We start from the raw sequence: 44,376 nt of genomic DNA on the forward strand, positions 1-44,376 counted from the left end.
GTGCAGCAATGTATGTAGCCGAGCCGTGCTAACAGACCGAGGGCTTGACCTCACAACATAATTCGTAGTTCGTAATTCGTAATTCGTAATTACGGCTTGCTAGTTATGAAAACATTTGGTTTGGCGTTACTGTGCAGTCTTCAGGGTTACTGTTAAATTCGTCATTTCTAATTCTTTAATTACGAATTACGAATTACGAATTGGTAATTACAAATTTTCCTGGTGTCTATTGCGCGGTGGAACCACACTGAACCCTTCCCGAACTCAGAGGTGAAACGCTGCTGCGGCAACGATAGTTTAGGGGTTGCCCTACGCAAAAATAGCTCGATGCCAGGAACCATAATTTAACAAAAACCCGCAAGCTCAGATCTGAGCTTGCGGGTTTTTTGTTTAGATAAGCAATCTTCAAGTTTGGACTTGCCAGTATTTATCCCATATAGGTTTTATCATGTTCGGGTGATTACTTGTAATAAAATCTATCAATGCAGGTTAGGTTGGAACTTGCTTAAGAGTAAGAGTACGGCAGTGAAACCCAATATCAACAAGGATAAAATTTTGGGTTTCGTTCCTCAACCCAACCTACTACGCACAACGACATTAGACTCCTACTATAGATAATGAAGCGATCGCGTCACACTTAAAGGCTTTATTAACTCCAGCAATTTTTGCTCAACAAAAATATTATAATTTGAACATATTTGGATAGCTGATGGCTCCCCATTAGAAGCTTTATTTCGGGCCTTGGTATTGTTTTCAAAAATCAAATCTATTAATAAAAAAATGCCCCTTAAAATCGTTCAGAACTTTGATGGCAGTTTTACTCTTGAAGCACAAGCTCAAGAAACTCTATTCAATTTATTGACAAGCGTTGCTTTCTTAAACCAAATTTGCCAACAGTTGGGGTGTAAGCAACTTAAATTTACAGAATTACTCTTCCAGCCAGTTCCTTACAGCTTAACTACCACTAAAGGAATGCCAGCAGAATTTGAAAAATATCATGAATCTGATGAGTATATCATCGTCAATGTACCACCCAATTTCATGTTCAGTGCCAAGATTTTTAAACCCAGCCGCCTTTGTGCAATTTACCAAAAGTTGAGTAATTAATAATTTTAAAGATAATTTTTTCCTAATTGGCAATTTTCAATTCTGAAGGCAAATAATAAGTTTGATATTTGATATATGGCTTCTGAAACAAATCTTTCTTCTTTGGCAACTTTAGAATACATTCCCTACATTGACGATCGCGGCCAATTACCCGAACAATTTCAGGGTAAAATTGGGGTATATGCTATCTTTGACCAAAAAAAAGTGCTGCAATTTGTAGGATATTCCCGTGATGTTTTTCTTAGCCTCAAGCAGCATTTAGTCCGTCAGCCACAGCAATGTTATTGGGTTAAAGTTCAAACTATTGAACGTCCTAGTCGCGCAATTTTAGAAAATACTGAAAATGCTTGGATTGCTGAAAATGGCAGTGTGCCTTGGGGTAATGGGGATCAAAAGGAAAAATGGACTCATCCTATTGATGTCAAAGTTGCAATGACAGCTGAAGAACAGGCAAAATATGAAGATCCAGCTAATGATGAATTAGCACAAATAAAAGTTCTTAAAAATGTGGCACGCAGAATAGAAGCAGAAATTTCAACGCAATTGTTAGAAGTGCGCGGTTTGCAAATGCAAATTCGCTTCAATCCTAAATTGAAAGAAGAAGGTTTACTAGATTTGAAATGAAGGTAGTTTTGGGGAAAACTATCTTATGAATATCGCTTGTAATCTCCCATGACAATACAGCTGTTGAACGATCGCTATCAAGTTATCCGCACACTGGGTGCTGGTGGGTTTGGTGAAACCTATCTAGCTGAAGACACCTATATGCCTTCAAAGCGCCATTGTGTGGTTAAACAGTTAAGACCGATTCACAACAATCCCCAAATTTACCAGTTAGTACAAGAGAGGTTTCAACGCGAAGCAGCTATTTTAGAAGAACTCGGTGGCACAAATGACCAAATTCCGGCATTATATGCCTACTTCTCTTCTGGTGGACAATTTTACTTAGTTCAAGAATGGGTTGAAGGCGATACCTTAACTGCAAAAGTTCAGAAGCAGGGGCTATTTAGTGAAGGCGCTGTCCAGGAATTGTTTATGAATTTATTACCTGTCCTGGATTACGTTCACTCTAAGTATATCGTTCACCGCGATATTAAACCGGATAACATTATTGTGCGTCATCGGGATGGTAAACCAGTGCTGATTGATTTTGGTGCTGTGCGGGAGTCAATGGGAACAGTGGTGAATTCTCAAGGAAATCCTACCAGTTCGATTGTGATTGGTACACCTGGCTATATGCCCAGCGAACAAGCAGCAGGTAGACCAGTTTTTTCTAGTGATTTATACAGTTTAGGAATGACGGTAATTTATTTGCTGACTGGTAAACAGGCACAACAACTAGAAACGGATTCCCAGACGGGTGAAATTGTCTGGCGACAGTATGCTAGTCATATTAGCCCAATTATGGCAGGAGTGGTCGATACAGCGATCGCTTATCATCCACGCGATCGCTATCCCACAGCTAGAGCAATGCTGGATTCTTTGCAGAGCATAGCAAATCCAATTCCACCGACGCAACCCCTGTTAACTCAACCAACTGTAGTCTCTGCACCGCCACCTCAGACAGCACCTGTCAAACCACAGCCTAGCCCTCAAAGTAGTCATAGTCAGAATAATATTCTCATAGGCAGTTTGATTGCAGGTGGGTTAATTGGTGCATCTGTGATTATTAGTCAAGTGTTATCCAAATCTTCTCAACATACAGCAGACAAAACGGTATTACCTTCAGAAACACCGTCAAATATTACAAGTCCAGTGATAGAAACTCCCACATTCACACCAACGACCCCATCTGTTCCAACTCAATCATCTTCCTCAACTACATCAATACCACCTGTTGATAGCACGACTCTCAACAATTATTTCTGGCTTTCTCAAAGACTTGTAACTGATGCAGATTTGGATGGTAAAAGCGGTTTTGAACTCGATATTATGCGAAATTCGATTTTTGCCAGTCATGGTCGCCGTTTTGAGAATATTGAATTGCAAAATTACTTTAATAACCAACTTTGGTATCGTCCTATATATTCACCAAAGACATTTCCAGTTAAATTGCTGACAAAATTAGAGCAACAGAATGTAGAATATATCAACAAATATCAGGTTAATACCGGGTTAAGATATTTTAAATAATTAAGTTTTTCATCATCAGGGAGTGAGGACTGAGGAGAATAGCCAATACTTTTCTACAAAGGCTGTGCTAACGGCTAAATCTCACTGTGAGTAGTTGGACAAAGTGGATTATAAAAACTTGAGAATTGTTCAGTACAAGAGTGTGCATGCTTGTATAATATCTTATATTAATTTTCGCTTATCAATCAATTTATCATTACTTATTAGATAATATTTAGGTTAGCTGGTGTAGCATATCAGACAAAATGAAGGATATTCAATAGCCTAAAATCGAAAGATATTAGGGGCTAATCCTACCGAAATGTATGTGGGGTCAGAACCAAACTGTGTTTGTGTGCCATAAACTACATCTTTAGATACTAGTCAGTTTCCGAACCAGGCATTTATATTTAATATATAAAATTGCTATTTTTCAGATTAGAAATCCATAAGTTAAAGAAATGCCATTTTTATATTTTCTTTGTTATTTTGTATTTAACGGGACAGTTCTTCATGATTTGGTGGGCTTAAATAACAATTAGTTAAACCATTTCTCTTCCCAAAGATGCATGTAAATTGTTTGCATTATGCTTACTTTGCTTTTTAATCTACAAGCAAAGTGCAAATTGACTAAACATATTACATGACAAGATTTTCAATCGGCAAATAGTTCATATTCACGACGGTTAACCTTGCCTAAAACTATGCTTAAAACACAGAATCAACGTATTTTTCTGCCTGCTTTCATTAAACCTTTAGAAGAAAAAAATCAAACAGCTAGTAAAAAGCAATTTGCTCAACCAAAATTAGATTTACTGCAACCATTACGTCAATGGCTCGACAAAATTGAGATTCAGAATCGGAAATTAGCTAAATTTATTGCTAAATTAATTCCCGCCCAGTGTCCATTTGAGCGTGATGTCATGCTTTTTGGTCGCAAAATAGGACACATTCCGCCAATGTGTAAACTGAATCCGCTTTATAACGAACTTGTCTACTTGCGTTTTCGCGCTTTGTGTTATTTAGTAGATCAGTGTGGAGAAGATATTCAATCTTACTGCTGAATATAACGAGAAATAACTAATATGGAAATTAAAATTGAGCAGCAACTTAAGACTTGAATATCTCAATGGATGAGGTGTATTTAAATGGGAAATTTTGAAAAAGGAAGTCTCCAAATTTCCTTGGAATTATGATTATCAAGAAACTTGCTATTTTTTGGAAGGTGACGTACTTGTTACTCCTGATGGCAGAAAACCAGTGCAAATGGGTAAAGGCGATTTAGTAATTTTTCCCGCTGGTATGTCCTGTACATGGGAAATTACAAGTAACGTAAAAAAGCATTATTACTTCGAGTAGTAAAAAATCAAAATTGAGCGATTTTTTTTCTTGATTATCCAGAAAAGCAAGATTTCATAAATCAATTTTGATTTCTATTATGGAAGCTTACCGACGAGTATTGTAGGATAAAATGGCAGAATCGGCAAATTGTTTATATCTATCTCTGTCAAAACTCGTTGCGACTCCATTACCTAAAAAATATTCGTAGAAATAGATCGTCTAATTCTCGCCAAATTTGGCAGTAAACAAAGATCCCCGACTTCGCAAAAGTTGTTGGGGATTTTGTGCGATCGCCAGCAGAGAAAATCCAGAGAGTTCATAATCGTATTAGTGGGAGTTTAGCAGCAAAATGTTTGATCCCACCGCAATTTTATTGAGGAAAATCATTAACAATGTTACTGCATTTAAGTACTTGGCAAGAAGTCGAAGCTTATTTACAGCAGTCAAAGGGGATTATTTTCCCTATTGGTTCTACAGAACAACACGGGCCAACAGGGTTAATTGGTACTGATGCTATTTGTGCAGAAGCGATTGCAGTTGGTGTGGGTGATGCAACCCAAGCGATCGTGGGGCCTACAATCAATGTGGGGATGGCACTACACCATACTGCCTTTCCTGGCTCAATCAGTCTGCGTCCCAGCACTTTAATTCAAGTAGTGCGAGATTATGTAACTTGTTTAGCCAAAGCTGGTTTTAGCAAGTTCTACTTTATTAACGGACACGGTGGGAACATTGCTACCCTGAAAGCGGCTTTTTCAGAAACTTACGCTCATTTAGAAGATTTGCAGATTGCCAATGCTCAACAGGTGCAATGTCAAGTGGCAAACTGGTTTATGTGCGGTTCTGTATATAAGCTAGCTAAAGAATTATATGGGGATCGAGAAGGTTCTCATGCAACGCCAAGCGAAGTAGCCCTCACCCAGTATGTTTATCCAGAAGCGATTAAGCAAGCACCCCTTTCACCAGAAGTAGCAAGCGGACATCGAATTTATAGCGCTACTGACTTTCGAGTGCGTTATCCAGATGGACGTATGGGATCAAATCCGGCTTTAGCAACGCCAGAACATGGTAAGCAATTTTATGATTTGGCAGTTAAAGAACTTAGCAATGGATATTTGGAATTTGTGAACGCAGAATAAAACTCATGAAAAGACATTGTAGAGATGCGAGTAAAATCGTGTCTCTGCATCAAATATCTTGAGAATGATTATTAGACAAGTCACCAGCTTCGCCACTACTATAAGCGTGAGGTTCTCCTTCTGCGAAGATTTCGACAATTTCTCCATTGAGTAGTTCAACTTTGCGATCGCTCAAAATGCCACCGTCAATCATGCGGTGATATTCGTCAATCGTCCACTTAGCAACTATCACACTCATGACGATTGATTCCTCCCAATAATTCTTAATATTTTTCCATTTTAAAGGTACTTCAGGTGTAATTCAGAATAAGTCGATTGATTGAAGATAAAGATATGCCAGACAGCATGTGATAATACTGCACAGGCTGAGATAACAGCTTGGTAACTATAAAATAGTCGAGTATGCAATTATGTTAAGAGAAATTTCGTTAGTGTTGGCGCAGTCCGCCGTAGGCATCGCTACTTTTGTTATTCCCTTGACTAGCTACACCCATAGTCAAGTAACTGCTACCACCACTAATTATCAAATTTCTCAGAATCCTAACAATCAATCAACAGGAATAACTATTGAACGTCTAGGAATAGGTGGCGTAAAACTTTCTATGTCCGAAGCACAAGTCAGAAAAATTTTAGGTAAACCTGTAAAAGTAGAAAATGGCTTTCTAGCTGCTATTGGTAAAGTTCGTACTCTGAAATATGCAGGCATCACAGTTGATTTAGATGAAGGTGCTAAACCAGGTAATTTTACCGTTTATCAAATCAAAGCAAATCGTTCTAAATATTCCACCATAGATGGAGTAAAAGTAGGTGACAAACAATCAAAAGTGATTAGAACCTATGGAAAAACTGAAATTTCCCAAGATGGTAAAGTTACTAATTTAAATTATATAGTTGAAAAACCCAGCCCTGGAGGTTTAAATTTTACTGTTGAAAAAGGCAAAATAACAGAAATTTTCTGTTTTTACGTGATGAATTAAGCAATTTTTACAAGAGAAAAGCAATGCAATGTAAACCTCCTCACTTTATCTGGAGACATCCCACAATTCAGTTCAGGGCAAACCTCTTCAACCCAACCTATCCTATCACTTATTCCTCATAGCGAAGTGTTAAGTAGCCTCTGTTGAGAAAATAAAAACCTCTGCTGCTTGAGTCGGCCAAACAAATAGGTTTTGCTTGGCAATATCCAGGTCAATAGCAATACCTATAAAACGCGATCGCTCAAAATGCCAGCGCCAATCATCCGCTGATATTCGTCAATTGTCCACTTAGCAACTATCACAGTCATAACGATTGATTCCTCCCAACAATTCTTTATATTCTCCGATTTTAAATACACTTCAGGTCTGATTCAGAATCAGTTGATTGGTAGAACTTATATCAAAATATAAGAACTTTTTAGACCAGCAGCATTATGCTGAGAAGTTTGATTCTCGATCGAACCTTCACTCTAGCGTGTTGGAGGAATTTCTCTATTATCTGTTTAAAAATTTAGTCAGAGACTTTGGAGAAAATGCTCTCATCGGCAAATCACATACGTTCAAAGATATTTTTTTTGTGCCGCCAAAATACTCTGAGATGCTTAAGCGACCGTATGCACGTATTGAAAAGAAAGATCATGACGTGATGATCTCACTTTTTCGCGTTGCTCCCGTATTCCTGCTGCCTCCTGCCCTCTGCCTTCTGCCTTTCTTGCTAAAACTACGGTATTTAATTATTTGCCTAGCTCAACTTTTATCGAACGTTGCGAACGTAGCGACCAAGGTCTGAGCCTTCTCAACCCTTATCAAGATTACCTCCTCAGTCGCTGGAATAGCGGTAACTACAACTTCACTCCCCTATTGAATGAGGTCGAGGAAATGCAAAGTATATTAGTTGCTAGCTTAAACAAACTCAAAGCTTGAATTTATTACTTCTACCCTTCCGACTTCTGCCTTCTGCCCTCTGCCTTCTGCCTTACCCCAACCTAGATCACCAAAAGTTGCCAAGAACCAATAGAGAACTTGGGGATTTTCGGTGACGTATTTGGCGAGGATGGCACTTTTGCCGCTACTGGGTGCGCCAATGATGGTAAAGTAACCGCGATCGTGAGACTAAATAAAATTATATATTGCGGTAAAGACGAAAGCACGACCAACAAAGTTTTGACTTTTTTTGAGAATGACTTGTTGAAATTCTGTTGGGTAAGAGGGGGAATTGATTGGTGTTGGCGGTCGAGGTGAAGTGTTCATACTTTTTAAACATTCTCCAACCGCAAAAAATGCACGGCAAAACCCCACCTATCCCAATTTTTCAATATGAGTTTTTTTGCCTTCTGAATTAAATTTTAGTTTTTTTAATAAAAATCAATATAGGAAGCAAACAGTTAACTTTTTTGTACCTTAAAGTCTTTAATTTTGAATTTTGAATTGTTAACTGGCATCTAAATCTATAACATTAATTAGAACATTCTCGACTCAATAGTAACTGCCCATTATTCAGCCGATATAGACCAGTCGGTTCGATAATCGGATCGCCTTTTTTCCAGGGACGGGATGTAGTTTCTACACCTCTGACCTCTCCAGTTGTGTAGGTAGAAACCGAAACACCAGGACGATTAGGACTCAAAGCACCAGACCCTGTAATAGTAAAAGAGTTTTCTTGTCGCTTGGTGCCGCGTGAAATGCAACTATTGGCGATGAGTGCATTGGTATCAATGACTGGGGGTAATTCGGTGAAGCTATTTTTGATAGAACTAGTATCAGGTGCGTTAATGTTGATTACACCTGCAACACCTTGTTCAGAACTTGCAGTAATATCACTTTTCTCGGTTGGCTTTGGACGTGCTTCGATACCGAAGATACCTTGCAATTTAATTTCGACGTTTCCACCAGTTCCTGTGAAAGCATTGGCTATGATGTCGGTGTCTTCTTTAGGGATAGCGACAATAAATCTTGAATTGATATTGATGTTACCACTATTGCCACCGGATTGCGCTGTACCTGCGGTGGTCGAAATTCCGCCACCGCGACGCAATAGTAAAAGCTTATTGACCCTGTTGTAATTTTAATGTCACCTGCTTTACCTTCACCACTCAGCAAAGAACTAAATAAACCGCTATTGAAATCAACAATTTCGCCACCACTCAAAGTTACACCCTTTGAGACACCATCAATTATGACGGTATCACGAGCATTAATGATGATATTTCCACCATTACCTTTTCCTTCGAGAAAGGGAGAAAATATACTTCCACCATTTGTTAAAGATAACGCTCCTGTTTCAATTTGAATATTTCCGGCATTACCATTGTATGCTGTTGTATAAAGACCACTAGGTAAACCTTTACCGCCAATTCCATCAAAATTAATAGTATTGCCAACATTAAGAAAGATATTACCTCCACTTCCTTCTCCGTCGTTGTCAGCATTTAGTTGCCCACCATCTTTTAGTAGTAAATTACTTGCAGTGATGCGAATATCACCAGCTTTACCTATCGCGTTAGTAACACCATAAGTTGATACTTCACTGTTCGATTGTACTATGCCTCCACTCGATTGTACTATGCCTCCAAAACCTGAAAAAGTCACATTATCACGGGCATTAATAGTGATATTTCCGGCATTTCCGACTCCAGCAGTAAAGCTAGATATAGTACCACCATTAGTAACCAAAAGCGATCCAGTTGTAACTTGAATGTTTCCTCCGTCACCTACCCCCTGATTGCCGACACCACTGATACTAAAACTATTAGTATCAAAGGTTATGTTATCAAAAGCATTAATGCTGATATTCCCAGCGTTTCCTTTCCCATTGGTACTGCTACTAATAAATGCTCCATTGATAGCTTTTAGTGTACCTGTTGTGATTTGAATATTGCCTGCGTTACCTTCAGCAGTCTGTTGCACATTATTACTAATCCGGCTAAAAAGATCGCTGTTATTACCATCTAAGGAAATATAATTACGAGCATTGATGATGATATTTCCAGAATTACCTTTTCCTCTAGTGCTACCTTGAATTTCCGAACCATCATTTATTTCCAAGGAATTAGTATTAATAGTAACGTTCCCGCCATTACCAATTGCACCCTTATCTACGTCGGAATAAATTCCATTACTTTCCCCTGGTCTTGAGTTACGAAAACTGATATTACCTTGGATCTTAATATTTACATTACCTGCATTTCCTCGTCCTCCTGGTTGCGGATCATCATTACCTTCAACCCTCGATTGAATCTCCGAGCTATCTGTCAAAGAAAGCGAACCCGCAGTAATGTTAATTTCACCACCATTACCCACACCCCCAGTTCCAATGCCGCTTAATATAAAGCCCCTCGTAAGTTCAACCGCATCTGATGTTTGAATCGATATATTACCAGCATTACCCTGTCCTAAAATAAAAGTACCAAGGGAAGCTTCGTTACTTAGTGTGAAAGAGCTAGATTTGATGTTGATATTACCAGCATTACCTATTGCTTCTGTAGATACAGTGCTAACAATTCCACTATTTAAATTATCTTTTTGACTTGTAATAGTAACAGCACCTTGAGCATTGATATTTATATTTCCTGCATTGCCTTGTCCCAAAATGCCAGCATCGATCAGTCCACTGCTTAACGTCAATATTCCAGTCACAATATTGATATCGCCAGCATTACCAAATGCTCTTTCTTGCACTAGATTACGAATGAAGCTTTTATCTGTTAACGTTGTCTCTGCGGTGGCATTAATAGTAATATCTCCACTTTTACTATTTAGAGTACCTAAACCTGTATCTATTCCCGCTCTTAATTTACTTTCCCCAGCTAAATTTACATTTCGAGCTTGAATTTTGATATTCCCGCCATTGTCACCGCGAACATTAACTTCTGCGCCATTACTCAGCGAAACATCAGCGCGTTCCACATTCTCAGGGATAACTAAACCCAGATTATCACCCGCAATATTTAATCCTACATTTCCTGGTGCAGCCAAACCTGCTAACTCAATATTCCCCCCATAAGCGCGAATATTCCCACCATCAAGATTGATATTTCCACCAGCAAGCAGCAAACTTTTACCATCAGCAACTCGCAAACCCGTAACATCTTCACCAATGAGATTAGTACCTGCGGGTGCTTGGGATTGATTAATAATTCCCCCACTTACTTGAATTTGATTAAACAGCAATACCGAAGGATTAATAGTCAACAATGGCGTTGCTTGGGGATTTGTCGCACTAAAAACCCCTTGATTACCAAACTGCACACCATTTGCAGTTGTCCCCACAAATGAACCCTGCACATCTAAACTGGCATTTTTCCCAAACACAATCCCATTAGGATTTATCAAAAATAAATTTGGACTAGAATTACCGGATGTTCCCAGTTTTCCCAAAATTTCTGAAGGGTTCTTACCTGTCACTCGTGCCAGAATATTTTGAATATCTGCGCTAGGAGTGACAAAATAAGCCCCACGTCCCTCACTGATATTAAATTCTCCAAAGCTGTGAAAAAGATTGATTTGGCGAATTGCACCACCTGTAATTGCTTCAATCGGTTGTCCTTGATAGTTGCCAATAACTTGAGAGGACTCAGCCCCAAGCGTGTTATCAGGTACAATATTACTTTGCTGTGCCTGGGTTTCGCTAGTGAAAATACTGAAACTCAAGCAGCCCAGCAACCCTGCCAATCCAAACTGCAAACACTTGTTTAATCCGTAGTTGCTCGTCATTGGGTGCTATTCATATAGATTATTTGAGTATCTAATAAAACAACACCTTTGGACGATAGACAAGCGAATGTTCGTTAATTATGCAGTTTTTTGCAATGGTGCGATCGCATTTCTGCATTCTCCAGGTATGAAAGCTGCACGCAAATAAGCAGAAAAGTTGGATGTGTAGCATGAGTATGTCGGATATTGTGTAACTCATCGGCAACAGTAAAACTACTGACCGCGTACCAATAAGGCGATGGAAGATTTATCCGAATACCTTTGCCTTAAATGAATAGGTGTAACACCTAGTAAAGCACGGCGGAAATAAACTGGCAAAAGCTTTTTTAATCTCTTTATTTCTAAAAAAATTGAGTACCTTTAAAAACATTCCCCTTATAAACACAGAGAGAAACAAAATTTTGCAAAATACTCCAATATGTGATACAGAGTTGCTTATACTGCGATCGCTAATCTAGATTAACCCACTAGCGATCGCCACTTTTTTCTCCGTCACTCTCAATATACAAGTAGTTCTTGTCAACATTGCAATATTTCTCACCAACATTGCAATATTCCTCACCAACATTGCAATATTTCTCATCAACATTGCAATATTCCTCACCAACATTGCAATATTCCTTATCAATGCTGGAACATTTCTCATCAACATTAGAATATTTCTGTATAACCTATTTCCCAGCCGGACATATTTGCTGCACTCTTTGGGGAAGTTGCCGACACACTTGCTGAAATCCTTGAGGATTAATTTGCCACAACCAATAAGGGAATTCCAAGAAATAAATTATCCAATATTGTGGAGTGGGCATCCTGCCCGCCCAGTCCATAGGGCGGGCGAGACGCCCACCCCACAAGAAAAGTTGTATATTTTTTTATTTGTCAGTCCCTAAACGAAGTTATCTAAGTTGATTCCGGTTATGACGTTGATAAAGAAAGCGCTTTCAGTTTAGCTGATGATTTAAGTTCGTGTTGCAATCATACGGCGTAATTTTGTATTTCTTATTCCCAGCGATCGCTTTATCTGTTAAATGCGTAGTTTTATACTCAAACTGGGTATTACAAATAAATACTTTAGATGAAAAAGGTTTTCAAGATGATTTTAAGCTTTAAAAATACCAGTGCTGTGTGTGCCGTATTTTTATTAGTCAGTGTCAGCAGTTTTCACAATTCAGCTATAGCCAATATAAACAATCACTCCCAAATAATAGCACAGCAGAGTAAAACTCAGCCAAACCCAGTTTTTAAATCTATTTTGCCTAAATTAAAGCAAAAAACTCAAATTCGGATTCTTTTACCGAAGTTTATTCCTGAGTCGGATGGCGAAAATCCAATTTACGCAACTATAGAAGCTGCTACGCAAAAAAAGTATGATATTTTACTGGGTTATAGTCCAGACTGTAATGGTGCTTCTGCCTGTCGTTTAGGCGTTGTTTCTGCTGAAGCCGTAACCCGCAAAACACCCAGCCTGACTGGGAAACGTGTATCCTTAGCTAAGGGAATTACTGGCTATTTTGTAGATTTTACTTGTGGTGCTGGTTGCTCAGATGCTACCTTGACTTGGAGACAACAGGGTGTGCAATATGTTTTTGGATTGAAAGCAGGCGATCGCACTTCTTTAGTAAAAATGGCTAATTCTGCGATTAATCCCTAGCTAGCGTCATTTGATTGTACTTCCCAACGAAACAGCCGCGGCAATTGAGATACATCTATAGCGTAGTTAACAATCCACATCACCAATTCAAAAATCAATACATATCGTACCCACTGCAACTCGCTTGTAGAATCCAAAAGTGTCAAACCCTCATACAACTGCCAGAAGCGGTAAGGCAGATATATATAAGGAACCATCACCCAGACAACATTTTGCAACTGCCTGAGTGTCACTCTTTCTGAAATGATTTGCAACCCTAAAACGATAAAATACCAAGCAAGCACAGTTAACACCGTGCGATCGCCCCACCATACACCCCACAATAACATGACCACTAAGGGCGGCACTATTGCTAGCAGTTGCACCGAGCCAAACCAGATTTTATACCAACCGGGAAATGGTAAAGGTAGAGTATAAGGCTTTGCGTTTTTCCACCCCCAGTTCACAACTACAATAAAAAGTGTGGCAATAAGGAAAAAGAGGAGATTTTCTAGGAACAGATACAGGTTGATGTTTAAGGAAGTCATGAGGGTATTATCAAACTCTGATGTTTATGTGTCAAGTCGCTTTGCTCCAATTCGTAATTCGTAATTGTTACCCCATCCATGAATGGAGAGGCTTGAAAAAGGAATAAACTTTTTCTTTTTCATAATTAAAATTAGGAGCTTGTACCCTCAATCTCATTAATTAATAATTAATTCCTCATTCATAAATTTTTAACTACGAATTATGAATTATGAATTACGAATTATTCGGTCATTATATCTACACAAAATACCAAAGATATTTCAACTTTTGTTTGCTCTATTTTCTTGCACCAAATGAATAATCGATGGTACTAAAGAAATAACTATAATTAATCCAATAATCGGTAACAAATACTTATCTACCTGTTCTGGTGGCAGAGATTTTCCTAAGAAAAACCCTAATAGGGTAATGCCAAATGTCCAAAGAAAACCACCAATTAAGTTGTAAGACATAAATGTGCGATAATGCATTGCACCAATTCCAGCCACGATGGGCGCGAAAGTGCGTACAATGGGTAAAAAGCGTGCCAAAACAATCGTTTTTTTACCGTGCTGGTGATAAAAGTTCTGAGTTTTCACAAGATGTTTTTTATGAAACAGCCATGAATCTTCCTTATTAAATAATCTTCTGCCAAATTTATGCCCAGTCACATAGCCAACATTGTCACCTAAGACTGCACAAATAAAAGCACCAATTATCAGAACCCAAATGTTCAATAAATTCTGAGACGCGACAAATCCAGCAGTGAACAATAAGCTATCCCCAGGCAGAAAAAAACCAATTAACAAGCCAGATTCAGCAAAGACAATCGCCCAGACCCCAAAGTAGCCAAGTGATTTAATCAGTTGTGGTAAATCCAAATGCATAGAATTTTTACTTTTATTTCAATAGATCCACAACATCTTAACGTTCAGCAATTTTATTGAATAAAAAGTAATATTAAATTTATGTAAATTTATTATGTCATCTGAAGAAATGTGATGACAGATGACAGGTTTTGAGTTATTGGTGCAAGAAACAAAGACATTTGAAAGTATAGCAAAAGCCTTAGTCATTAGGACATCAACAGATGATAAAACTTAGATACAAAAAGACTTTTCACCCAGTCCCCATTATCCCTTATCCCCTTCAGGGGCCCCACCATCCTCAGTCCCCAGTCCCCAGTCCCTTACTATACTAAGAATATTTTGGGGTACTGCGATGCCTACGGCGAGCTTTGCTAACGCAGCAGAGTTGGAATATCGTGTTAACTTTTTTATAGCTACCCTTAGAGATATGAAAAGTCAGCAATTTCCTCCTGGAAGCTTTGGTATACCTGTATTAGGTGAAACACCCTCCTTTATTTTCGACCGCGATTTCGCTAAAAAGCGCTATCGCCAGTATGGGCCCATCTTCAAAACTCATCTTCTTGGCAGACCGACTGTAGTGATGGTCGGGCCGGAAGCATTAGAGTTGGTTTTGTCAAGCCAAATGGAGAATTTTTCTTGGCGCGAGGGATGGCCTGATAATTTCAAGACATTACTGGGTGAATCACTTTTTCTGCAAGATGGAGAAGAACACCGCAGAAACCGTCGCTTGATGATGCCAGCATTGCATGGCCCAGCATTGGCGAATTATGTCTCCACAATGGAAGATATTACACGTAGTTATCTGCAAAAGTGGGAGAAGCAGCAGGAATTTACTTGGTTCCAAGAATTTAAACAGCTGACGTTTGATATTGCCAGTCAATTGTTGTTGGGTACGCGTCCTGGCCCTGAATGTGTGCGTTTTAGCAAATTGTTTGCAGCCATGACAAATGGACTGTTTGCGATTAATCCGTTGCCCTTGCCATTTACAACATTTGGTAAAGCTATAGCTGCTCGCAATCAGATTTTAGAGCATCTAACTGAAGTTGTTAGAGAACGTCAGCAAAATCCGACAAAAGATGCTCTGAGTTTATTAGTGCAAGCCCAAGATGAAGAAGGGAACCGGATGAGTGAAAAAGAACTCATTGCCCAGGCGTTACTATTACTATTTGCTGGACATGAAACCACTACTTCGATGCTGACTTGGTTGTGTGTAGAGTTAGCCCGTCATCCAGAAGTACTCGAAAAAGCAAGAGTTGAACAATTGCAACTTGCAAGTAAAGGTAATTTAGATTTAGAACAATTAGGGAAAATGCCCTATTTAGAACAGGTTTTGTGGGAAGTTGAAAGATTGCATCAACCTGTCGGAGGCGGGTTTCGTGGTGTGATTAAAGACTTTGAGTTTAAAGGTTATCACGTTCCTGCTGGTTGGCAGTTATACTATTCAATTGGAGTTACTCACCGAATTGAAGAAATTTATTCTGAACCAGACCGATTTGAGCCAGACCGTTTCAGTCCCCAGCGCCAAGAAAACAAAAAGTATCCTTTTAGTTTAGTTGGTTTTGGCGGTGGGCCGCGCATCTGTATTGGCCTAGCCTTTGCCAAAATGGAAATGAAGATTGTTGCTGCTCATCTTCTACGCAATTATCATTGGGAGATATTACCCAATCAAAGTTTAGAGGAAGTTGTAGTTCCCACTAATCGCCCGAAAGATGGATTGCGGGTTAGATTTCAACCTCGGTAAAATGTTTTATGACATCCCAAATAAACATACATTTGCCTAACGGAGTTTTACAACGCTTGCAAAGTGTGAAAGATTTTGTGGGCGGGGGCGTTAACTCTCTAAGTAACTCAGCGCAACAAGCTGGTGAGTCTTTGAAGACAACAGCCACTACTACAACTGATAGAGCAATTGATACAGTCACAACAAGTTTAGAGCAAACTTGGCAAACTGCTGATAAATTTAAGAGTACAACATCGGGCGCAGTTAAAGATGCGATCGCATCTTCTGTAAGTGATTGGTTGACACAACACCCGATATTTTTTCGGTTAGTTCAAATACTAGGTTGGGGAGCTAATCACCCAATTATTAGTGTAGTAATTTTGCTGTTTGCACTTGCTCTACTTTGGAGCATCATCAGAGCAATTGTCCGCTTAATTGAGACAGCTAGTTGGTCAATACTCCAAGTTCCGTTAAAATTGCTTCAGGCTTTGATTAAAGTTAGTTTTTTATCCTTAACTAAAGTTGGAAGTTTTGCCGTTCAAAGAATCACAAGTACCAAAACAACTGATAATCCGCCTTTACTACCTGAAAGTTTTCAACCAAATAAACAACAACGATTAGCAGAAATTTCTAGTCGTTTGGAAGCAATTCAAAAGGAACAACATCAGCTTTTACAAGAAGCGGCAGACTTGATTGCTGCCGACACAATTGATATAGAAGTATCAAAAATTAAACAGCTAAAAAGCGCTGAATCACATCTTGGCTGAGTTCGGTGGTGGAACCGGAGGCGACAATACCACCTTTTTGCATAGCGTAATAGTAATCCGCCTGACGGACAAAGTGTAAATGTTGCTCTACTAATAACACCGAAATACCTGTGGTTTCGACGATACGACGGACTGCGGCTTCAATTTCTAGGATGATGGAGGGTTGAATACCTTCGGTGGGTTCATCTAAAACAAGTAATTGAGGTTCTCCCATTAAAGCACGTGCGATCGCTAATTGTTGCTGCTGTCCTCCGCTTAAATCACCACCCATCCGCGAAAGCATGGTTTTTAACACCGGAAATAAACTAAAAACTTCCTCTGGAATTTCCGCTTTTTTGACTGGTTTGCGTCTAGCTTCCAACCCTAGCAGTAGATTTTCTTTAACTGTCAACCGAGGGATAATCTCTCGTCCTTGGGGGACATAACCAATTCCCAACTTTGCCCTTTGGTCTGGAGATTTGGAGTTGATTAATTCTTCAGCTAAATTAATAGTACCGCTGCGGGGTTTGAGTAAACCCATGATAGTTTTGAGTAAGGTAGTTTTTCCCACACCATTGCGTCCAATTAGGCAAACCATTTGCCCAGATGGTACGCTCAAATCTACGTTGCGGAGAATATGGCTTTCGCCGTAATAAACGTTAAGGTTAGAAATTTTGAGCATATAAAGAACTTTTAACTGTTTAGTTTTGATATCAAGTCTCTAATTGGCGATTCCTCTGTTAATAAATATCTGGTTAACTCCTTATGATAGCTGATTGCAAATGCAATTAATGATATTTTAGATGATGCTTTAGCTCATCGAAAGAGTTCAAACTACGCCAAAATCTAAATAAACGCGATCGCATCTTACTAACATCTTACCGACAATGCAGATTACTCAAAGTCTCCATACAGCGATTCTTGTGACTGACTTAGAACGCTCTGAACATTTTTATGGCAAAGTATTGGGATTATCCAAAATAGATCGTTCTCTAAACTACCCTGGTGCATGGTATCAAGTCGGTGACTATCAAATTCACCTGATAGTTTCAACCACTGTCCCCACGGAAAACCCAAACCAAAAATGGGGACGTAATCCCCACGTCGCCTTCACTGTAACTGACTTAAACGCCGCCAAACAGGAATTCCTCAATCATAATTATCCCATTCAAGCTAGCGCTTCCGGTCGCGCTGCCCTGTTCACTCAAGACCCGGATGGGAATATTATCGAGTTGATTCAGCAGTGAGAGGGAGCAGGGGAGCAGGGGGAGAATAACTCCTAACTCAGCACTCATTACTCATTACTCAACACTGTTTTGCCCAATCCCCAATGCCCAATACCCAATCCCCAGTCCCCAATCCCTCTTCTATTCTGGTAATTTATATTGCCCAACAATACGCTTGGCAAATTCTGGAACGTGCGCTTCTAATTTCTCTGGATGATTGCGCTTTACATACAAATAATTCCGAGTAAAGTGAGAATCAATGGAAAATCGTGCGTATTCTAGACCCTTGGGGCCGATTTTTTCGATTACCACACCCATCAGTTTTGCTGCCCACATCGGCAGGGTAACGCCTTTATCGTAAGCGGGAATACTTTGTTGTACGGCTTCTTTGCGGTTGCCTTTAGACGTTACTGGTTGGGTATCTAACTGGTCTTTTACTAAATCCAGCATTTCCTTACCTGTGTCATTTCTAACTACAATCCATTGCCAGCCGAAGGGTGCGCCCATGTAGCCAACAACTAAGTCAGCTAGGGAGTTGACGTAATCAAAGCAACTCATACAGGATGGGGCAAAGACATCTTTGAGTTGGTTGGTTTTCAAGCCAAAGAAAGGCACTGTTTCTGATGAGCCATCTTCATGTTTGAAGTGAACCCGAAAGTCTTGCATAAATTCGTAATGCACAACTGTATCAGGCGATCGGCTGGTGGTTTCTAAGAATTTTTGCAGTCCGGCGCGGTTAACATTATCTACGCAGGGCGTACCCAAAACATACAGCTTTTCTAAACCAAGTTGTTTTTCTACGGCTCGTAATGCCTGAATTTGGCAACCAACACCAATTACCAACAGCCGCTTCATCCCCGATTTTTCCACCTGTTCTAATATGGAAAGGTTCGGAGAAAGTGTTGGTTTATTTACTCGTGCTGCTAGTATTTCTTCTGGAGTCCGGGCGATGACTGGCATGGGTTGAAAGCGGTCTTCTTTGGTGTTTTGCACGCAGACTACACCTTCAACTAAGCCGCGATTCAGCATTTCAATGGCAATGCTGCTAACAATACCTGTCCATTGTGCGCCTTCGATGGGCTGCTGTTTCTTGGCCGCTATCATGTCTTGATGAACGCCAAAGTAGAGTTCATCGGGGTTTTCAAGATGGCGCGATCGCGTGTGTGTTTCTTCTTCAAGTTCGCCTATTTGCTGATTAATAAAAGCGCAAGCTTCCTTGACATAGTGAATATAATATGTATCGCATAGCCCACATTCGCTACAGAGTTCCTTCGCAGGGCGGCGGCTGGTAGGTTTTAAGGCTCTGGCTTTTTTGTGAGGAGAAACTGAGGTCATATAAACTTTTTGTTTTATCCAGGAATCGCTTTTATTACAATACCTTCACTCGCTATGAACTAGACATTGTAATATTTTGAAACGCAGAGGGACGCAAAGTAAACGCAAAGTAACGCAGAGTTTTTACCTAATTTATTTTGCTACGAATTAATTAAATATTGTACTGAGGCTTTGATGAGGAACTATAGAAATACAATCGCACTCAGCGATGAGTAGAAGAAATAGAATTTGATTTTTGATACACAGATAAAAGCAGACATTCCCAAACTAGTCGCGGTTGAGCGTAAGCAAGCAAGTATTTTCGAGATTCTTCTAGCTGGTTAATGATACTAGGTTGATGCCACTGCTGCCAGTAAAATTGCTGAAGATAATCAACTAACCACAGTTGTGCTTCTGTATCTAAATCCTTATCAATTTTTTTGGCTAACTCTAAGGCGTTACGGTAAGATTTAGGCGCTTTTTTCAAGTCTCCGAGTAACTCATCAGGAATAGCTTGTAATTGCTTGTAAGATGCGATCGCACTTCCCGCACTACCAGCTGCTATGCTCAATACTGCCTGATTTTGCAAAATTTCCTGATGCCCTGTTTGTGTGAGTACAACAGCTAAAGACTGTGCATTTAAGCGATAAAAAGGAATGCGTTGACAGCGTGATACCAAAGTCGGCAACACAGATTCAAGTGTCGGTGCAATTAAAATTAATGTCGCCTGTCCCGGTTCTTCCAAGGTTTTAAGTAAAGCATTGGCTGCGGCTTCTGCCATTGTTTGCGCTTCTTCCACCACTACCACATTTCTCGGCGCTTCTAAGGGCGGACGACCTAAAAACTCGGTAATTCCCCGAATTTGCTCTAGTCGAATTACAGGTGATCCCTTAAGCTTGAGTCCTTTTTCGGCTGCTTCTGCTGCTGTTAATCGTTGTCCCTGGTATTGGTACGTTGGTTCCACCCACAATAAAGCTGGATGGTTCCCCTGACGCAAACGGTTTTGTAAAGATGCAGTAACTCCCATCCCATTAGAAAATAGCAATTCCACAAAGCATCTGGCTGCTAAACTCCTGCCTACACCATCTGGCCCCACAAATAAGTAGGCTGGAGGAACCCGGTTTTGTCTGACAGCCTGAGTGAGTAATTCTATAGCTTGCTGTTGTCCGATAACTGGTGCAAATGGATCGTTAGTCATTAATCGACGTGACAGGACAATCGATATGCCATAAAGCCAAAATACCTCAGCCTTTGGTGGCAGTTGGTTGATGAGTGCCCAAGTGCTGAGTACAATTCTTACTTTTGTACTCAGCACTGTTTGGGTAAATTAGCAATCAAACCTTAGACGTGAGAAATTTGGATATCTCCGCGTGTGCCAACACAGCACCAGGTTCGCGCTGGAGAGCGTTGTAATACTTTCTCTCAAAGGTATTACCGGTCTGTAACGGTACAATGAGTGTACGGGCATCAGCAATCAATTTTTGGAAATCGTCCAACAATATCGGTTCATCTGCTTGGAGCATTTCATCAACTTGCACAACCATCTCAGAAATGCGATGTAGCCAAGCAAATTGTTCGTGAGCGATAACTAGCTGAAGAAGTTCTGCACTTGATACTCGTCCGCTAATCTGTTCGTAGGCAATGCGTTCTGTCTCCAGCAACATCTTGTGAAGGTGGAGTAATTTGTTTCGTAAATCACGCAGATATTGATGCTGACGTATTCTTTCTGTAAGTGTGTTAGAAGTCAATGTTACTTATCCTCTCGTTACAATAGTCTTCAATGGCTTAAGTAATTTCTAAGCATTGAGAATTGGGTATTGGGATTGGGGAAGAAGTGACAGATAACAGGTGATAGGGAATAATCTGTACCCTGTAACCTTTAACCTATTCCCTTCTTCTCCCCCATGCCCTGGTGAATGGAGTTTCTTATCTATTTGGTTTCCTTGCTAAGAAGCATTATAATGAGCATATCTTTTTATAACCGTTATGTCTTATATCTGATTAATCATATATTAGCATAAAATTATAAGAAGTACATAGTGTAGAACCGAGCGAGAAAATATCAATTATGGGAAAACCATCTTCATGTCGCTAGCAAATGTAATTTTAGGTCTTCTTCAGCAGCAAGAAATGACGGGCTACGACCTCAAAACGAGCTGCTTCGATCAATGCGTTGCCCATTTATGGCCAGCAGATCAGGCACAAATTTACAGAACTCTCGATAAGCTAGTTGAGCAAGGCTGGATTACCTGTAACATTGAGATTCAACACGATCGCCCCAACCGCAAAGTCTACAGTGTGACGGAGCTAGGGAAAGCGGAATTTAGGCGATGGCTAGGGATTCATCAGCCCTTACCGACTATCAGAGAACCTTTACTCGTCCAGTTGCATTTTGCAGATCAGTTGTCGAATGAAACCATCATTGACCTACTAAAGCAACAATTAGCGGCTCGAAGCAAAAAGCTGGCTGAATGTGAAACCATCGATTTGCCATCAATCGGTGATGAATCTGCCAACCGCAACCAGGTGATGCAAAGGCTGGTGCTGGAGTTGATCATCCGAAGAGAAGAAACTTATATTGATTGGTTAAAGACAGTAATCGAAGTTGTCAGTCGCCAAGAGCCATATCCATTTACCAAGAAAGAATTCAGGAGTCAGGAGGTCACTGAGCGACTTGCCTTGAGCGAAGTCGAAAGGAGTCGAAGTGAGCCAGAATTTTCCAATTGAATTTTGAACGAAAGAGCAGATGAATCGTGGATTATTTGTAGGTTTAGTAACTTTAGATTTGATTTACCTTGCTGACTCTGCCCCTAAGAATAATCAGAAGATTGTCGCTACTGACTATACTGTAGCGGCAGGGGGGCCAGCAACAAACGCGGCTGTAACTTTCAATTATTTAGGAAATCAGGCTACTGTCTTAGGTGTAGTGGGTTCTCACCCAATGACGCAGCTGATTCGAGATGACTTGGCAAATTACAAAGTTGCGATCGCAGACCTTGAGCCTACTACTGATTTAGTACCGCCTGTATCTTCGATTATTGTCACTCAAGCTACAGGTGAACGCGCTGTGGTTTCGATCAATGCTGTCAAAACTCAAGCTAGCAGCGCCTCTATCCCGCCAGATATTTTGCAGAATGTCGATATCGTACTGATTGATGGACATCAGATGGTGGTTGGTGATTCCATAGCTCAAATGGCTAAAGCCAATAATATCCCAGTAGCGATCGATGGTGGTAGTTGGAAGCCTGGATTTGAGCAAATTCTACCGTTTGTGGATTATGCTATCTGTTCAGCTAATTTTTATCCCCCCAACTGCCAGACTGGAGAAGACGTTTTTAGCTATCTCAGTAGATTTGACATTCCTCACATCGCCATTACCCACGGGCAAGAACCAATTGAATACTTGAGTGGCACTAAAACTGGTATCGTAGATGTGCCGCAGATTCAAGCGGTTGATACGTTAGGGGCTGGAGATATTTTCCACGGTGCTTTTTGTCATTACATTTTAAGCCAAAGCTTCACTGATGCACTGGCACTGGCAGCTAATATTGCAGCTGATTCCTGTAAATTTTTTGGTACTCGGCGCTGGATGGATTTAAGATAATTCGTAATTCGTAATTCGTAATTCGTAATTTGTAATTAGTTAAACTAAGTATCGCTGTGCGCCCCTAATCACGTTATGCATATTTTTAGATAGGCCAAATTAATGAAAGATTTACAAGAAATATTAGCGATCGCTCGTGAGGTAGGTTGGGGCGCAGCAGATATACTGCGATCGTATTACCACGGCACAGCAAAACACCCTGATTTAGAAATCCAATATAAGCAGAATGAGCCTGTCACTGTTGCCGATGTAGCTGTAAGTCAATACATTTTGCAGAGGCTACAAGCAACTTTGGGTAACGAAGATTTTGCTTACATCAGCGAAGAAACTTATCAATCGTCAAGTAGTGGTAGACAGCCTTCTGCCCCTTGGGTATGGATAATTGACCCTTTGGATGGCACGCGAGATTTTATCAAAAAAACTGGCGACTATGCAGTTCACATTGCTTTAGTCAAGGAAACACGCCCAGTGTTGGCAGTGGTGGCAGTACCAGAGGCTCAAAAGTTATATTACGCTACCAAAGGCGGGGGTACATTTGTAGAAACCCGTAACGAATCTGTTCCTTTACAAGTGTCTTCAGGTAAACGAATTGAGGATTTAATCTTAGTCGTTAGTCGCTCTCACCGCAACCAACGGTTAGATCATCTGCTACAAAATTTACCCTGTCAAAATCAGAAATCTGTGGGTAGTGTAGGCTGCAAAATCGCCACTATTGTCGAGCAACAGGCAGATATCTACATTTCCCTTTCCGGCAAGTCTGCGCCCAAAGATTGGGATATCGCCGCTCCAGAATTGATTTTAACAGAAGCCGGTGGTCAGTTTACTCACTTCGATGGCACTCCGTTGGAGTATAACACTGGTGATATCAATCAATGGGGAGGTTTGCTAGCTAGTAATGGTGAATATCACGAACTACTATGTAAAAAAGCAGAAGGTATCTTAGCGCAATTTGACCATAGCTAACAGGATACTGGATGATGAATATTTTTTAATTTGCTTTAATTTGCTTTTAAAACAGTCGATCGTGGTATGATTAATCTGATTACGAATAATAATCTTTACCTGTTAGTCCACAGCTTAATTTTGAAAACACTAAATATCTGGGCGATCGCGAGTTAATTACGATTTCCGATTAAAAGTGTAACTTTATATAGTACAAGCAAAAAAAGCCAGTCTTTAGAAAGTCTGCAAACCGTCTTTAAAGGTTTGATTTGTGAATAAAATTCACTATCAGACAATATTCAAAGGCTGAATGCTGTGCTACACTCATGGACATAAAGATTATTTTCGGTTGAGTAACTCGTTTTGATTTCTAAAAACCGTCTCTCCGAATTTAACTCTCTACACTCCCTGAATTCGGAGATTTCTATGTCAATTTACGTCGGAAACCTGTCCTATCAGGTTACAGAAGATGACCTAAAGCAGGCTTTTGCAGAATACGGAACAGTAAACCGTGTTCAACTCCCCACAGATCGGGAAACAGGCCGGCCGCGTGGGTTCGCTTTTGTGGAAATGGAATCAGACACACAAGAACAAGCTGCCATTGATGCACTTGATGGCGCTGAGTGGATGGGACGTGATTTGAAAGTGAACAAAGCTAAACCTCGTGAGGAAAGAAGCAACTCCTCTCGCGGTAGCTGGGGTGGCAGTAATAATGCCCGCCGCAACAATAATCGCTACTAAGTCAATTCCTGAAAATTTCACATTTAGAGTCTCCAGCAGATAAAGCCAAAGGCTCCATTCTGCTGGAATATTTTATTTGGTATCTAGTCTTGAACTATTCATCCATATTAAGGAGGAATGAGAATGACACAAGTAGTTTTAGGAGAAAATGAAGGTATTGAATCAGCCTTGAGAAGATTTAAACGGGAAGTTTCTAAAGCAGGAATTTTCCAAGATATGAGAAAAAAGCGTCACTTTGAGACGCCGATAGAAAAAGAGAAGCGTAAAGCAATTGCTAGGCACAAACAACGTCGTCAACAACGTTCTCGCTTCAATTAAAAGTCCAAGCAAATTTGCGCTTCGATTTGACATCTAGCCAACATCTCTTCATTGTTGCCATAGCACTGGCAAGCCACAAGTAATTAGCATACATCAATCAATAAACAACACTGTTCGTAGTATCGCAGTATTGACTTTCGGCGCTACTGAATTATATGGCAACAGCCAAAATGGTTAGGACATTAACAGATGATAAAATTTAGACACAAAAAGGCTTTTCACCCAGTCCCCAGTCCCTAGTCCCCAGTCCCTTGCTATACATGTTTTCAATTGCGTGAAGTATGGGCTTACAGCTAGCTATGCGCCCCTAACTAATATCGTGTCCGGTAAAGACTTATCATTAATCCCGCAGTTCTTGCTGGGGGCTTCTTAGCTAGGGGAAAGAGGAATTTTCCCGTTTCTGCATAGATTACGGGAATTATAACTAATTAACCGGACATGATATTACTCATCTTCGCACTCACTACTTTGATCGTAAGCGATTATCCGCACATGATATAACGATTACCTAGCATTTCTCCAGGTTACGGTTATACTGCTATCATTGCTGGCTCTACTGGTCAGATCGATTTACTGAGTGTTATTTGATTCAGGGTATCTGGGTGGCAAATTAGTACTGACTAAATTGAGACATCCTTTAGCTGGAATGTTTCAAGGTATTTTATTGTTTTCTTTTTTCTTTCAGCAGTAGATATATTAATTACAACAGGCTAGGAATAATATCAAGTCCGGGTAATTCCAATTTAATAAGTAATCACGCGGGCATGATATAAGGTATGGGAACATCAGGGAGAAACCAATCCCCAATAACTAATATTTGAGGAGATTTAATGTGTCTAGTCGTAAATTATCTTTATTACTGAAAATAATAATTGTTATATTGGTTACTGGTGCTAGTAGTTTAGGTATCAGCTTGCTTTTAACCACAAGCGGATTTGAGCATTTGTTGGGAATTCTCAAGCCAAAAAGCGAGAATGCTAAAGCGAGTCATAACAAGCTGATGAGTGCAGATGCACAGAACATAAATCCAGTCACAGAGCAGATGAATGAAGTGCCAAAGGCATTTCAGGGAGCAATCGTTTATCAAGGGAAACTAAAACCGAATGAGAAAGTTATTGCCCTAACTTTTGATGATGGCCCCAGCCCCAAAAATACGGCACAGATTTTAGAAATCTTGAAGAAAAATGATATCAAAGCCACATTCTTCATGATCGGGGAAATGGTGAAATATTTTCCTCAAGTTGCCAAGCAAGTGGCTGCTGATGGTCACATAATTGGTAATCACACATGGCATCATTGGTATCGCCACATGGACTTAGCTACTGCGGCTAGTGAAATCGATCGTACAGCAGAAATCATCTACAAGACTACTGGAGAGAAAACTAATCTATTTCGTCCTCCTGGGGGTTTTCTGAATAATGGACTAGCCGAATATGCCAGAAACGAGAAATACGCTGTCATGATGTGGTCAGAACAATCGGGAGATGCTGAACGTCATTCGCCTCCAGTTACGGGGCTGGTCAAAAATGTGCTGAAATATGCAAAACCCGGTGCAATTGTCCTGCTGCACGATGGAGGCGGCAACCGTTCTAAATCTGTCAAGGCTTTACCAGAAATGATCGCAGGTTTAAAAGCCCAAGGCTATAAATTTGTGACAATTCCCCAACTACTGGAAATACAAGCCCAAGAAAAAAGTGTGGAGACAGCAGCATCACCTGTGGTAATAAATCAAGAAGATCCAAACCAACAACTTAATCATCAGTGATATCCCAATACGGTTCGGTTAAGGTTTTTTGATGAAAATTATTGCTCGTCAAAGACGCGATAAATCGCCGTCTCTACAAAGGACTGATTATTGTAGAGACGGCGATTCATTGCGTCTCTTGCCTTGAACAAACAGTATTGAGTGATATCCTGTCCAGGTAATTAGTTAGTTTATTGGCCAGCAATGCGATTGTTTCGACTAACAATGGGATTGTGTCGGCTGACAATGCTAAGACAGCAATCTAAAATCGGGTTTCATACTCAACTTGGAGTTGATTTTCATCCCCCACATCAGTTGAGCCTCGCATCAGAATTTCGTCATTGACTCGATAGAGGACATTGAAACGGAAAGATTCATCGCTAGAAAGAGCGCGTGATAAAGATGCAGAGAAATTTTTATTAATATCAAACACACCTTCCGCTGATAAATTAAGAATTGAAGCTCTTGATGTTTTTGATTCATCATTATTAATCGATGGAGTCGGAAATATCCGAAATTCACTAAAACCAACAGCCTGTCCGATCGCAGTGATAGTTCCTTGTAAACTACCTAAAATGGTAGAACTAGCGAAATTAGTCAGCCCTTGGCCTGCATCTGCTTGACCGAAAGAACCCAGAATTGAGCCACCCAGCAAAGCAACTATTTCTCCCTTACTACGGCTAGGTTCGCTCGTCAATTCTAGATTGTCACCCAATTTGCTAGCTGGCCCGTTCACCCTCGCTTGAACGGTAACGCTACGTAAAGTCCCAAAGTTGTTTACAGAAACATCGCTGACTTCAGAAGACAATGGTGATTCCAAAGTTTGAGTGTTCCTTGCTGATGCTTCCGGTACAATTGCCGTCAGTCGGACATCCAAAGTCGGGTCAAGTCCTTGACTTGGAGTAAACCGCGCAGTTTGTTCGTAGCCCCGCGCCAAGGTGAACTCAGTGGAAAATAAGCTCAGTCGTCCTCCTGTCAAACGAATGACTCCTTCAGGAAGCGGTTTGGCTAATGTACCATTAATGGTCAAGTCGCCTGTTGCGTCAAACCTCAATAGGGGCTGACTTAATGCCGCTCCTCCTGGTACAAAGCTGAGTAGGGACTGAGTTGTAACCCGAATATCTTTGCCTAAAATCAACTTTAAATCTGCAAACGTTACAGGTAAGTTGGGTGGAGTTGCGGGAAGAGTGCTTGCGTCTGTTGTCGCCACTGAGTTAGTGCTTCCATCCACTGTAACCACTGAGTTAGTGCTTCCGTCCACTGTAGCTACTGAGTTAGGGTTATTCTCTGCTGTCGGTGTGGCGTTAGGGTTAACTTGTTGTCTATCTAGATTTATGACCTTAGTGTTAGACTCTGCTGTAGCTGCTGATTTTTTAGCCGTAGTAGGCGAGTTGCCAATAATTACCTGACCATCACTCAGTTGAATCTCTCCGCCAATTACAGGTTTTAAGGCTGTGCCGCGAACCACGACATCGCCACCAACACCACCTTCATACAGTCCTGCAAGCTTAAAATTGAGTTTGTCTGCTATTGATACTGTCAGGGGATTAGCTGCGGCTTGTTGAGCATCAAAAATTGGCAAGATGCCTGATGCAGTTACTTGCCCTTGATTGTAATTACCTTGGATATTTTCAACGCTTACCGTAGTACCATTAAATAGTGCTGTTCCTGTGACATTCGTGAGAGGATCGGATAAGGCTTGAGCGCTAAAAGTTGCATTATTAAATGTGGCGTTGCCGTTGATAATTGGTTCGGTTAAAGTACCTTTAACGTTTAAATCTACTTTTCCTTGACCGTCTACCCAAGCGACTTGATTGTTGGTAAGCAGATTTAACAGTGCCAATCCTTCATTTTGCACATTGGCGTCGATGTTGATTTGATTGCTATCAGGTTGCACTTTGGCAAAAGGCAAAGGAGCAGGTACGCTACCTGTAACGGCAACTGGCTGCGTTCCGGTCACGAGTAAGGTACTATCAAAATTCAAGCGAGCGTTGTTGTAATCAAAGTTCACTTGTCCTGTTTGTACGGGTTGTTTGTTAAGGGTCGCATTCGCTAGCGCCACTTTCCCTTGAACTCTGGGGTCTTGCAAACTCCCTGCTAAAGTGGCGTCAGCATTTACATTACCAGTGATATCTACGGGGTATTTTTCGATAAAAGGTTCTAAAAGTGATAAAGGCAGACTGGCTACATTCAATTTTCCAGATACTTGCTCGGTTCCTAACTGTCCTGAAAACGCCACTAGTCCTCGATCGATCCCCACACTCAAGGGTGAAAGGGTGACGATACCATCGGCGAAAGTACCTTGAGCAACGACTGGATTGATGGAATAATTACCCCATTGCCAGTTAGCACCTTGAAAATTAAAGCCAACATTCAACCCAGATTTTAACGAGCCATTGGCTGTAATTGCTCCGCTTAAAGCACCTGTTAATTCTGCAAGGCTGGGTAAAGATGCGGTTTGTTTTTTCTCTACTTGCTGTTCTTTGGCGATCGCTGTTGTAATATTCGAGAAATATGCTAACTGTGTTTTCAAATCTGCATCCGGCAAACTGACAGGCTCAGTTTCCAGTACTTCGGCTCCTGCTAACGTCGGAGGCTGCAACCCGGTACTGAGGTCTTTAAAATCGAAGATATTAAATGCTTGTAAGAGTCTCTGGATTTTCGCTTCGGCAAAATTAGCTTGGAATTGAAATTGCGGGTCATTCCCTGCTTGCACATTACCACTGAGAGCGATGTTGCTATCGCCAATCCGCAATAGACCATTAGCCAAGCTAGCTGTACCATCAGCATAATTGATGTTGCCGCGAAATTCATCGGCTGCAACTCTGGCAACGCGAGGTGCTGCGATCGCCACATCTCCCGCAATGGCATAATTATTTAAATTAACAACTAAATTACCCGATAATTGCCCCCCCAGAGGTTTCAATTGATTGTTAGGTAAAAAGCCGCCAACCAAAGCGATGGGAAACTGTTGGGCGTTGATTATCAAGTTATCTCCCTCAGTTCTACCCGTAGTAACTGCTTCATCGCGTTTAACTAAAAATGAAGTGGGACGATAATCTGCGCCTAAGTTAAGGGCAATCCGGTCTTGTTTCCCAGCTAATCGCAGACTTCCTCCTTGTCCGCCTTGAAAATTCACGTTTCCAGTTAAAAGTCGGTCAAACGCCAAGTTACTCACATTGAAATTCCGCAGCCGGATATTCCCATTAGCTTGCGGGACATCTGGAGTTCCTGTAACTTTTCCATTAAAATCAAGTCGCCCTGCTATTGCTACGTCCCCAGGAACTTTAAAGCCAGTATTTTGTAGGTTGAAATTCTGCGCCAGTACATTTAAATCAAATCCGGCAATTTGGGGTGCGCCAGTTGGGGGAGACTGAATAGCGATCGCACCATTAGCAGTAAATCCTGCGGTACTTGCATTTTCAACGATAATCTGCTGTCCATTCCACTGAAATCTTGCAGTTAGCGGTTTCGCCAGCTGCGCTACTCCTTGGGGAAGGCTGATTTGTCCGGCGGCACGAATATCTGCAAGTTGGAAAGATTGGGTTGTGCCTGCTAACTGAATATTGCTATTCAGCCGTCCTCGCAGTTGTGGTGAGAAACGGTTGAGTTGAATTTGAGAAGTTTTGACAGATCCTTGCCAGCGTTGTTGTGCAAGTTGACCTTGAGCTGTGATTGTCCCACCGGCGACGTTCACAACCGCATCGGGAAAGACGATATTCTCTCCTTGTTTGGTAACAACAACTCGTCCGGTGGTGGGATAGGTAGCACTAGGCGCTTGCACCCGCGCGACTGTTTGCAGATTGCTCAAAGTACCGGAAATATCGGCATTTGCCGAGACATTCCCAATGGTAATGGAGGGTGAGGAATTGTAGGCTTTGGCGATCGCATCCCCTGGTATATTTTTTGCTTGCACATTCAATGCCACCCTACCTTGGGGTGCAAGCTGAACTCGTCCGCTAGCTGTGACTTGCCCTCCCACATCTGGATTTGCTTGAACGCGAGAAACGTTGACATTTAACGGTGTACCCAAAGAACCAGAAATTTTAGCGTTCGCAGATATACCACCAACATTAATCGGAGTTGAAATGCCGTAACCTTGAGCGATCGCATTTCCTGGGATACCTTGAGCTTGAATATCTACGCCTACTTCACCTTGGGGAGCCAATTGAATTTGACCATTGGCGGTGATTTGTCCCCCGGCTGGCGGCGTTATCTGAACATTGGAAACATCAAGTTTTAAAGGCTGTTTGCGAAGTGAGCCAGAAATTTGAGCTTTTGCGGAAACATTACCCACTGCGATCGGGAGAGTAACGCCATAGCTGCGTGCTAGTATATCTCCTGATATTCCATCAGCTTGAGCATTAAATATTACCCCGTCTTTGCTTCCCAAATTAGCTTGACCGCCGCCGATAATTTCACCGCCAGCTGCGGGGACTATTTTCAGATTAGAGACAGTAAGTTGAGATGCAGTTTTGGATGCATTCAAGCGAAAATCAGTGTTGATGGTATTAAATTGAATGCGGTCAACTTGAATCGGTTTGGTATTACTTACTGTACCGCTGACTACTGGTTGCTCAAGTGCGCCGCCTACCTGAATTTTTGCCTGAATTTCGCCACTAGCCGGGACTGACGAATTTACTTTCAATGTATCTAAGATATTTTTCGCAGTAACAGGTTTTATCAGAGCAGAAACATTAAAACCTGTTTGAGTATTGATTGTTCCATTAGCCTGAATGGGAATTTTGCCAAAGTTTGTACTCAGATTATCTAAAGTAACTGTCTGACCTTGAAATAGAAATTTCCCATTAAAATTAGAAACCGGCTGAGGAATATTTTGGATTTTCGCGGTGATTTGATTAGCTGTAGCTGTTCCCGTAATTGCGATGTCTGAAAGTTTGGGTGGAATCTGAACTCCTAAGTCAGCATTTAAATACCCTGCTTGCAGAGCGATGGGTAACTGAATTAATCTAGTGATATCGGATGCTTGTAAATTTTGGGCTGAAAGTTGCAGGTTAGTTTGTTGAGCTTTTACTTGGGTTTCGCCAACAATTTTAGCAGCGCCTCCCCTAGTGAATTGAGTATTGAAGTCATAACCGATCCTTTGATTTCGATCGGAAAATCGGGCAATACCACCAACTCGATCTAATATGACTGAGCCTTTGGGTTTAGTCGGTGCAGTGAATGGCATTAACTCTACATTGCCATCTTGAATTTGAAGTGACTGCAACTCAGTTTGAATAAAGCCTTGTCCCTCTCCAGCCTTAACTTGGGCTGTCACCCAACGACCATCTTTATCTTGTTGAATGTAGACATTGGGTTGAACTAAGGTGACATTTAATGCTAATTTTCGGCTAAGAAGAAGTTGCAATGGCGAGAACTGCACATCCAAAGCTTTTGCTACCACCCGATCTGCATCGGTGGGAGTGGCTGGTATCGATAGAGAGCTAAATCTCAGACTAGAAAGCGAAAAACGTTCAACGTTCCCAACTTCTACTGGACGCCCCAGTAATTGCTCAAGATTTTGCTGTACTAACGGTGCTAAATCTTTATATACATAGTTTCTAGCCCACCAAGCACCAACTATAATTCCAATTAGTAAAACCCCACCTAGAGCCAAACTGGTACGTCCTAAAAGCAGGAGCCACAGACGACGATTAGATGGTTCCTGATTGTTTTCTGAATTTGGCGATCGCGTCATGATTGTTAGTACTACCAGTAATTTTTCTGGAGTGAGGCTAGAGACAAATTAGTTAGTTGTATCAGCAAGTTACAATTTATGGTTTCACAATATCAGGACTTACGCAAGAACTTTGTGGCAAGCTGCTTGTATTTTCGAGGAGAGGCTGCGCCAATAAGACGCATTTGCGGTGCATCTATGCTATTTTATGATTTTGTGTAATTCCTGAATTTATTTCGATTAATAATTTTCACCAGACGTTAGTTTTGTTCGTTTTGAGATTTGGAAACTTTGCTGGTATTAGGAAAATTATTTAGAATCTTATGTGCATCTTCAAAATAATTGGTATAAATACTATCTTTCACGAAATCAGTAATATTTTATTAAATGACTTTATAATCGCTCCTGTATATACGACCCTGGTTATAAACTTTAACTTTCCAGAATCTAACTTAGTATAGATGACAATGATAATTTAGCCTTCCGTTATTCATGAGGCAAATGTATATACGAACACACTTACAAAATATCTATAAATAAAGCTTAGAGGATGTTTGAAAAGTGCTATGTTGTGTTATTCAAATTATTACCCCCCTTAATCCCCCCTTATAAAGCTACGGTGTATACACAAGTCCTAAAATCATTGCCTGGTAAGATACAAGCCTTGGTAGGCAAGGTTTTGAGTTAAGCGAACTGATTATCAATAGTGTCAGCTTATTGATAGAGTCCTAACGGAAAATCAAAGATTTTAAAAAAAATTTTCTGTTGTTTTTTGTTGATTTGATTGCCAACTCGACTTGTGTATACACGGTAGCTTATAAAGGGGGGAAACAAGAAAATCCGGTTCCCTCCCCTTTATAAGGGGAGGGTTAGGGTGGGGTAAAAATAATCGAGAATAACTACATAATCTTGAATAACAACACATTACTAACAAGATTCGCTACTTCTCTACAAAGTAGCGAATCTGAGCTTTTCGATTACTGTTTTGCAAACCCAATCAATCATTATCAGATGGATCGTCAATCATTTCTGGTACTAAAGCTGGGTTACTTCTACGTTCTTGTGGTGATTGCTCTCGAATAACATCATCTATTCTTGCAGGGTGTTTGATTTTGTCTAGTACCTCTGGACTTAATTCTGATGGATCGCCTTCTGGATTAGACTTTTCAGCTTGACTAGGAACTGTTTCCTTATTCATAACTATTTCCTTAAACCCTAAACTTATATGCCAAGCTTAAGTTCTTCTATGGTGGGCTACACACTATCTTGGGACTTAATTTTACATAGCAGTGGGTAAAGGCGATCGCTTAACGAAACTGAATAAAGGCGTTAGTCACCAGAAATCAGTTGGCTATTTTGAACCAAAGAGTTGATAGTGCAGCGTCTTTGGCTTTGCTCATAAATTCTGACTTCTGAATTCTTCTTCAAGAATTGGGGTTTTTGGCTAACTCAGAAAGCAATGTCAATATTTCATGACATTCTGTCCATAGGTAGCTGTAATTGTCATAATTTCATGACAATAAGATCCCAGAAGGGCTGATAAATTCGTGAAACAGTCAAAAAACCTACTTCTGACCCCTTGATCCCTAGATATGCTTAGTGGTTAATATAGACTTAACAAACAGAAATCCTCCGATCCCAAAGAAATGCTAATTTCAGCATTATGAGGAATTGAAAGGATGTTGGCTCAATTTAAAAACAGATTAAAAAACTTAAAAACTGGGCAAAACCAGGAGTCAGGAATAAGAAATTCATCTGGAATGGATGAGATTTTACATAGCATTCTTTAACCAGGGGAAATCATTTACCGCTTAAACTACTGGAGGCCAAATTAATGGCAAAAGAACGCCCGCCACTAGAGGAGATGACCTTACGCCAACTACGCAAAGTTGCTAGCGAATATAGTATCTCTCGCTATAGCCGAATGCGTAAATCACAACTGCTGACATCAATACAAGAAGTCCAGCGTAGCAAAAACTTACTCAGTCCATCTCGTTCATTGGAGGCACAAGAAACCGTGGAAGCTGCAAAGTTTGAATTAGGTCAGGAAGATCGTACTGGTGGATCTTTAGCTGATGTTGATGAAGGACTGGCAGATTTGCCTTCTGGCTATGGTGAAAGCCGGATTGTACTTTTACCGCGCGATCCTCAATGGGCTTACACTTACTGGGATGTTCCCAATGAACACAAAGAGGAACTGCGTCGGCAAGGCGGACAACAACTGGCACTACGGATTTATGATGTCACCGACATCGATATCGAATACCAAAGCCCACATAGCATTCAAGAATATCCTGCTGATGAACTAGCTAGAGAATGGTATCTACCAGTTCCAGTTAGCGATCGCGATTATACGATCGATATCGGCTATCGTGCTGCTGATGGTCGCTGGTTAGTACTAGCTCGTTCTAGTAAAGTACACATTCCTCCTGTCTATCCTTCTGACTGGATTGAGGATGTCTTCGTGACTGTAAATTTTGAAGAAGATTTACGTGGCAAAACTCAGTACGAACTAGTTCCTCCTGCCAAGAAAGTTGCAGCTACCGCCAATGGCAATGTTGTTGTAAATGGTAACGGCAACCCCATCTACGACGAAATATTTGGTTTAGCGGAATCTGCCGAAGCACAACGGGTTGCTGGTTCTATCTTCGGCTCCCAGCAAGGTGCAGCGCGTCCCGAACAAGCTATTAGCTCCTACATTTTCCCATCAGGTGTGGGTCTGTGGGCAACTCCCACCGTGTCTGGTTTAACCGCTTCCGGTGCAGGAATGTCAGGTGTTGGCTTCTCGGCTTCCGCCGTACCAGTGCGTCCGCGCCAGTTCTGGTTAATTGCCGATGCTGAGTTGATAGTCTACGGTGCAACTGAACCCGATGCTACTGTAACTATTGGTGGCCGTCCAATTAAGCTGAATCCAGATGGAACATTCCGCTTCCAGATGTCCTTCCAGGATGGTTTAATTGACTACCCAATTTTGGCTGTAGCTGCTGATGGTGAGCAAACCCGATCGATTCAGATGAAATTTAATCGTGAGACACCATCTCGGAATACCAACACCAAAGAAGAAGCTGTCTTAGAATGGTTCTCTTAAGTTTTGGTTCTGAGATTGACTCCAAACTGAAATTTTAAATTATTCCCCGCTATAGTAATTCTGTAGCGGTTTTTTTTGTATTATTATGTTTACAAACAAATTATTTTTGTTATTTATTTTGATAATCAGTGCAAGCTTATTATCAGGTTGTCAAAAGATGGAAGCGAATTTAGTTCCAAAAGCGTCTAAAACTTGCCCTGGCAAAGATGCCAAGTTCAGTATTGATTTTTTTAAAACCAATAATCAAGGTAAAAAAAATCCTAAAGGTATTAACAATGTGATTATTTTTAATCCCAAATCAGCAGAATTAGATTTCAAAGTTAATGTTGGTCTATCTCATAAACTTTACGCCAAAGATAGTAGAGGTAAACTGCGTAAAGAATATGTAGCAAAACAGTTTCGTGAACTTATCGCTGATGAAAATGCCAAGTTAAACGGACAGCTACCCATTGCTGCAATTAATGCCGACTATATAGATACTGATGATAAACCCCAAGGCTTAAATATTTCTCGTGGCGTAGAGTATTCAGGAGCATTTAAAAATAAACGTTCTTCCTTTGGCATATCAGGAGGTACACCCCAGCAGCGACAGGCTACTATTCAAGCTGGCAGAAGAACGAACGATATTCTCAATTACAATTTAGTGGGCGGTAATGGCAGATTCTATCGTCAGGGTAAATTTAAAGATATTTGTCAAGATTTGGGAGAATTTGCTTGTAAAAATGCAACTAATCGCTCTTTAGCAGCTATCACGAATCAAGGCTATGTAATCTTATTAGTTAATGACTTGAAAGCTAATTCTGAGATTGAATTATCGCAACTTAATCAAGAATTACTGCCAGATATGTTTGATAATGTCTTAGAAGCTATTGCTAGCAATAACTGTTTAGGTAAGATACAAGAAGGGATTTTATTTGATGGAGGTATGTCTCCAGGATTGTATTACAACCAGAAAACTTATGTAGAAAATCTTGGGCCGATTGGTTCAGTTTTTTTGATTTATAAAAAATAAAATAGTTATATAGCAAGGGACTGGGGACTGGGGGCTGGGGACTGGGGACTGGATGAAAAGCCTTTTTCCTCGTTCCCAGTCGGAGACTGGGAACGAGATATTGGTTATTGACCAATAGCTAATGACTAATTCACGAGTTAATGCTTATTTACGACTTTGTGATTCATCATGATTTTTACTTTTTTGATGAGAAAAACGAATTCCTACAAAGATATCGTAAATAAACTCTAAAAAGTCTTTCTTTTGTAGCAACCCCGAAGTTTGATAACAGCCTTTTTCATCTAACAAAGGCTTCATCAGATAGTATGTAGACTGATACTTGTACCAGGGAATACAAGTCCATAAATGATGAATTAAATGGTAGTTCTGACCTAAAATCAGGATGTTAAGAATTGGGCTAGGGTATACACGAGCATTTTTCCAGCGATCGCGTTCAACAAAGGGACGATGAGGCAAATAATCAAAAAATAAGCCCAGTATTAATCCCACTATACCAGAAGGTACAACCCAAAAATTGAGAACGTACATTAAAAAATGATATTGAACTGAGATATAAAAAATTGCAACAACAATTAAGCGGCTAATTAACCATTCCCATAGCTCATATTTGCGCCACAGTCGCCGTCGAAAGAAAAACACCTCATGGGACAAGAATCGAAATGCAATCATCCACAGCGGGCCACCCGTAGAAACAAAATGATCTGGGTCATTTTTGGGATGGTTAACATGAGCGTGATGCTGCAAATGTACTCGTGTAAACACTGGAAAAACGAACCCTAGCATCAGGGCGCTACCATGACCTAGTATGGCATTAATGACTCGATTGCGGTGAGCAGATTGGTGACAAGCATCATGAATTACTGTTCCAGCACAATGCAAAGCAATAGTGTTAGAAACAAAACACAGCCAGTCTGGCCATTGCCAAAGCCAGTAACCGCAATGAGATGACACCAGTACTGTCACAGATGCAAAAAACAGTAGTAATGTAGGATTGAAATCACCAGGAGGCGCTAACAATTCCTTTGGTGGAGCTTTCAGTAGTTTTTCTGCTTTTGAAGTTACTGTTATTACTTCTGGATCTACTACGTCTTTAAAGATGACTTCCAAGTTGTTGCCATTTAGCTTTTTATAGTCATCAACGGCTGGGTCGATGATGATTAGGCTTTTGTCCGGGATGTCAAAAAAATTAGGATCTAAAGAGGTCATAATTTTCCTGGTCTTGATTCGTTGATAAAATAAGTTTGAAATCCCAAACTCAGCCAGCACAGAATAGATTTCTTGCCCCGATTAAAGAGATGAAAAGATTGAAAATTTAGCCAATACTCTTCTCTATTCAAATTAGGTATGGACTGTAAGAGATAGGGAATAGTAAGAATTTTTGAATTCCTTGCTACACTACACGCATAAACAAAATATTTAATTTTTCATTTTGAGAGTTGCTCCTGTTACTCAATAATGCCAGCAACAACAGCATACATAGATTTTGGTTTGATATCGACATTTATCGATTTGCCCAGTCAATGTTTTTTGCGATGTGCTGAAATTGTGCTTTGTTATTGCTTTTGTGAAAAGCAATTTTCAACAATATAAAGAATACAGTTATTTTAACGATCGATGCAAGAGTTTTATCGGTATTTGGCGTATAATAAAAATATTTTAGACACAAAGATCATACTTCTAACAAAAATATATATTTTATTTGCTTAAATAAAAATTTCATCCCTTGCTCTGGATGATGCAATAAGTATATATACTAGCGATCGCTTATCTTCTTTCGATTTCATGCAGTTGCTGTCTTCTTCTTTTAACCAAAACTCCATCGCTGGAGTTTACTGGTAGGCAAAATAGGGAAAGCTTCGTGCAAACCATGACACTTCTTTGTGGAGCATACCACTTTCTACTCTGATTCTGAGTTCGAGACCACCAAAAAGCTCAAATTTCTATATTATTTAAGAACAAAGATTTTGCTATGCGTCAATTATTACTAGTTTTGTCCAGCATACTAACTTTCAGCAGTTTAAATCCCCTCGCCATGACAATAGCAGGCACAACGCCTGATTTATCTGAAATGCGCTTAGTTCAAAAGCTCAACTGCAATAATCCTCAAACTCAAGCAGCAATTAATGAATGTACGAAGTTGTCTTATCAGAATGCAGATAAAAAACTGAATCAGGTTTATCAACAAGTGATATCTTCATTAGAAAGGCCTAGAAAACAAAAATTGATTGCGGCACAACTAGCATGGATCAAGTTTCGAGATACCAATTGTGAGTTTGAAAGAAGCAGTTATGAGGGTGGAAGTATTGCCTCTACCATTTATTTTGGTTGTTTGGAAGATACTACAAAACTGCGTACTCAACAATTACAAGAATATTTAAAGCCCTCACCCTAAATCCCTCTCCCAAGCTTGGGAGAGGGACTTTGAAATTTGCATTTGTGTAAGAGGTTTATTGAGTCTCTGACTCAATGAATGCATTCCCAGGCAGCTGCCTGGGAATGAGGAAAATTTGATCAAGTTAGGTTTTTATTAACTATTAGTTGTCACTGGAAACTAGACTAATTATCTTTTTCTGAGATTAACGCAAACCTAAAATTTCGGAAATCGCCGCTACAATATCCAAATAAAAGTTGCCTTTCACTGCGCGAAACAATTCAAATTTAGAGTCAGGCGCACCAAAAAACGGTCTGAGAAACCATCCTAATTGCATACCAACAAAGGCGTAAAGCAATAACCAGGATCTTAAAATAGTGGTGCGGGTTTTTTTACCAACTTCATCTTGTTGAGAAAGTAATTGCATTCCTTCATACAGGAATTTAACGCCAAATATACCTGTAATACCAAAAATGAACACATTCAGCAGTTTAAAAAATTGATAAGAATCGGGTGTCGTTATAAGAAAAAATAGCGTAACGGGTGCCAAGCTAAATAAAAGTACGCTAATCACTGACACAGATGTGAGTAATACAACGAAATGCTGTAAAATACTGCTCCGAGAACCAAACAAAACATTAAAAAAGAACAAAGTTGGGAAACAAATAATCAGTGTGATTAAATAGAATACCGGAAGCTTAATAGCACCCGATAATGCCTGTCCCCAACTGTGGGATGCACCGATAATTGCTCCATAAAGGGCAAAAAATATAGAACTAGTTACGAACAGAGAACTGATTTTATTTTGTAATCTGATTCCCTGACGAATTTCTTCTAAGAATGACTGGCGATCGCGCAGTAAATTAACTAAAACTCCAAATTGTTGAATTCCGCGATTTTGCTTTTTCAGCATATTTTTTTATTTTGTATATTTTGGGGAATTGCTAACGATTAATTAACGGAATCCAAAGAGATAGCTAAGAGATTTAATCACGCTTAAATAGAAATTACCCTCTCTTTCGCGAAATAGTTCAAAAACAGAACCAGGTGTGCCAAAAAACGGTCTGAGAGTCCATCCTAACTGACTGCCTACAAAAGCGTAAAGAAATAGCCAAAATTGCAAAATTTTCTGGCGGGTTTTACTACCTTCATCATCTTGTTCTAAAACTAAACTCGTAGCTTGATATAAAGATGAAATACCAATAAATCCAGTGATGGCAAAGATAAAGACATTTAACAAAATTAAAAATTGGTAATTATTGGTGGTAATTAAGAAAAACAACGTGATTGGAGCAAAGCTAAATAAAAGTACGCTGGTGACTGAAACCGCAGTTAAGACTAATGCTAAATGCTGGGCAAAACTCCGTTTGGAACCAAAAATAATGTTGGCAAAGAACAACGTCGGGATGCAAATCAAAAGTGTGATTAAATAAAGGGCTGGGAGTTTAATGGCAGAAGATAAAGCTTGCATCCAGCTATGGTATGCACCAATGATTCCACCATAAGCAGCGATAAATAAGGAACTGCAAACTAGCAGCGAAATGATTTTATTTGGTAATCTCGTACCTTGACGAATTTCCTCTAGAAAACCTTGGCGATCGCGCAAGAATCCAATCAGCACTGCAAAGTATTTTATTCCTGAAGATTTACGTTCTATCATGTTATCCTCACACCGATATTATTCTAAGTTTCATCTGAGTAATCACCGCCAGAACCATACTTACAAGCATCAATCAAACGATGCCAATAATATTGTTGTTCGTTCGGTTGATTCTTAATCCATGTTTCTAGCATTGGACTTAGTGAAAGCAAGGCAGTGTATACACCTAAATTACTGTAATGTAACATCCAATCTAACAAACTTGCCAAACCTACTTGCGGAATTATCTTGACAACTATTCCAGGATGATATAAACCAGTTTTTAACAGTGTTTGCGTTAGTGCCGAAAATTGCACTATATCTTGTAAAAATGGTTTTAACACTGGCGTACCCAACTGTTGCATTTCCTCAAATACTGCTGAGAGTAATTGGTTAATTTGATCTGGGGCAATTTTCTGATTTACACCAACACTCATCGCCCTTTGAAACAACCAGGTAACAGTCAAACTTGGCTGATAAGGTTGCAGCAGTGTTAACGCTTTTGCAGATAATTGTTCTGTTTCTAGCGCTTCGTCAATGCCATAAGTTAAACGCTTGAGGTGACGCACCATTGCCCCAAAACCTCCAAAACTCAAGGGAGATTGACTACCACTGCTATCTCCGGCTGGGAGAATGCGATTCCAAGGGGTTTTTAGCGGACTTTGGCGATAGGTAGGAAAGAAACCAAATAGTGCCCGTTGAAATTTCAGTTTGTTTAACTCCACTCCCTGATATTCTGGTAACAGACGCAGATATTCCTCAAATAAAGCTTCTAAACTCAAACGTTGAGGTTCTGCATCCATGTAGGTAAATAAGTAAGTGGTTCTGCCATCCCTGGCTGGAAAGGCTTCCCAGAAGTACTGGCATTGATTTTGCAAAGATGTAAATGATAATAATAAATCGCCTGAGTTATTTTCTGGAAAACCTTGAGCGCAACTTCCGACAACCAAGCACAGTGCGTCTGGTTTTTTGCCTTGGCGTGCTTGTTGGGTGATGGGTGAAAAATGTCCCATCGCGTCGATTAATAAGCGAGTTTTGAATTGGTTATTTACCATCACCCCGTCGGGATGAACCATCGCTTCGCTAAAAGGTGTGTTTTCTAATAACTTTCCACCAGCGGCGAGAAATCGGGTTTTCAAGGTAGCTAGTAGATAAACTGGATCTACGCCGATATTCAAGACATCCTCTACCCAAACTTCTGTACCGCCAGCAAAACTAACTCGTGCTGGGTTATATTGAGTGGCGATCGCACTTGCTAATTCATCCTCTGTTAGCAAGTTTAATTCCACAAACACATCTAATTCTTTGCGAGAAATATTCCATTCTTGTTCTCTCCCCCGCAAAATACCCCGTTCCAGCAACGCCACCCGCAACCCCTTCACCGCCAAGGCGCAACCAATTAAAATGCCTAAAGTGCCACCGCAGATTAGCACATCGAAGTCTACAACGCCTAAAGGCTGTTGACTTTCTTTAACTAAGGTTGGTACTGGTGCGGAGTTTTCGCGCACAGATGTTAAGATGCGATCGCCTTGGCGCAATCCTTTTAAAACATCGCCGGGTAATTGGGAAAGAATTTCTTCAGTTAAAGACATTTTGGAAAAATTCGACTCTACATTCCAAAACTACCTGAGAATGAAGAAAGTAGATGCGATATTATTTCTTTTATTAGGATAAAAATACGATGGATAGTATAAAAATCCGGTCGCATGTGGGTAAAGATGGTATTTTACATTTAGATATCCCAGTAGAAATGCCAGATACAGAAATTGAAGTTACGGTAACAATTCAAAGAGTTACACCAGAACAACGGGGCTGGATGCCTGGGTTTTTTGAAGAAGTAATTGGTGGTTGGGTAGGAAAACCGCTAGAACGGGCAGAACAGGGAGAATACGAAACTAGGGAGCCGCTATTTTGATTTATCTGCTCGATTCTAATGTCTGTATCCGCTTAATAAATAATAGTAGTCCTGCGGTAACAACTCAACTGACATCCCAACAACCAGAAGATATTTTAGTTTCTACAATAACCCAATTAGAACTGTACTATGGTGCTTATCGTAGTGCCCAACAAAAGAGAAATTTAGAAATATTGCAACGTTTTTTTAGTCAGTTTATTATTCTACCTTTAGACCCAGAAGCCGCAAGGATAGCAGGGAGAATTCGGGCTGAGTTAGCAGCTAGTGGTACGCCGATTGGCCCTTATGATGTGCAGATTGCAGCTATTGCAATGGCGAATAATTTGATAGTGGTTACGCATAATACAAAAGAATTTGGTCGGGTGAATGGGTTGCAGATTCAAGATTGGGAGGAAAAGAGTTGACCAGCATTGTAAGAAATTTACCAAAGGTATGGATAAAAACAACTCTAGGCCACTGCGTAAGGCTAATCAATGGTAGAGCTTACCTAAGACATGAACTATTGACTGCTGGCACACCCATTACTAGAATTCAAAACCTCAATGGAGGCAATAATTGGTTTTATTCAGATTTAGTTCTACCTAATGAGAAATATTGTGATGCAGGAGATTTATTGTTTGCAGTCGGAGAGGATGTTTTAAAAGTCCTCTTGTTGGTATCGAAAAGTTCTAGATCCCCCTAAATCCCCCTTAAAAAGGGGGACTTTGATTCCATTTCCCCCCTTTTTAAGGGGGGTTAGGGGGGATCTAAACGTGCCTAAAATCACAACAAAACACTTTTAAAACAACCTCTGAGAGAGACAGACTTCAACTTTAGTTCAAGGCAGGGAGAGGTTCGTCGAACTCACGATAACTTAAAAATCGCAGGCAATAATTTATTAGACATAGTAGTGAAAAAGAATGTAGAGACGTAGCATTGCTACGTCTCTACAATGATTCTAGATAACACATATTTAATTTCTGGAGATGTCTATTCATTTCCAAGTGTTGGGACAGATGGAGTAAATCAGTTCACTTTTTTCCAAGTCTCAACAACTACTGTACCTGGAACGGTTGCGATAAAAACGATTTCCTTGCCACCATCAACAATGACACCGCTATAAGTACTACCATCTGAGGTTACTATCTGCACCGTACAATCTTGTTTAACACTATAGGTTCCTGAGCCTGTTTCGTTTGTACGTACAGTACCGTCAACGCTAGCACCACCTATTGATTGAAAATTTCCCCTTCCATCAACCTTAACTAAACCAACGCTAGCTATAGGCGATCCTATGATCGTCCCAGTCGCTTTAAATCCATAGCTACCTGTTATGGTTGCATTATTACAAGAAGGCGCAGGTTCGGCGTTCACCTTTTGAGAGATAGCGTCTGAAATGGTCAATGCTGACACAGTACCAATTATTAACGTTGTAAAAAAGCCTTGGATTTTAAAGTTCATTAGATTCATGTAATCAAGACACCTTTGCATAAATATTGATATAAGACTTATGCACAATACAAATTAATCATGGTATTGAATTTACCACAATAGGTAATTTCAATCTTTGATTAATTATTCTTGGACGCCTAAAGACTGTTAATTTTCTTTAACTAATTGTGGTGTGGGTGCGGAGTTTTCGCAGATGTAAGGATGCGATCGCCTTGGCGCAATCCTTTTAAAACATCGCCTGGTAATTGGGAAAGAATTTCTTCAGTTAAAGACATTTTGGAAAAATTCGACTCTACATTCCAAAACTACCTGAGAATGAAGAAAGTAGATGCGATCGTGGCCAGGTAAATCGTAATTAAAACTCTTAATTACGAACTACTAACGGCTTAGGGATTTTAAGACCTCTCCCTGGTTTTATCCCTCTTCTGTCACTTTCCGACATAAGCAAGTAGTAAATAACTGAAATTAT

The 44,376-nt window shown here is 40.3% G+C and carries 38 protein-coding genes, 1 rRNA gene and 3 pseudogenes; 25 read left to right on the forward strand and 17 right to left on the reverse strand.

Translation table 11 applies throughout. From position 1 onward, the window contains the following. The first annotated feature begins 218 nt into the window (after window positions 1-218). The 7 genes and pseudogenes from rrf to RMY64_RS30165 all read left to right on the forward strand — a co-directional run bounded on the left by rrf (window position 219) and on the right by RMY64_RS30165 (window position 5,699). Window positions 219-336: ribosomal RNA gene (gene rrf, locus RMY64_RS30135) — 5S ribosomal RNA — on the forward strand. Window positions 337-780: 444 nt separating this feature from the next. Continuing rightward, complete coding sequence (locus RMY64_RS30140; protein WP_322675621.1) at window positions 781-1,107, forward strand: hypothetical protein; 327 nt, start codon at window positions 781-783, stop codon at window positions 1,105-1,107. A gap of 75 nt (window positions 1,108-1,182) precedes the next feature. After that, a complete protein-coding gene (locus RMY64_RS30145; RefSeq protein WP_322675622.1) occupies window positions 1,183-1,731 on the forward strand; it encodes a GIY-YIG nuclease family protein in 549 nt (182 codons plus the stop codon). Window positions 1,732-1,779: 48 nt separating this feature from the next. Then, window positions 1,780-3,240 (forward strand): protein kinase domain-containing protein, encoded by a 1,461-nt coding sequence (locus RMY64_RS30150; protein WP_322675623.1) that lies wholly within the window; start codon window positions 1,780-1,782, stop codon window positions 3,238-3,240. A gap of 683 nt (window positions 3,241-3,923) precedes the next feature. Beyond that, window positions 3,924-4,283 carry a Mo-dependent nitrogenase C-terminal domain-containing protein gene (locus RMY64_RS30155; protein ID WP_322675624.1) on the forward strand — a complete coding sequence of 120 codons (360 nt, stop codon included), beginning with the start codon at window positions 3,924-3,926 and terminating at the stop codon, window positions 4,281-4,283. Window positions 4,284-4,304: 21 nt separating this feature from the next. Further along, window positions 4,305-4,578, forward strand: a pseudogene (locus RMY64_RS30160) (cupin domain-containing protein). 374 nt (window positions 4,579-4,952) lie between these two features. Then, window positions 4,953-5,699, forward strand: a complete 747-nt coding sequence (locus RMY64_RS30165; protein WP_322675625.1) for a creatininase family protein — start codon at window positions 4,953-4,955, stop codon at window positions 5,697-5,699. Between the two features lie 79 nt (window positions 5,700-5,778). Here RMY64_RS30165 and RMY64_RS30170 read toward each other — a convergent pair. Further along, a pseudogene (locus RMY64_RS30170) lies at window positions 5,779-5,937 on the reverse strand (Uma2 family endonuclease); the annotation flags it as partial. A 172-nt stretch (window positions 5,938-6,109) separates the two neighbouring features. On the opposite strand from RMY64_RS30170, the gene RMY64_RS30175 reads away from it, so the two are divergent. From RMY64_RS30175 to RMY64_RS30185, 3 genes are all read left to right on the forward strand, one after another. Next, window positions 6,110-6,676, forward strand: a complete 567-nt coding sequence (locus RMY64_RS30175) for a hypothetical protein (RefSeq protein WP_322675626.1) — start codon at window positions 6,110-6,112, stop codon at window positions 6,674-6,676. 475 nt (window positions 6,677-7,151) lie between these two features. Next, window positions 7,152-7,466, forward strand: coding sequence for a hypothetical protein (locus tag RMY64_RS30180; protein WP_416212167.1), 315 nt, complete (start codon window positions 7,152-7,154; stop codon window positions 7,464-7,466). Then, window positions 7,415-7,600 (forward strand): hypothetical protein, encoded by a 186-nt coding sequence (locus tag RMY64_RS30185; protein WP_322701940.1) that lies wholly within the window; start codon window positions 7,415-7,417, stop codon window positions 7,598-7,600. The genes RMY64_RS30180 and RMY64_RS30185 overlap by 52 nt, the downstream gene beginning before the upstream one ends. A 189-nt stretch (window positions 7,601-7,789) precedes the next feature. On the opposite strand, the gene RMY64_RS30190 is transcribed toward RMY64_RS30185, so the two are convergent. From RMY64_RS30190 to RMY64_RS30200, 3 genes are all read right to left on the reverse strand, one after another. Further along, a complete protein-coding gene (locus RMY64_RS30190; protein ID WP_322701929.1) occupies window positions 7,790-7,927 on the reverse strand; it encodes a hypothetical protein in 138 nt (45 codons plus the stop codon). Between the two features lie 660 nt (window positions 7,928-8,587). Continuing rightward, on the reverse strand, window positions 8,588-11,389 hold the full coding sequence (locus RMY64_RS30195) for a filamentous hemagglutinin N-terminal domain-containing protein (protein WP_322675629.1): 2,802 nt from the start codon (window positions 11,387-11,389) through the stop codon (window positions 8,588-8,590). A gap of 671 nt (window positions 11,390-12,060) precedes the next feature. After that, a complete protein-coding gene (locus RMY64_RS30200; RefSeq protein WP_322684462.1) occupies window positions 12,061-12,198 on the reverse strand; it encodes a hypothetical protein in 138 nt (45 codons plus the stop codon). Window positions 12,199-12,482: 284 nt separating this feature from the next. On the opposite strand from RMY64_RS30200, the gene RMY64_RS30205 reads away from it, so the two are divergent. Then, the gene (locus RMY64_RS30205) at window positions 12,483-13,040 is read left to right on the forward strand and encodes a hypothetical protein (protein WP_322701930.1); all 558 of its coding nucleotides are present in this window, start codon (window positions 12,483-12,485) and stop codon (window positions 13,038-13,040) included. Here the strand turns inward: RMY64_RS30205 and RMY64_RS30210 are convergent. Continuing rightward, window positions 13,037-13,567: a hypothetical protein gene (locus RMY64_RS30210; RefSeq protein ID WP_322701931.1), complete on the reverse strand. Its 531-nt coding sequence runs from the start codon at window positions 13,565-13,567 to the stop codon at window positions 13,037-13,039. The two genes, RMY64_RS30205 and RMY64_RS30210, sit on opposite strands and share 4 nt — an antisense overlap. A gap of 261 nt (window positions 13,568-13,828) precedes the next feature. Then, window positions 13,829-14,434 (reverse strand): DedA family protein, encoded by a 606-nt coding sequence (locus tag RMY64_RS30215; RefSeq protein WP_094349357.1) that lies wholly within the window; start codon window positions 14,432-14,434, stop codon window positions 13,829-13,831. A gap of 409 nt (window positions 14,435-14,843) precedes the next feature. Here RMY64_RS30215 and RMY64_RS30220 point away from each other — a divergent pair, with 409 nt between their 5' ends. Both RMY64_RS30220 and RMY64_RS30225 read left to right on the forward strand, forming a co-directional pair. Further along, window positions 14,844-16,157, forward strand: a complete 1,314-nt coding sequence (locus RMY64_RS30220; protein ID WP_322701939.1) for a cytochrome P450 — start codon at window positions 14,844-14,846, stop codon at window positions 16,155-16,157. Between the two features lie 8 nt (window positions 16,158-16,165). Next, window positions 16,166-16,903, forward strand: a complete 738-nt coding sequence (locus RMY64_RS30225) for a hypothetical protein (protein WP_322684459.1) — start codon at window positions 16,166-16,168, stop codon at window positions 16,901-16,903. Here RMY64_RS30225 and urtE read toward each other — a convergent pair. Next, window positions 16,866-17,564 carry an urea ABC transporter ATP-binding subunit UrtE gene (gene urtE / locus RMY64_RS30230; protein ID WP_322684458.1) on the reverse strand — a complete coding sequence of 233 codons (699 nt, stop codon included), beginning with the start codon at window positions 17,562-17,564 and terminating at the stop codon, window positions 16,866-16,868. The genes RMY64_RS30225 and urtE overlap by 38 nt on opposite strands. Before the next feature lie 205 nt (window positions 17,565-17,769). On the opposite strand from urtE, the gene RMY64_RS30235 reads away from it, so the two are divergent. Beyond that, the gene (locus tag RMY64_RS30235) at window positions 17,770-18,129 is read left to right on the forward strand and encodes a VOC family protein (protein ID WP_322701932.1); all 360 of its coding nucleotides are present in this window, start codon (window positions 17,770-17,772) and stop codon (window positions 18,127-18,129) included. Window positions 18,130-18,249: 120 nt separating this feature from the next. Here RMY64_RS30235 and RMY64_RS30240 read toward each other — a convergent pair whose 3' ends face one another. The 3 genes from RMY64_RS30240 to RMY64_RS30250 form a co-directional block, all read right to left on the reverse strand. After that, window positions 18,250-19,443, reverse strand: a complete 1,194-nt coding sequence (locus tag RMY64_RS30240) for a Coenzyme F420 hydrogenase/dehydrogenase, beta subunit C-terminal domain (RefSeq protein WP_322684457.1) — start codon at window positions 19,441-19,443, stop codon at window positions 18,250-18,252. Window positions 19,444-19,645: 202 nt separating this feature from the next. Next, the gene (locus tag RMY64_RS30245) at window positions 19,646-20,620 is read right to left on the reverse strand and encodes a DNA polymerase III subunit delta' (RefSeq protein ID WP_322684476.1); all 975 of its coding nucleotides are present in this window, start codon (window positions 20,618-20,620) and stop codon (window positions 19,646-19,648) included. A gap of 136 nt (window positions 20,621-20,756) precedes the next feature. After that, a complete protein-coding gene (locus RMY64_RS30250; protein WP_322684456.1) occupies window positions 20,757-21,170 on the reverse strand; it encodes a hypothetical protein in 414 nt (137 codons plus the stop codon). Between the two features lie 337 nt (window positions 21,171-21,507). Here RMY64_RS30250 and RMY64_RS30255 point away from each other — a divergent pair. From RMY64_RS30255 to RMY64_RS30280, 6 genes and pseudogenes are all read left to right on the forward strand, one after another. Beyond that, a pseudogene (locus RMY64_RS30255) lies at window positions 21,508-22,041 on the forward strand (PadR family transcriptional regulator); the annotation flags it as partial. Window positions 22,042-22,168: 127 nt separating this feature from the next. Continuing rightward, window positions 22,169-23,026, forward strand: coding sequence for a sugar kinase (locus RMY64_RS30260; RefSeq protein ID WP_322684455.1), 858 nt, complete (start codon window positions 22,169-22,171; stop codon window positions 23,024-23,026). 102 nt (window positions 23,027-23,128) lie between these two features. Further along, window positions 23,129-23,989 (forward strand): 3'(2'),5'-bisphosphate nucleotidase CysQ, encoded by an 861-nt coding sequence (locus RMY64_RS30265; RefSeq protein WP_322701933.1) that lies wholly within the window; start codon window positions 23,129-23,131, stop codon window positions 23,987-23,989. A gap of 405 nt (window positions 23,990-24,394) precedes the next feature. Further along, the gene (locus tag RMY64_RS30270) at window positions 24,395-24,709 is read left to right on the forward strand and encodes an RNA-binding protein (protein ID WP_322701934.1); all 315 of its coding nucleotides are present in this window, start codon (window positions 24,395-24,397) and stop codon (window positions 24,707-24,709) included. Between the two features lie 123 nt (window positions 24,710-24,832). After that, window positions 24,833-25,027, forward strand: coding sequence for a 30S ribosomal protein S21 (gene rpsU / locus RMY64_RS30275; protein ID WP_069073011.1), 195 nt, complete (start codon window positions 24,833-24,835; stop codon window positions 25,025-25,027). An 832-nt stretch (window positions 25,028-25,859) separates the two neighbouring features. Then, on the forward strand, window positions 25,860-26,792 hold the full coding sequence (locus RMY64_RS30280; protein ID WP_322691300.1) for a polysaccharide deacetylase family protein: 933 nt from the start codon (window positions 25,860-25,862) through the stop codon (window positions 26,790-26,792). A gap of 241 nt (window positions 26,793-27,033) precedes the next feature. Here the strand turns inward: RMY64_RS30280 and RMY64_RS30285 are convergent, their stop codons facing one another. Both RMY64_RS30285 and RMY64_RS30290 read right to left on the reverse strand, forming a co-directional pair. Beyond that, window positions 27,034-32,472 carry a translocation/assembly module TamB domain-containing protein gene (locus RMY64_RS30285; protein WP_322701935.1) on the reverse strand — a complete coding sequence of 1,813 codons (5,439 nt, stop codon included), beginning with the start codon at window positions 32,470-32,472 and terminating at the stop codon, window positions 27,034-27,036. 976 nt (window positions 32,473-33,448) lie between these two features. Further along, a complete protein-coding gene (locus RMY64_RS30290; protein WP_322675341.1) occupies window positions 33,449-33,649 on the reverse strand; it encodes a hypothetical protein in 201 nt (66 codons plus the stop codon). 636 nt (window positions 33,650-34,285) lie between these two features. On the opposite strand from RMY64_RS30290, the gene RMY64_RS30295 reads away from it, so the two are divergent. Together RMY64_RS30295 and RMY64_RS30300 are read left to right on the forward strand one after the other, a co-directional pair. Then, window positions 34,286-35,539, forward strand: coding sequence for a DUF4912 domain-containing protein (locus RMY64_RS30295; RefSeq protein ID WP_322691303.1), 1,254 nt, complete (start codon window positions 34,286-34,288; stop codon window positions 35,537-35,539). 85 nt (window positions 35,540-35,624) lie between these two features. Further along, on the forward strand, window positions 35,625-36,551 hold the full coding sequence (locus tag RMY64_RS30300) for a phosphodiester glycosidase family protein (protein WP_322701936.1): 927 nt from the start codon (window positions 35,625-35,627) through the stop codon (window positions 36,549-36,551). A 144-nt stretch (window positions 36,552-36,695) separates the two neighbouring features. On the opposite strand, the gene crtR is transcribed toward RMY64_RS30300, so the two are convergent. Then, on the reverse strand, window positions 36,696-37,757 hold the full coding sequence (crtR, locus tag RMY64_RS30305; protein WP_322701937.1) for a beta-carotene hydroxylase: 1,062 nt from the start codon (window positions 37,755-37,757) through the stop codon (window positions 36,696-36,698). 763 nt (window positions 37,758-38,520) lie between these two features. Between crtR and RMY64_RS30310 the strand changes: the two genes are divergently transcribed. Next, complete coding sequence (locus RMY64_RS30310; RefSeq protein ID WP_322675337.1) at window positions 38,521-38,943, forward strand: lysozyme inhibitor LprI family protein; 423 nt, start codon at window positions 38,521-38,523, stop codon at window positions 38,941-38,943. Window positions 38,944-39,127: 184 nt separating this feature from the next. Here the strand turns inward: RMY64_RS30310 and RMY64_RS30315 are convergent, their stop codons facing one another. From RMY64_RS30315 to RMY64_RS30325, 3 genes are read right to left on the reverse strand one after another with little or no spacing between them, the layout of a single operon-like run. Next, window positions 39,128-39,835 carry an actin-binding WH2 domain-containing protein gene (locus RMY64_RS30315; RefSeq protein ID WP_322675336.1) on the reverse strand — a complete coding sequence of 236 codons (708 nt, stop codon included), beginning with the start codon at window positions 39,833-39,835 and terminating at the stop codon, window positions 39,128-39,130. Between the two features lie 42 nt (window positions 39,836-39,877). Next, window positions 39,878-40,582, reverse strand: coding sequence for an actin-binding WH2 domain-containing protein (locus RMY64_RS30320; protein WP_322675335.1), 705 nt, complete (start codon window positions 40,580-40,582; stop codon window positions 39,878-39,880). A 23-nt stretch (window positions 40,583-40,605) separates the two neighbouring features. Further along, the gene (locus RMY64_RS30325; protein ID WP_322675334.1) at window positions 40,606-42,153 is read right to left on the reverse strand and encodes an FAD-binding oxidoreductase; all 1,548 of its coding nucleotides are present in this window, start codon (window positions 42,151-42,153) and stop codon (window positions 40,606-40,608) included. 89 nt (window positions 42,154-42,242) lie between these two features. Between RMY64_RS30325 and RMY64_RS30330 the strand changes: the two genes are divergently transcribed. Both RMY64_RS30330 and vapC read left to right on the forward strand, forming a co-directional pair. Further along, window positions 42,243-42,476 carry a hypothetical protein gene (locus RMY64_RS30330; protein WP_322675333.1) on the forward strand — a complete coding sequence of 78 codons (234 nt, stop codon included), beginning with the start codon at window positions 42,243-42,245 and terminating at the stop codon, window positions 42,474-42,476. Continuing rightward, the gene (vapC, locus tag RMY64_RS30335; protein ID WP_322675332.1) at window positions 42,473-42,880 is read left to right on the forward strand and encodes a type II toxin-antitoxin system tRNA(fMet)-specific endonuclease VapC; all 408 of its coding nucleotides are present in this window, start codon (window positions 42,473-42,475) and stop codon (window positions 42,878-42,880) included. Before RMY64_RS30330 ends, vapC begins: the two co-directional genes overlap by 4 nt. 601 nt (window positions 42,881-43,481) lie before the next feature. On the opposite strand, the gene RMY64_RS30340 is transcribed toward vapC, so the two are convergent. Continuing rightward, a complete protein-coding gene (locus RMY64_RS30340) occupies window positions 43,482-43,859 on the reverse strand; it encodes a hypothetical protein (protein ID WP_322701938.1) in 378 nt (125 codons plus the stop codon). Window positions 43,860-44,376: the final 517 nt, after the last annotated feature.

The sequence above is a fragment of the Nostoc sp. DedQUE08 genome (assembly GCF_034530895.1).
Lineage (GTDB): Bacteria > Cyanobacteriota > Cyanobacteriia > Cyanobacteriales > Nostocaceae > Nostoc.

Excerpts from the sequence above, each read along its gene's own strand:
- RMY64_RS30140 (WP_322675621.1), top strand. The coding sequence starts at position 781 with ATGCCCCTTAAAATCGTTCAGAACTTTGATGGCAGTTTTACTCTTGAA.
- RMY64_RS30155 (WP_322675624.1), top strand. The coding sequence starts at position 3,924 with ATGCTTAAAACACAGAATCAACGTATTTTTCTGCCTGCTTTCATTAAA.
- RMY64_RS30210 (WP_322701931.1), bottom strand. The coding sequence starts at position 13,567 with ATGACTTCCTTAAACATCAACCTGTATCTGTTCCTAGAAAATCTCCTC.
- rpsU (WP_069073011.1), top strand. The coding sequence starts at position 24,833 with ATGACACAAGTAGTTTTAGGAGAAAATGAAGGTATTGAATCAGCCTTG.
- RMY64_RS30290 (WP_322675341.1), bottom strand. The coding sequence starts at position 33,649 with ATGAATAAGGAAACAGTTCCTAGTCAAGCTGAAAAGTCTAATCCAGAA.
- RMY64_RS30225 (WP_322684459.1), top strand. The coding sequence starts at position 16,166 with ATGACATCCCAAATAAACATACATTTGCCTAACGGAGTTTTACAACGC.
- RMY64_RS30215 (WP_094349357.1), bottom strand. The coding sequence starts at position 14,434 with ATGCATTTGGATTTACCACAACTGATTAAATCACTTGGCTACTTTGGG.
- RMY64_RS30150 (WP_322675623.1), top strand. The coding sequence starts at position 1,780 with ATGACAATACAGCTGTTGAACGATCGCTATCAAGTTATCCGCACACTG.
- RMY64_RS30145 (WP_322675622.1), top strand. The coding sequence starts at position 1,183 with ATGGCTTCTGAAACAAATCTTTCTTCTTTGGCAACTTTAGAATACATT.
- RMY64_RS30260 (WP_322684455.1), top strand. The coding sequence starts at position 22,169 with ATGAATCGTGGATTATTTGTAGGTTTAGTAACTTTAGATTTGATTTAC.
- crtR (WP_322701937.1), bottom strand. The coding sequence starts at position 37,757 with ATGACCTCTTTAGATCCTAATTTTTTTGACATCCCGGACAAAAGCCTA.
- RMY64_RS30320 (WP_322675335.1), bottom strand. The coding sequence starts at position 40,582 with ATGATAGAACGTAAATCTTCAGGAATAAAATACTTTGCAGTGCTGATT.
- RMY64_RS30240 (WP_322684457.1), bottom strand. The coding sequence starts at position 19,443 with ATGACCTCAGTTTCTCCTCACAAAAAAGCCAGAGCCTTAAAACCTACC.
- RMY64_RS30295 (WP_322691303.1), top strand. The coding sequence starts at position 34,286 with ATGGCAAAAGAACGCCCGCCACTAGAGGAGATGACCTTACGCCAACTA.
- RMY64_RS30270 (WP_322701934.1), top strand. The coding sequence starts at position 24,395 with ATGTCAATTTACGTCGGAAACCTGTCCTATCAGGTTACAGAAGATGAC.
- RMY64_RS30285 (WP_322701935.1), bottom strand. The coding sequence starts at position 32,472 with ATGACGCGATCGCCAAATTCAGAAAACAATCAGGAACCATCTAATCGT.
- RMY64_RS30200 (WP_322684462.1), bottom strand. The coding sequence starts at position 12,198 with ATGCCCACTCCACAATATTGGATAATTTATTTCTTGGAATTCCCTTAT.
- RMY64_RS30325 (WP_322675334.1), bottom strand. The coding sequence starts at position 42,153 with ATGTCTTTAACTGAAGAAATTCTTTCCCAATTACCCGGCGATGTTTTA.
- RMY64_RS30220 (WP_322701939.1), top strand. The coding sequence starts at position 14,844 with ATGAAAAGTCAGCAATTTCCTCCTGGAAGCTTTGGTATACCTGTATTA.
- RMY64_RS30265 (WP_322701933.1), top strand. The coding sequence starts at position 23,129 with ATGAAAGATTTACAAGAAATATTAGCGATCGCTCGTGAGGTAGGTTGG.
- RMY64_RS30175 (WP_322675626.1), top strand. The coding sequence starts at position 6,110 with ATGTTAAGAGAAATTTCGTTAGTGTTGGCGCAGTCCGCCGTAGGCATC.
- RMY64_RS30195 (WP_322675629.1), bottom strand. The coding sequence starts at position 11,389 with ATGACGAGCAACTACGGATTAAACAAGTGTTTGCAGTTTGGATTGGCA.
- urtE (WP_322684458.1), bottom strand. The coding sequence starts at position 17,564 with ATGCTCAAAATTTCTAACCTTAACGTTTATTACGGCGAAAGCCATATT.
- RMY64_RS30235 (WP_322701932.1), top strand. The coding sequence starts at position 17,770 with ATGCAGATTACTCAAAGTCTCCATACAGCGATTCTTGTGACTGACTTA.
- RMY64_RS30190 (WP_322701929.1), bottom strand. The coding sequence starts at position 7,927 with ATGAACACTTCACCTCGACCGCCAACACCAATCAATTCCCCCTCTTAC.
- RMY64_RS30315 (WP_322675336.1), bottom strand. The coding sequence starts at position 39,835 with ATGCTGAAAAAGCAAAATCGCGGAATTCAACAATTTGGAGTTTTAGTT.
- RMY64_RS30245 (WP_322684476.1), bottom strand. The coding sequence starts at position 20,620 with ATGACTAACGATCCATTTGCACCAGTTATCGGACAACAGCAAGCTATA.
- RMY64_RS30310 (WP_322675337.1), top strand. The coding sequence starts at position 38,521 with ATGCGTCAATTATTACTAGTTTTGTCCAGCATACTAACTTTCAGCAGT.
- RMY64_RS30300 (WP_322701936.1), top strand. The coding sequence starts at position 35,625 with ATGTTTACAAACAAATTATTTTTGTTATTTATTTTGATAATCAGTGCA.
- RMY64_RS30165 (WP_322675625.1), top strand. The coding sequence starts at position 4,953 with ATGTTACTGCATTTAAGTACTTGGCAAGAAGTCGAAGCTTATTTACAG.
- RMY64_RS30205 (WP_322701930.1), top strand. The coding sequence starts at position 12,483 with ATGATTTTAAGCTTTAAAAATACCAGTGCTGTGTGTGCCGTATTTTTA.
- RMY64_RS30330 (WP_322675333.1), top strand. The coding sequence starts at position 42,243 with ATGGATAGTATAAAAATCCGGTCGCATGTGGGTAAAGATGGTATTTTA.